A 57,671-nucleotide genomic window follows, 5' to 3' on the forward strand; every position below is an offset into this window, starting at 1 on the left:
CGTTCATCGGAGAGACCTGGTCCGAGAAGGGAGTCAATGTGAGGTATCGAACGTGATCAATTGTGGAAGGATTCATCGTTCTTTGTCGGTGTCAGATCAGATTTCTGCCGTTCGTTGTGCAGATGATCTTTTGCTGTTCAGCCAAACGCAAAGCGACTTTTTCAGTGGATTGAAGTCGGCGAAGCGTTCACACTGACGTGCTCTTGGCTCCCATCGGAGTAGATCACGCGTACGCTCTTCAAAAGAATGGAGTCCACTCGGTTGGCTCCAAAACCAATGTCGACGTTCGCGAGGCTCTTGTCGGGGTGGTAATTTGATAGACGTTTTCCTGAGCCATGTGGCATTTCCACCAGGTAATCAGGACCACCAAACGAACCCCAGTCAGATGACTGTCCGTTCTTGATTGCGAACAGGTAGCGAGAATCCTGGACTGCCATCACTGTGGTCCACTGGATCCGATCATTCGCGACGGTCCAGTTTTGGAAGTTGCCACCCCGCTCATGGTCAACGATCTGATCGTTGGATGCCGCGGTGACGCGAAAGCCGCCGCTTGAATAGGTGGCGTCCGCCGCGTAGTTCAGTTGAAGCTCAAAGTAGCGGGATTCATCGCCACTATCGGGATAGACGAAGAATGAGACTTGAGGCGAGTTGATCTTGGGATCTGGCTCACCGAGTACGAGTTCCCAATTCTCTTCGATGTAGTAGATGTTCTTGGAGTCTTCCGCGTGGAGGACGATGTTACTCGTCCCTAAACAGATCGCGAAGACGGCAATTAAGAACCTTTTCTTCAGACAAAAAGCATTCGCCATTTGAGAGTCTCGGTTGTGAGTCGGGATCCCCCCCGCTCAACGCGACGTTCGCGTCTTTCAATCAGTGCGACGTCGAAGCATCCAGGGCGGTCTGGCGATCCTGGAAGTAAAAGCCAGGATCCATGACTTTGCGTCCTTCGATTACTCGAAGTTTGCTTTTTTCTTGAATGACTAAACGGAAGCTCACAACTTCGCTAATGAAAACAATAGGTTACGGAATCGCCTGGGGAGAGGATTTTTGGATCGAAACGCGAGGATTCCTGCGAACCAAGCAGCGGTTCATGAGGTTGCGAATTTGTGCGTTTAGTGCAAAGGCGATGGGTTGAGTGTTATCGCTTGTCAGGGGCCGGTTTTGCACCGCAGTTGGCGGTGGTGTAGTCTGTATGCCCCTCCTTTCCTTCCCCGCCTGATGATCGACGGTTCTGTAATGAAGAGTCCGTTCGTGCTGCTCGCCTCGCTTGCTGTTGCTTGGTTTGACCGCCCGCTGAGATCGCGGCGAATCCGCCTTTCGCTGTTGGTGGCTTGGCTTTTGACCGCGAATCTCGGCATGCTGATGGCCGATGAGTCGAGCGAAGAGTCGTTTGATTTCTTCGAAGCCCGAATACGACCGGTGTTGATTGAACACTGCTATGAGTGTCACGCGGCGGATTCGGAGGAACTTGGTGGTTCCTTGCGATTGGATGTCAAACAAGGTTGGGTGCACGGCGGGGATAGCGGTCCGGCGATTGTTCCGGGGGATCCTGATGCCAGTGAGCTGATGGCCGCCATTCGGTATGAATCCACTGAAATGCCGCCCAGTGGCAAACTGCCTCCCGACGTGGTGCGTGACTTCGAAACTTGGATACGGCGAGGGGCACCGGATCCTCGGACGGATGAAGATGGCCAAGTTTGGCAAACGCCGGGCAAGGAAAGTCTCGATTGGGAACGTGCCCGTGAATTTTGGGCCTTTCAATCTCCGAAGGCGACACCGGCACCGACAACCCATCAATCCGGTTCTTGGATCGACGCTTTCTTAGACGATCTGTTGCTCGCAAAGGATGTTCGACCGACATCCATGGCGACTCCCAGCGTGCGGCTTCGCAGGTTGGCGTTTGATTTAACGGGCTTGCCTCCTGACCGGGATACGTTGCATCGTTTTCAGCGGGACCCCAGCGACCGACATTGGCGTCGTTTGGTAGATCAGTACCTGACCAGTCCCGCATTCGCGGAACATTGGGCGAGGCACTGGATGGATGTGGCTCGCTATGCCGACAGCAACGGAAGCGACTTCAACGCGACGTATCACAACGCGTGGCGTTACCGCGATTATTTGGTTCGATCTTTTGCGGAAGACGTGCCAATCGATCAAATGATTCGCGAACAAATCGCGGGTGATTTGATGGATGCTGAAACCGACGCTGATCGCTACGACAAGTTGGTCGCGACCACGTTCATGATGATCGGCACCAAGATGCTCAGCGAACGCGACAAAACCAAGTTGCGAATGGATGTGGTGGACGAGCAGATCGACACCGTGGGACGAGCTTTCTTGGGGATGACGCTCGGTTGTGCCCGATGCCACGACCATAAGTTCGATCCCATCACCACGGAAGACTACTACGCGTTGGCCGGAATCTTTCGGAGCACACGAACACTGCACGGCGAATCGCAACAGTACGTCAGCACTTGGAAGAAGACGCCTTTGCCGATTTCATCTGAACATGCCAAGCAGCTTGCCGACTACGAGAAGGCTCGCGATCGTCTGGATCGTGAGCTTAAGGAGCTGGAAGACGAGCTAAAAGCGTTGGCGGCGAAAGACAAGATGAAGGGCATCGTGGTTGACGACGTCGATGCCATTCAAAAAGGACATTGGGTCGAATCAACCTACACGCCTCGGTTCGTCGGCAAAGGGTACGTGCATGATGCCAACGACAACAAAGGCGAAGCGACAATCGAGTTTCGTGCTGTGCTGCCTGACGCTGGGCGATACGAGCTGCGGGTGCACTACAACTCCAACGGCAATCGTGCGTCGCGAGTGCCCGTGACCGTTCGGTTGGGCGAAACCGTGACGGAGTTGGTCCTGAAGCAGAATGTGAAGCCGCAACAGGGGACTTATTCCGTACTGAAAGAGTTTGATTGTGAAGCGGACACGCAGACGTCGGTCTTGTTGTCCAACGAAGGCACCGATGGATACGTGATCGCCGATGCGGTTCAGTGGGTTCGCGTTGACGAAGAAAATCGCGGCGATGACGAAGCGTCCAACAACGCCAAGTCGGAGTTGATGCAGTCGGCTCTTCGCGAACGTCGCGATGCGGTCAAAAGGGAACGCGATCGTTTGATCAGCAACGCACCAGCTCCGCGTCCAATGGCAATGGCTCTAGCGAATTTGCCAAGCGATGAGCAGGAGGATTGTCCGATCCATGTTCGAGGTGAGGTTCGCAATTTGGGGCCTGTGGTGGCTCGTGGGATCCCACGCGTGTTCAGTGAATCAACCACCGCGTTTGAACCATTGAATGGCAGCGGGCGATTGGAACTCGCTCGATGGTTGACAGACCCCGATCACCCTTTGACGGCGCGCGTCAGCGTCAACCGAATCTGGATGCATTTGATGGGCGATGGTTTGGTTTCCACGGTTGACAACTTTGGTGAGCGAGGCCGGCGACCGACTCATCCAGAATTGTTGGACGCATTGACGTTGGAGTTCGTTCGCAATGGTTGGCGTCAAAAACAATTGATCCGGCAAATCGTTTGCAGCGACGCTTACTCTCGGGCGACCACGTCCGACGATGATCCCCGCGTGGCACTGGATCCGGAAAACCAATTGAGATGGCGTGGCAGTCGACGAAGGATTCCTGCGGAGTCGATTCGCGACGCCATGTTGGTCTCCGCCGGCGTGTTGGACTCAACCGGACGCGAAAATTTGATGGATGGTTACGCGACTCTCGTGAGTCAGAACAACGCCAATTCAAAGGCAGTCACCGCGTTTGGATTGGATGATCCGAAACGCACGCTTTATCTACCATTGATTCGGTCGGAGGTTCCGCCGTTGTTGGCCAACTTGGACGTGGCGGACCCCGATCTGCTGGTTGGAAAACGTCCGACCACCAATGTTCCGGCTCAGGCGTTGACGCTGATCGGCAGTCCCGAAGTGCGGCGATGGGCGATGCTGACCACTCAGAAAATGTTGGCGGAGACGGAGACCGTGGAGCAGCGAGTCAACTGGGTTTGTGAAGTCTTGTTGACTCGGCCGTCACAATCCACGGACCTCGCGATTTTGCAGGAGTGGTTGGCAAGCGATGCAGCGAAGACCTTGCCAACGGAAGCCGATCGTTATCGCGAATGGATCGCCGCGATCTTTGCCAGCACTGAATTTCGATTTTTGGATTGAGGTGGAACAATGAAATTGAGTCGACGCGATTGTTTGGTCCACTCGTCTTGGACCACGGGAGCCTTGGCGGTCACGGCCTCCGCCGTTCCGGCTGGTTTCACCTTGGCCGGTGAGACCAACGATGCCGCGTCCGTCTCGCATCATCCTGCCAAGGCCAAGCGGGTAATTTTTTTGTTCATGCACGGTGGCCCGTCGCATGTGGACACCTTTGACTACAAACCACGTTTGATTGCGGACAACGGCAAGGACTTGCCGTTCGATCTGCCGCCGCAGATCAGTGCCAAACCAACGTTGCTGGCCAGTCCGTGGAAATGGTCCCAGCATGGTGAGGCGGGATTGTGGGCGACCGATTTGTTGCCGGAAATGAGCAAGCATTTGGATTCACTCTGCGTGATCCGGTCCATGCACACTCGTGGTCAATCTCACGGGCAAGCCGTTGGGATGGTCAACACGGGAAGCGATAACTTTGTTCGTCCGAGTGTTGGTGCGTGGGTGAGTTATGCCTTGGGGTCGGCTCATCCGGATTTGCCGGCTCACGTCGCGATTGCTCCCGCGACGGCTCACGGCGGCCCTCGCAACTATGGGGCTGCTTTCTTACCCGCGAAGCATCAAGCCACCGTGATCGGCAAGAACGGAAAGATCGGGGATGGCAAGATCGCCTACTTGGATTCGGCTCAAGATCATCAGTTTGCTTTGGTCAACCGACTCAATCGTGCGCACGCCGAAGTCTCCGGTCGCGATCGTTCCACCGATGGTGCAATCGAGGCGGTTGATCTTGCCAATCGCATGCGAGGTGCTGCGCCGGAGGTGATGGACCTTTCGAAAGAAACGCAAACCACGAAGGAGCTGTATGGGATCGGTGACAAGGCGACGGATTCCTTTGGTCGCAGTTGTCTGATGGCCCGAAGACTGGCGGAAGCCGGTGTCCGTTTCATCACGGTCAGCAGTGGTCAGGTTTGGGACCAGCACGGCAATCTCAAGAAAGGTCACGACAAGAACGCCGCAACGACGGACAAGCCCATTGCTGGCTTGATCGCGGATCTGCAACAACGCGGTTTATGGGAAGACACGTTGATCGTCTGGGGTGGAGAATTTGGACGAACGCCCGTTGTGCAAGGAAGCAACGGACGGGACCACAACCCACAGGGGTTCAGCATGGTGCTCGGAGGCGGAGGTGTGCGCGGCGGAATGACGTACGGTGAAACCGATGAGTTTGGTTACTACGCCGTGCGAGATCGAGTCCACATGCACGACCTGCACGCCACGATCTTGCATCAATTGGGCATCGACCACGAGCGTTTGACCTACCGCTACGCCGGCCGAGACTTCCGCCTCACCGACGTCCACGGCCGTATCGTCGAGGAAATTTTGAACGGTTGATCAATGGTCGAGTGCCGAATGTGAGTTCTGGACTGCGTGAGTGACACCTTCGAGGCCGACAATTTCGTGCTGGTTGGCCAGTTTTGGGGTTGGCTGGTAAGTTGGGATCTTTTGACGCTCTCTTCTGAACACGCTGCCGCGAACCATTCGACATGAACGCTGCTGAAAATCGCTCTGGACCGCACCGGTCCGGCGGAAAAAAGGCCAAACAGACCACGGCGGCTGGGGTGGTCATCGCTGTGCTGATCGGCGGTTACACGCTGTTGCGGCCGACCATCAATGATGCCACCGGATGGAATTTGCCGGCACTGCCCGCCAACGAAGTTTCGCGAGAGCAGGTGGCGGATCGTTCGTCGACCGCACCTGTTGACTCCCCCAAAGCCAGTTCCGCAAAGCCGAAGCAATCGGATTCGGTCTCACAATCGAAGGCGTCAGCGGTCCATTCGCAGAAGTCAAAGCCTGACGACGCCTCGACCAAGACCGGTAGAACGGAATCGATACGAAAGGATTCGCCTGGACCGCTCGCGTCAAAAATGACCCGAGGCGACCCGGCGAGTTCGTCCAAGACGAACAGCACCGCTTCGCGGGATGCGGACGCGGAGCAAAGCGATCTGAAGTACGGTCTGCTGCGGGAAATCAGTCCAGATCGATATCTATCACCGGCCGGCGTGCTGTATACGCCAGGAAGCGCGGAAGGTCACCGTCTGGAACACCTGCGGCGTCACACCAAGGACCAGCCCAATCGAAGTGGCAAACACGGTGTATTTGACGGTGACATGCCCGGAGCCTTGGCAACCATCGACAAGGCCTATGAGAAGGCACAAGCCAATCAACGCACGACGAAAGAAGTGGATGGCAACCGAACGATCTACACCGTCGATATGGGAAAACGAGTTGGGTATGTGGGTGGACGTGATGGCCGCCAGCGTCGCAATCCAATGGCTCGGCGTGTCCGATTGGTCATGGAAGGCAATCGTTTGATCACCGCGTTTCCATTGTGACCTCTCGGTAACACGATCTCACCCGCAATTCATCCGTTTCGTATTGTTGGAAATTTATTCCGTGTCCCAGCTTGACCCACCCTCCAACGAATCGTCTGCCGATTCAAAATCGAACCCGCGGTTCAGCGTCGGTTCGTGTCCCATTTGCGAACAAGGGTTGTGTTCCATCCGCGCGTGCGGATTGGTCAACGACCGACCCACGTACGGTTTGGTGGTTTGCGACGAATGCGAAGCCATTTGGTTGCAACCCGATTTGAATGGGGTGCATGTCTACGCTGACGCCGAAGATCCCAAATGTCCGGTCGATCAATCGCACCTTTATCGTGGCAACAGCCGATGGGCCACGCCATCCGACATTGATCAACTCGGCTGGAGCGATGCCGTGAATCCTGATTTGACGTACGACCCCGATTCGGATGCTTCCTGACGGAGCATCGCGAGCGAGTTTTAACATGGTATTGTTGCGACTCGCTATGGCAACGATCCACAGCAACGCCGTGTTGACCACCCTGCTCTGCCCTGCCCTTCCCTGCCCCAGAAATTCACCTCAACCTGGAACCTAGACCTTTGTCGGAAATCTCTTTTGATCCCTTGCTGTCCCCCGGTGCGGATCCCGTTCAAGCTGGAGTGACGCTCAAGCAATTTGCCGACGATGCCGAGCTGAGTGGTCCGGCTTTGATCGCTGCGCTCGCGGAGGAGTCGGAGCGATTGATCGATGCCGATCCTGCCATCACCGGCGGGCTATTGCGATTGATTCATCTGAAGACGTTGCGAGACGAAGGCGACGCGTTGTTGCAGATCAATCCGGAGTCAATTCGGCGGATCATGGTGGCGCTGTCACCTGAAGTCTCCAACCGCCATCTGATGTTGCAGTTGTTGGCGATGATGCGTTCCGACGAATCGCTTGCCATTTTGGTGCAACAGCTCATGGAGTCGCCTCCAAAAGGATGGATGGCTTCGGCTCAAATTCTCAGTCCCCTGATGCAGCATCGGGATTGGCCGATTGACGTGGTTTTTCCGGCGATTCTAGATTGCATGGGCGAACCATCGTTGGCGGCACCGGTATTGGATTTGGCGGGGCACGTGACTCGGACTCACCAAGTTGACAGCCATCCCGCACGTGAGCGTGTTGCGGCGTTGAATGCGTTGTTGGGTCAGGTTGCCGGACGATTGGCTCGGTTTGAAGAAGACCCACGCAGTTTCGGTACGGAAGTCGATCAGGTTCAAGCGGTGCTTGGAGAAGCCGTGGCGTTGGCCGTTTCATTGTGCGATGCGATTGGTTTGATCGGTGACGAGAGTTCGATTGGCGAACTCAACAAGACATTGGATTTGAAGCATCGCCGCGTTCAATGCGAGGCCGCGGGAGCCTTGGCTAAGCTGGGTCAAGAAAATGGTAGAGAGCGATTGGCAGAATTGGCGGGAGAACCGGCCGCGAGACTTCGCGCCATCGCTTACGCGGACGAGTTGGGACTACAAGATCTGATCGACGACGTTCATCGTGAACCATCCGCCACGGCCGAGGCCGAGATGGCGTTGTGGTTGACCCAACCTCAGCAAATGGGCGTGCCGCCGACGGGTGTGGAGGTGGTGGATTCACGTCGCATGCTTTGGCCCAGCTTCAACGATCCAGTGGACGTGTTCTTGGTCCGGTTTGAATACAATTTTGGCGAGAAACAATACAGCAACATCGGAATCACGGGGCCCACGGTGTTCACGATGTCATGCGACGTGGCGGATCTACCGCCCGAGGATATCTATGCGATGTACGCGGGATGGCATGCGGACCATCAAGACATCTTCACCGTCCCATCGAAAGAGTTCAACGAGGCTCAACGCCGGATCATCGAGCCACTGCAGACGTATTTGGAACGGGTTGGTTACGAAGACGTGAAAGTTGATTGCCTCGGTTTCTTCCTTGACGAAACCGCGGCAGTCTTCACCGCCGTTCGCAACGAGAAGACTTGTGTGGTCGTCACCGACGGTTTGGAAACCATCGATTTGCCCACGGCAGGAAGATTGCGTCCTCCAAGTCCAGAAGATCTGTTCAACCTCTACAAAGGCCGGAAGATGCTGCGGACTTTCAATCCCAGCGGCCTGTCTGAGTGACGAACGCGACCGATAAGAGCTCCCGTTGTGGGCGGTCTTTCAGATGGATCCAAGTTTCGAAGAATCATACAATTACAACCGAGACCAATTCATGAAGGCCTTTGGAACGGGACCGCTTCAAGAGACGCAGAACCAATTGCGGCATGAGTTCAATGAGTTTGTCCAACAGTGGCAGCAGACCAAGTCGGTTTGGAAGGATGAGCCGGCCCGGCAGTTCGAGGAACAGTGTTTGGCGGATCTGGCCCCGACGTTGAATCGCGTTTCGGGAGCAATTCAAAGTTTGGTCGAAGCGGTTCATCAAGCGGATCGGCTGTTGGACGACCCAGACGAAATGGTCCACTGATTCGCGTGGTCGCGTTCCCAAACGTGCCATTTTTCCCTAGGATTCTGGCTGTTCTAGCTGTTCCAACTGGCGAATCATGGCCCAATGATGGATTTTTTTCCGAACCTTCACTTCGACGATCCGCTGTTCAACATGGCGATCGTTCTCACGGCGGGAGTGTTGGGCGGTGAACTGTTTGCTCTGATTCGATTGCCCAAGGTCACCGGTTGGATTGCAACTGGCATTCTGCTGCGGCAGTTGCGTTTGCCTGGGATGGATACCGTGGTGGATCCGTCGGCTTTGGATCGCTTTGGTCCCTACATGAATTTTGTGTTGGGATTCATTGCGTTCACGGTCGGCGCAACATTGTATTTCGGAAGTCTTCGAAACACCGGCAAACGGATCGGATTGTTGCTTCTAGGTGAAGCCTTGATCACACCCTTGTCCGTTGGGTTGTTGATGTATTTCGGCGGTCGGGTGTTGGACCCGTCGATGGCTTTGCCGCCGGCAGCCCTGTTTGCCGCGATTGCCATTGCGGGTGCGCCTGGCACGACAGTGTTGGTGATTCAAGAAGCCCGCGCGAGAGGCATCCTGACCCGCACGTTGTTGGCGGCAATCGGATTGATCGACATGGTTGCCGTGGCGGTGTTTGTTTTCATTTCCACCTTCCTGGCGGATCAATCCGGTTGGCTGCATGCACTCGAGAGTGTTGGTGTCCAATTCGCGGTCACGTTTGTAATCGGAGCGTTGTGTTCGTTGCTGGCGATCGTGTTGGTACGAACCGTGGTCAGCCCGGCCTTCTTGGGGCCATTGATGGTCGCGGTTGTCTTGGGGGCTTGGGGGGCAGCGGCGAGCTTCGGGACCTCCGGCGGCATTCTCGCTTGCACCTTCGCCGGGATCACGCTCACCAACAGTCGCCATGATTTGGTTCGTTCCGGTGAAGCCTATTTGAATTCGATTGGCGGTGCTCTGTTTGCTTTGTTTTACACCTTTGCCGGAATGAAGTTGGACTTCACCCAAATCCCACCGGTGATTGGTTTGGTGGCTTTGTATTTCTTGGCCAGGTTGGCGGCGAAATCAGTCAGCGCTTATGTCGCGATGACGCTGTCAGGAGCCACTGACAACTTGCGTCGCTATTTGGGAATGTCATTGTTGCCACACGGCGGCGTCGCGGTCGGGTTGATTTTGTTGGTCGCCAGCGAGCAGTCAGGGTTTTCCGAAGAGGTCAAGTCGTTGGTCACGACGGTCGGCCTCTCTGCACTCGCGATCAACCAATTGCTTGGCCCGAGCGCAACCCGGTTCGCATTGACGCAAACGGGAGAGGCGAAGAAGGATCGTCCACGTTTGCTGGACTTCCTACAAGAAAACCGAATCATGGTGGACTTGGATGGCGACAAGCAGGAGATTTTTCAGAAGCTCACCGGGCTTTTATATGCCACCACTCCGATGAAGGTTCCTCAAGAGAAATTCATCGAATCCGTCTGGGCTCGCGAAGAGAGTCAAACGACGTGTTTGGGGTCGGGATTGATGATTCCTCACGCGATCATCGACGAACCAGGCGCCAAAGAAGTCAAAGGTGTGTTGGGGATCAGCAAGAAAGGCATTGCATTGGACACGCCGGATGGGCGTTTGGTCCACGCCGTGTTGCTGCTGGCGACACCCGAATCCAGCCGCAAACGACACCTCGAAATCCTCGCGGCGTTCGCGACCGCGATCACCCGAGACATCAACATTCGCGAACAGTTGTACCGTTCCCGGAGTCCTGCCCACGCGTATGAAGTGTTGCACGCGGATGATCTCAACGACCTGAACTACTTCTTAGAAGATGCTCAGGAGCGTGCTGGTTTGTTGGAATCCAATCAAGAAGAGTCGTGAAGAAAGCGAGTTCAGAGATGGCTGATTCAACCCAGTGTGGTTGCCCCGACGTTGATGCGGAAAAGTGTGTTCGAGTTGCGGTGATCACGCTCAGCGATACTCGAGGAAAAGCGGAGGATCGCAGTGGCGATCGCGTCGCGTCATTGCTCGAAGAAGCAGGCCACGTTGTGGCGAACCGCTTTTGGCTGACCGATGATTTGGATGGGTTGAAGGATTGTCTTCGCCAGTTGAAATCCGACGAAACGGTGGAATCTATTGTCACCACCGGTGGCACCGGCATCGCACCGAGAGATTTGGCAATCGAGGCGATTGAATCGATGCTGGATGTGAGCTTGCCGGGGTTTGGCGAAACGTTCCGATCGATCTCCTATGCCGAGATTGGCCCCAAGGCGATGCTCAGCCGTGCAACGGCGGGACGCATGGGAACCAAGGTCTTGTTTGCACTCCCCGGTTCGACCGGAGCGGTCACGACGGGAATGACCCAGTGTGTTTTGCCGATCTTGCGTCACGCGGTTTCTCTCGCGACACGTTGATCACGGCGGATCGGCTGAGGTTCTGACGCCGGGTTCGCTCAACGCGGTACCAAGAAACAGCTAAAGTGATCTCGCGAAAGTTGCGATACCATTGACTGAGCTTGCGGTCCGTATTGCGGATCCAACTCGGCCGCCCGATTCGCGTGTTGGGCCGCCAGCGTCGACTTTTGGTGCTCCTTGTAGCAGGTTGCCAAAAGGAAGTGGTTTTCGGCCGTCGGACGCATTTGAATCAGTGCGAGATAGGCATCTTCTTCCATCCGGCGATTGCCTGATTGACGTGCCGCGTAAGCGATGCCTTTCAAAGCACTGGCCATCGCTTCCGCCTTGGCTGGACCATTGGGTTGACGTTCCCAGTGCTGAAATGACCGCTGGTAGCCTCGCATGCTTTCGTCGGCGTTTTCCAGTCGCTGCTGACACAACCCGTAATAGTCCAATGCAATCGGATGAAAGTTTCGACCGGTCATCATGGGACGGATCAGCCTCAGGGCTTCTTCGTTTCTGTCCAGCTGGACGAGTTGTGTGATGCGAGTGCCGATTGCGCCCATGGTGACTGGAGTAGGCAGTGGCTGCGAAACTGCAAGAGTCAGTTGCTGCACTCGTTCATTGATTCGTTCACGAAGAGTCTTGAGCGGCGTGTCTGATACGAGTGCGTTTGGACGAAACCAAACCAGTTGATGGCATTGTTTTTGTGCCAGTGAGAAACGTTGATCGTCGAGCGACTTTTCTAAGTTGGCTTGCAAGGCGTCGCCCGCAGAATGGCAGTAGGCAAGTGGCAATCCGATCGCCATCGTCAAAGAAAGAACCCACAACCATGTTGGGTTGGTGCCGCTTGTTTTGATTGAATTTCTTCCGCCCTGCCCTGCCCCGTCGCCGACAAACCAACCTTGAGCGCCGGACAGCAACAGGCAAGATCCGAACGTCGCACAAGTCGCCAATAGGATTCGAAAGGACGAGACCTTCAGGAATGAATCGATTGCCGCCGGCGGTGGTGACAAGATGGCCATCGCCCATGAAAGGCTGATTGCCAGCCCGGCGATGGCGACTTTGCCGCCGACGGAGATTGATTGCAGACGGTGTGCGAGAACAAACCCCAGCGGCAAGGCCGCCAGAAGCGATGTCACCAACAGATCTTCTCGTCCGAACCAGCGCAATTCTTTTGTTGGTTCCTGACTGCAAGCACGCAGGCCCAGCAGATATGCAACGATGATGATCGCGATGACTAGTCCAAGCAACTTGGATGTTGGCCGAGGGGAGGGATCGTTTTGGATCATGCACCTCCTCCTGTTTGTGCCTTTGGCTTGGGCGATTTCCATAACATCCCGTCAAAGCAATAGTGCCAGAATGCAACGACGAGATTGGCCAACACCCAAATCTCAAAGTAGCCGCGAGACATCAAGTAGTTCCCGAGGCCGATCACCAAGACAAACGCGACCAAGAAAAGCATCCAGATCTTGGACAAACGCGTCAGCGGGTTACTGTTTGGTAGCGTGCCGGACTTCTTCATCGACCAGGTAACGATGGACATGTATTCCATCGAATGAAAAATGGCGGAGGCGAGTGCCAACTGAATGACGAGGCGGCTGTTCTCGTAATGAGCGGCCAGCAGAAGGCATGTGAACAGAGCCATCACGCTGAACAGGTAAGCGGTGCCCGCCAAAGATTCGCGGCCGGATCGGAGCGATCGTTGAACCGCGACCCCACAGAAACCGACGGGGATTAGCAACATGGGCCAATCCAGTTGAGTGATCGCGTTCAGAGTGGGGAACGGGCCTTCCGGCCAACCAACACCCGCCACGCGAGCGATGGCATAGAGCAAGAATCCTCGGAAGAGGAACTTTTGAAAGGTTGCCGAGTGGTGGGTCGAAAGCCGACGTGAATGGGCCTGTTCAGTCGCGATCTTGGACGTGCGGTCAAATGGATCGGACTGAACACGAGGTTTGGAATCCGATCTGCGCTGATAGATGCGGTAGATGCCGTGGTGCTGAGAGGAGAAATGCCATGCGTTCCACACGTAATCGATCATGCCCAAACACAGCAACGATCCGGTGCCCAATTGCAGTCCCAAACAAACGACCAAAATGGCCAACGCCAATGCGCCGAAAAGCCAGCGACGATCTTGGGATTTGTGGTGATCAACGGCGACTAAGACAATCGTGATCCAGCGATGTGGTGCGGTGATGAAATAGATTTGCCAAAACAGCAAGCCTTCGTGAGCCGTCGTGCCACCAAAGACATCGACAAACACCACCAGCGGCCAAAGCAAATTGGCAACGAAGATCAGGTCGATCCAAGGGGAGAACAAGAATCCACCTCGGCTGGATGGATTGGCTTGAACTGCACCGGAGGAACGGGATGCGTCGGCATTCGGAGTGGGGTGAGATTGTGTGGTCGGATTCTCCAGGACAGCACTCATGGCAACACCTCGGTTTGCGGGGCCGTCTGTGTCGCTCCCGAATCGTCGTCGACCACTCGGATCCAGTGGTCGTGGAACGAGATGCCCTGAGTCCACTCGGTCAGCGGCATGTGGCATTCGACGCAGTCGCCGGTGGGTTGCTTTGGACAGACGGTGTGGTCAGCGTCCTGATGACATGTATTGCATTGCTGGATGTATTGCTCACGATCGTGAGATGTCGTGTCGTGGGGATCGTGGCAGGTGGAGCAGGTCAGTTGCTCTGGAGCGGCGAGGTAGCAGGCACTCTTCTTCAAACCGTAGGGCTGGAAACGAGCTTTTTCCGCTTCCGTTGCATCGACGGCTACGGATCGCTCATCGCGATGGCAAGCACTGCAGGTCTCCATGTATGCCTCCGCGTCGTGCAGATTGATCATCGGCTTGCTCTGTTCCGCCATTCCTTTTTCGGCCATCAGAACGTGTTCTTTTCTCGGGCCGTGGCACCGTTCGCACCCAACATTGGCAATGGTGGTGACCGCGGTCAGAGGCAAAGGCGGAGGCGGAACGACCGTGGAATGGCAGCCCAAGCACGATCGGACATCCATTGCATCCATCGGACGTCCGAAGCATTCGGCTGTTCCAGCTTGAAACTGATCAAAGGCTTCGTGATCCGGCGTCAACTTCGGATCGGAATGTCCTTTGAAAGCGGACCAACGCAACTCGATGCCTTGGGATCCGTCGGCTTGGATCGCGATTGGGGTTTGAGCATGCGTTCCTGAACCTAGCAACCAATCGACTTTGACGGAAACGTTGGTAGGCGGCTCTGGGGTGATGCTTTGCCCCGCGTCAGTTCCCCTGCCCTGCCCCGTCTTTTTCAATCGCGTGGTCTGGGAGTTGGTGGAGACCCAAAACTGGTCGTCTTTCAGGCGAAAGTGAAATGTCTGGTCACGCCGCGAATCATGGTATTCTTGCAAGCGAAGCAGTTGAGCCGCGAAGTCCGTTCGCGCCATTGCTGTCGCGGTGCGTGAATGCCCTGAACGCAGGTGAGCTTCGTACTCCGCAACGTGGCACGGTTTGCACGCCTCATCACCCGCGAATTGGGTTTGAATGAAACCGCTCCACCGGTTCACCGCCTGAGTGATGGACGGCGCGATCTTTTGTTGGCCAAGTGGTTGCTGAGCTCGACGAGCTGCGGCAGACAGTGGTTCCGTCCGCATCGGTTCCACCCGCAGCCATTCTCGCGCGGCAGTCACCGCACACACACCAAGAATGAAGAGTGTGAACAGACTGATCAGCCGCGACCGTTTCGCGGATGGAACCTTCACCAACGATTTCTCTCGGTCTGGCGTCAATCAACCCAAAGGGGCGTCTTTGATCTTCCAGTCTTCGTTCACGCGTTGCAGCGTCCAGGTCTGAGTGGTATTGCCCGCATCGGAGGCTTTTTTTCCACGATCGGAACTGGAACTGGCAAAGACACCACCGAAGATTTTCACGGGGACGGTCATTTGGTCACCATTGACTTCGCCTTCACCCGCGACTTCGTACCCACGCTGGGCATACTCATCTGCGTTATCAGGAGCCGAACCGTCGACGAACGCGGTTGCGAACATTTTGGGATCGCCTGCGATGTCGCCCAAGCCTTCGATGGCAGCGAATGCGTTTTGTTCATCGGTTGCTTTTTGAGGTGCGGAGGAGCCACAACCCACAACGGCAGGAAGAAGCAACAGTGGCAGGAGTTTGCAAAGGTTTGAAAGATTCATCTGACTGATGATGGGAATGGGTGTGAATGGATTGAGAAAAGCCCGGTGGATCCGGGCAAAAATCGAACGTAGTGGATGGGGCAACGAGCCCGGTCATGTTGCAAAACTGGGGGACTCGTTGAGTGGAAGGCCCGTTCAGTAGTAGGCCCGTTAAGTGGAAGGCTCGTGGCCTCACCCACTACGCTCAGCCTCAGGGAAAGGCTTTCGAAAAGACGATTCGGGCTAGCATGGTTTGTGAATGCTATGCCCTGGCAATCGATCAGGGCATCTCGAACAGTTCACTGTTCTTGGCCGTTGCCATCGGACGCCAGACGTTCAGGTTGTCGACTGAATCGGTGACGAAGCGAACCGAGCTGTCTGCCATCAGAACGTTGACGCCGCCGGTGTGGTGACTGCGAGCTGCGGCCCAGATCTCAGCGGTATCGCGTTCTTCCAAGCAAGCCAAGTAAGGATTCAATCGGTCCTCTGGAATGGTCTCGTCACAGGCAGCCAGCACATCTTTTTCACGACTGTTGGGGTTGGTGTAGGCCGAGAAGATGGTGGCACCCATCGCTGGTGACATCCAAACGCCGCGAATGTCTTTGGCAGATTCTGAACCGTTGCCATCCGCGTTGAGAATTTCGCTCATCGCCATGGTATTGCTCATCCCGTCCAAGAAGTCTTCGCTGCCCATACCGTTTCGGTTTTGGAAACGGTCACCTGCGACGCCGTCTTTGATGATGACGTCCTGATGGACGTAGTAGGTTCCGAATGCTCCGGAAGTTTCATCGTTTTCCCAAGAGAGCATGTCGCCGGAGCCCCAGCTCGCCGCGTAGTTGCAGCCTTTGGCGAGCGCTTCCAAGCCGTAGCTGCCATCGGAGAACTGACTGGTCACGCTGGGGGCCGAGGGGCAAGAGACAAATGCACCCAGCTGGTCGCGACCGATGTGTTCAAATTCCGCGAAGTACTCGCAGTGATCACAGGGGTTCGAGGTGTGACCCGTGACGGAATCTTCGCAGCGGGTGATCAGTTCCCAAACGCCGGGTTGCTCCATGTAAGGAAACAGCATCGGCAACCAGTGCCATCCCAGTTCGTTCTGACCGTGCTGCCAGCCACCGGTTTTAAAGCGGTTGCCGTTCTCGTCGTAGTTCACGTTGCCGGGCGGGAACGAGCCGAAGGCGGCCATGTGATTGTGAAGTGCGATACCGAATTGTTTGAAGTTGTTTTGGCACTGCATGCGACGAGCAGCTTCGCGAGCGGCTTGAACCGCGGGAAGCAACAAGCCAACCAACACGCCAATGATCGCGATCACGACCAAAAGTTCGACCAAGGTGAAACCGGATCGTTTCGTCGTCCGTTGATTCCACACGTTTGAAAATTGAGATTTCATGACGTTGTTCAATGGTTTCCAGGGAGGAAAGGGATGAGTCGGGAAAGAAAGTGTTCGGAGATCGGGCGTCTTGTGCCGCAACGCTCTGTCTGAAAGGTGCAGGGCCCAAATGCGCGGGGGATTAAAACAGATCGCGTGACGGAGGTTGTTAACGTTGGATGAAGGATCCGTGATCATGTTGCGATCTTTGAGCGTCAATGTCTTAATGAAGAGCGTTCTCCCGCAAAGGGTCTATTGAGGTGCTGGGTTTCTCATAGCCCGTTTCTTCATTCGCAACAAATTTGGCGTTTGGGAAACAGGAGGTCTGAAACGCCGTTTTTCGCGACGTCAGTCGGCCCGCGTATTTCGTCCAAAGAGGGGGCTCGCCGCTCATTTGGGTGGAGAAGGCGGCGCTTTTCAACGCGGGCGATTGTCTGGAATCGCTCCCCTCCGGGTTTGTTTGGTTACCTGATCGGGTGGGTCGCAGTCTTAGGCAGAAGCTGGTCAGTCTGGTCAGGTGGGCACCGCGCACGAAAAAAGCCGCTTGAGCAATCACTGCTCAAGCGGCTTGGAATCGGTCCTGCGGCCCAGATGCCTAACGAGCGTCTGCTGGATCAGACGGAATAGGCGGTTGGCATGGGGACACCGCCGAAGCCTTGCGAATTCGCGGCGACCATGGCGGCCAGTCGAGATTCGGGTGCCTGCGATTTGCAGCCGAAAAATCCTCGACGTTGAATGACGGAGGCAACTTCGGGTGGCACATGAGTTTTCCATTCCTCGTCGCCTTCCTCGATCATTTTCAGGACTTCGCGGCTGAACGTTGAGAGATGCTCTGGGTTGTAGGCGTGTAATTGTTGGATGCAACCACGATCCACGAGGTGTTCGTAGAGCTTGCGAAGTTCGCTGGCGATCTCCAGGTTCTCGACCGTGGTCAGTTCGCCGGTTTCACGATCCATCAACGGATAGACGTAGAGTTTCAAGTCGTTTTTGAACATTCTTCCGAAGGACTCCAGGATGCCGCCATCGAGCGCTGAGTAATAACGCTCATCGAACAGCTCATGCAAGCTGCCGGCACCCATCGTGATCGCGATTTTCTTTTTGGTGTACTGCGATAGATAGGCTGCCAGACGGTAGTACTCGAAGTAATCCGAGATCAACACCGTCATTCCGCAGGCAGCGAGTGTGTCGGCACGTGCCAGAAAGTCTTTCAGGTCAATCTCACCGTTGGCCCGCAGATTTCGCATGGTGATTTCCGCCAGCGTGACCATTTGGTTGGCGTCAACGTCGTCTTCTTTTTGAAAGGTCTTTTTGGCTGCTTGCAACATATCCATGTTGACATGCGTGACGGGACGGAAGGATCCTCGTTCGACCAAGATGTTTTTCTTGTAGAGCACCTCGGCTGGCTGAAGCACTTTGCCTTCGGCCGAAAACATCGCGGCATTGCTCAATCCGAGTTGCACCAAACGCAGGCTCATCACGCGATTGTCCACGTGACGGAATGCAATTCCGGAGAACTCAATCATGTCGATTTCGATTCGTCGAGTGCTCAAGTTATCGAGCAACGATTCAATCAACTGATCGGGTTCGTGATTTAGGAAGAAGGCTCCGTAGAGCAGGTTCACGCCAACGATGCCGAGTGCTTCTTGTTGGGCCGCGTTGTTGTTGTCCAGCATGCGGACATGGATGATGATTTGGCTGTCTTCGTCGCGGGGGTGGGCTTGGAAGCGGATTCCCATCCACCCGTGGCATTCGTTGGTGCCATGGTAGTTGCGTGCCGAGACGGTGTCGGCGAAAGCAAAGAAAGCGGTGGAATCGCCGCGTTGTTCTTTCAGGCGTTCGATGTTGAGGTTGTGTTCGCGGGTCAGCATGTCTTCCAAACGCTGGCGGCAAACGTATCGGTCGCATTCGCCGTAGATCGCGTCGCTGACTGCCATGTCATAGGCGGACATGCTCTTGGCAATCGTGCCGGCGGCGGCGCCCACCCGAAAGAACCATCGAACGACTTCTTGTCCGGCCCCGATTTCAGCAAACGACCCGTAACGTCGTGGGTCCAAGTTGATTTGTAGTGCTTTGCGTTCGGTCGATGGACGTTCGTTGTTCATTGTTGTTTGCCCGCGAATAAATGGCCCCAAGTTCACAACAACAACTAGGTGACAAACCGAGGACATCCAAATCCTTTTTCAACTGCGAATGGGGCGCGCGGGGGCATCGCCGGTTCCTGCCGGGTGTAAACGGCACAACCCGAATATTGGGAACCGGTTTGTTACAAAGTGAGCGTGACCGAAAGCATTACAATGAACCAACCGGCTCCGGTGCCCGGTTTTCTTCTCTGTCATTGAGGCCAATCCAATGAATGTCGTTCCAAAGCCAAACGTTCCAGATCAAAAGCAATCGATGTCGCGTCGATGGTTTGCGGGGCGAGCTGCGATCGCCGCCGGAGCAGCGGCTTGGTGGACAACACCGGGTGCGTTCGCGGAGGAGTTGTTGAAGCCCACGCCGGCGCTCACCGAAGGACCGTTCTACCCGGATCGAATGCCTTTGGATCAAGACAACGATTTGATCGTGATCAACGACGGCACCACACCCGCCGTGGGCGAGATCACGCATTTGACCGGGCGAGTGTTGACGCCGTCTGGATCGCCGGTGCGAAACGCCACGATCGAGATTTGGCAGTGCGATGCCAACGCGGTGTATCTGCATTCGCGTGATAGCGACGGCAAGAAGGAACAGCAGGACAAGAATTTCCAAGGGTTCGGGCGATTTGAAACAGCCAGCGATGGCGGTTATCGCTTTCGAACGATCAAGCCGGTCCCCTACCCCGGTCGTCCCGCCCCTCACATTCACATCAAAATCAAAAAGGGCGACCGCGATCTGTTGACCACGCAGTTGATGATCCGCGGGCATGAAGGCAACGCGAAAGACGGTGTTTTTCGACGCGTCACCGATCCGGCGAAACGGGCCCTGTTGGTGGCTGATTTCAAGCCGTTGAAAGAATCGAAAATCCTTGAGTACGCCTGCCAATTCGACGTGATTCTTGGGAAGACGCCTGCCGACGGGTGAGCGATTCGGCCACCGCTCGGCGGTGCGGATGTTGGCGGCTGTCTGGGCATGCTCGTCTGGACGTTCTCGTTTGGGCAGCATGACCACGTCATCGATCGAGGGACACGTCACCGAATGAGGGAACTGGTCGCGAGGACCGGACGTTGCCAAGCGAGCACCCGTTCGCTACCACGGTTCGCTTTGTGCGAAGCTTTCGTAAACTGAGGGCTGGCACATTGCATTTGAACCCGTCAAAAGGCTCCGTTCTTGAACTTCCCGCTGCTGTTTCGATTTCTGGGAACGATCTGCTTGTTGATTGGCGGGTCGATGGCGTTCAGCTTGCCCTTCGCATTTCCGGAGTTGGCCAACCGAACGCATCTGCCTCCCGCCGCGGCGTTTGAATCGGATGCTGCCAGCGGGTTGCTCTTCAGCATGGCGATTTGTTTTTTCGTCGGGGCGTTCTTTCGGTTTCTGGGACGTGGGCATCGCGCCGGCGGAGAGCTGTACCAGAAAGAGGCGATGGCGATTGTTGGTTTGTCATGGGTGAGTGCGACCGTTCTGGGGGCCCTGCCCTATTACCTCAGCGGCACCATGATCGCCGAAGGGTCACCCATCACCTTTGCCGAAGCGATGTTCGAATCGCAATCAGGATTTAGCACCACGGGAGCAACCGTGCTGACCGATCTGGAGTCACCCGAGTTGGTTCCGCACTGCATTCTGTTCTGGCGGTCTTGGACTCACTTCTTGGGCGGATTGGGGATCGTGGTTTTGTTTGTAGCAATTCTAGGTCAGGGTTCCGCTGGCAAAGCAATGATGCGCGCGGAGATGCCAGGACCAACCAAGGAAGGCAGCATGCCGCGGATGCAGCACACCGCGTTGGTGTTCGCCGCGATCTATGTCGGGCTGAATATGCTGTTGACGTTGATCTATCGGCTTGAAGGCATGAGTGCGTTTGACGCGTTGTGCCATGCGTTTGGAACGATGGCGACGGGAGGCTTCAGCACTTACAACCGATCGCTGGGCGGGTTTGACAGTCCGTTGATCGAGTACACCACGGTGTTCTTCATGATCCTGGCGGGAACCAACTTCACGCTGATGTACTTGATGCTGTTGGACATCCCGCGTCGGCCGTTGACCGCCTGTCGTCGATTATTTCAAGACGTCGAGTTCCGCACGTACGCACTGGTCATTTTGGCGGTCACGGTGGGTGTGGTATTGTTCGGATTGCGTGCCAAAGATGAGGGATTTGAGACGCTGGCCAAGTCCGTTCAGAACGGATTGTTTCAAGTGGTTTCGGTGATCACGACGACGGGTTACGGCACAGCGGACTTCGACGAGTGGAACAATTTTGGGCGAGGCATCTTGTTGCTGTTGATGTTCGTTGGCGGTTGTGCCGGCAGCACGGGCGGCGGGATGAAGGTCATTCGGCACGTTTTGTTCTACAAAATTCTTCGATTGGAGATTGAGCGCGCCCACCGACCACGTGTGGTTCGGCCTTTGAGAGTCAGCGGTGTTGCCGTGGACGATCCTAATCTCGCCCACAATATCCTGCTGTATTTTTGCATGGTGCTGGCGATTTTTGTGATGTCTTGGTTGGCACTGGTCACGTTCGAGCCCAATTCGACTTGGGGTGTCGTCGTGGCTGAGTCGGCCGACGCGGAAGTGGTGGACGAGTCCGTGCAATCAAAAGAGACAGGGGAAGAAGTCGTGGTCGTGGATCAGTCCCAGACGGGAAAGGATTTGCTTCACGGAACCTTGGATGAGAAATTGTTGGATTGTGCCAGCGCTGTGGCAGCGACGCTCAACAACATTGGACCGGGTTTGGGAGTGGTGGGAGCCACTCGAAACTACGCCGGATTCAGTCAGGGTGCCAAGTTGTTGTTTGTCTTGTTGATGATGCTGGGACGCGTCGAGATCTTCAGCGTGTTGTTGCTGTTTGTGCCGTCTTTTTGGCGAAGGGTGTGAGATGATTGCAAAGACCGGTTCCAGCGACTCGTGTGCACGGCGGTTTCAGTTTTTCGGAATCGGTGGATGGAATTTTGGTTGGCTGGCGTTGGTGGTATGCGCCTTCCATCTGCTGTTGGGAAACGCTTTGCATGCGGAAGAGTCGGACGCGTCCGGCGGAAAACGTCGTGGTGTGTTGATTGAATTCAAAGAAGACATCAATCCGCTCAGCGGAGCACTGCTGAAACGCAAGTTCGAATCGGCTTTGGATTCTGGTGCGGATGTGATCATCTTCGACATCCAGTCACCGGGCGGATACACGGCGGTGACCTTCGAGTTGATGGACATGGTGTTGGAGGCCAAGGATGTCGAAACGGTTGCCTACATCGAGAAGGACGCAATCAGCGGCGCCGCGCTGTTGGCGTTGTCGACGGACACGATCTTGATGCGTCCCGATGCCCGAATGGGTGATGCGGGGGAGATCGTCATGGGCGAAGACGGTGCGTTTCGATACACGCCCGCGAAGAGTCGAAGTGTGTTGGCTCAAAAGGTTCGCGATACGGCCGAAGCCACGGGACGCCCCTTGGCTTTGGCGGAAAAAATGACGGACAAGGACATGGTCGTGTACAGCGCTGTGAACAAGGAATCAGGCGAGCAGCGTTATCTGTCGGACAAAGACTTGGCGTCGATGGAAGACGCGGATCAATGGGAACGCAGTCCGCCCATTCGAGAGGCCGGCAAAGAGATGTTCTTCACGGTCAATGGTCGACGCGGTGTTGAGTTAGGCATGGTCGATCAGGTGGTCGATGGACGAGAGGACTTGGCGGAGGTTCTGAACCTTCGCGAGCCGATCGTGGAAATGCAACGCAGTTGGGTCGATACGTTGGTGTTTCTGCTGAACACTCAGTTCGTCACGTTCCTGTTACTTCTGATTGGTCTGGTCGCGTTGGGAGTTGAGTTGTCCGCACCGGGAATCGGCGTCGGCGGTTTGACCAGCGTGCTTTGTTTTGGATTGTTTTTCTGGGCACGGTTCCTGGGCGGGACCTCAGGATGGTTGGAGGTGGTGTTGTTCCTCGTGGGGATCTTGTTCATCGCTGCCGAGGTGTTTGTGATTCCCGGCTTTGGCGTTGCTGGGATCAGCGGATTGGCGTTGTCGTTGGGGGCATTGGTGATGGCGTCCCGACGATTTGCTTTGCCAGAAAATGAAATTCAGTGGTCTTCCCTGGCGGCGGATATGTTGACCGTGATGGGGGCATTTCTTGGTTTTCTGGTGTGTTTGATTGTCATCGCGAAATACATGGGTGATATACCGGGGCTGAGTCGATTGACGCTGCGGCCTCAGGTATTGGTGTCAGCCAGCGGCGATGCGAGTGCAACTCTGGTGAGCGGCCCGGCTTGGGAGCGTGTTCAAGTGGGCGATACAGGCGCAGCCATGTCACCGCTGCGTCCCAGCGGCAAAGTGCAGTTCGGAGACGACGCGGTCGATGTGGTGACGGATGGTGACTTTGTTGATCCCGGCAGCTCCGTGCGGATCATCGCGAAACAAGGGGCTCGCATTACCGTTCGGAAAGTTTGAGCCTCGACACCGACGGTGCATCATCGCTGCTGGACGTCCATGAGTCGTAGGTGTGCGCGACCCAGCTTGAAAGCAGAAACCACGGAATCAATGCGGCCAACCAAGTCAGCGTGATCTGGTTGGAGTTCATGCGTGATGCCATCAAGAGCAGTCCGACGGCCACCATGGCTTCGATCAATGGTTTCACCACCCCTTTGATGAGAAGGATCGTGTCACTGCGAATCCTGGGTGGTAGAACACCATAAGCAGAAGTCAGACCAGGGTCATACATCGAGCGTTTCAACACCGTCATGCCCTGACCCACGGTGAACAAGATGATCAGCACCAGCGGTGATTGGTTGATCAAAGCAATCAAACCCAGCACGCTGAGCATCAACGGATAGGCGCAAAGCGGCATGCCAATCCCATATCGGTCGAGCAGTTTGGTGGCGACCGTGAATTGAACCAAGACGATCAAGATGTCGTTGATGGCGTAGAACCCGGCGAAGTAAGTCAGCAGTTGTGCTTCCGCATCAAGGTGGTTGCCGGTGATGACTTTCCATTGGTAGTCCACCATCGTGACAGCAAACACATTGCAAGCGATCAGGCTGACGAGCCCGTAGCGATAACGATAGATCGCCGGTGACGCGGGGATGCGTCGCATCGACCACAAACCTTTCTTCAGCAAGTTCTTTCGACGCTTGTTGGCTGCTGGCTTCGTGGTATCAGGTGAAGTGATCTTTGCAGGTGGGACTTTGGGGATCCAACGCATCAAAATGATGGTTACCGTATCGAGCCCAATGATCAGTTTCAGCCAAGCCGTGTCGGGAAGCACGGAGGCTTCATAGCTCATCAGCAATCCCATCAAGATCCCGGCGATGGGAGCTCCAGCAGCAATCAGAACGAACGGCCGTTTGGACTCAGAATCCGCGAATGCATTGTTGACCATCGTGGTCGCGTAGATCGTGTTCACACAGCCGCGAATTTCGGCCATCACGTAGAGCATGCCGAGCAGGTACACCGAATGATGATCCGACGCGATCATCACTTCGAGCCACAGCGTGAACGCTGCCATCAAGATCCAGGTCGCAATCAAGGTCGACCGTGGCGAGACATGACGATTGACCAGGTGGGTCAGACCGGAGGCGGCAATCACGAGAATTGCCGATGCTGCCAATGCGGCCGGCAACGCGTCCGACCCCATCCGTGCAATGAAAAGACTGACCCCAACGGCTCGAGCGACCGAATAGGTGGCTGAGGTGAGAAAGGTGAACCCGAACAGGGTGATCAGTGACTGTCGAGGCTGGTTCAAAACGGCGGGGAGCCTCTGGCGGGCGTGGTGGGACGCCCACAGTCTAGTCGCCTGGCCAGTTTTGTTGAGATGCGGATGAAGCTTGGTGAAGTGCTTTCACCAGGACTTCGTCACGAACTCTTTCGGTGGTTGGCGACTTCGCTTCAGCGAGCGCGGACGTAGACTGGCACGTAGTACACGATGCGGTTGCGATAGTTCTGACCCAAGTTGCTGTCCCAATTGGGACGCAGGTTTGGGTTGCTCGCCCAGTAAGAAGCTTCCAAGCGTGCTTGTCGCTGACGCGATGCTTCCAACGCACGTGCTTGTCGAAGTTGTTTAGCGAGTGTCGCAGTATCCTCGGCGGATGATCCCGACGAACGGGCCAATTGGCGATCCGATGGACTGGATTGTGGCTGTGCAATCTCTTCCGCGTCAGCCGATGCGACGGGCATCGGCGGAAGTTCCAAACGCTGAGCAGCACGCTGTGGAGTGTCTCGCTGAGGCGACGCTGAGAACAGGTCGTCCAATCCTTGCGCCGAAGCGGAAGGAGCGAAGGCGGCACCAATCAGGCATGCGAACAAAAACGTTGCGGTCGATTTCATAGCGGGAACCCCGGCGAATGGATTGATTTCGGTGGGAGGTATCGTCCGGTGATAGTGAGTCGCTGCTTGGGGATCGTTGAAATCCCTCAGGTTCGAGATGTTGCAGGGCCAGTTGGATCGGTTGTTCCGCCATCATTGAAAGTGACACGGAACCGGCTCGAATCGAAGCTGACAGGTGTGATTGGCGAAACCTTTGGGGAAGAAATGAGGTTTAGGTGGGCTGCAAGGGCTCGCCCGGGACCCTGAGGCGGCTCTTGTGATGGATTCTGACAACGGCAGGGTGCAATTTATGAACGTTTTGCTAATCTAGATGTCTGAAAGCGAATTCGGGTTGCCGATTCGAAACTCAGTTGTCCCACCTTTCTCCTTCCCGAGTCACCATGATTCAAAAAACACTTCGTTGCGTTTTCGCACTTGCATTGCTGACCACCACCGTTGGTTGCCCTCCACCAGCACCACCAGCTGACGTGGATGTCGACACCGACACCGCAGCACCCGTTGTCAGCGACAACGCGACCGGCGCTGCGGAAATGCCTTCGGACAACGTGACCGGCACCGCAGAAACTCCCTGAGTTTCGGTTCCCACGGAATTGAATTCAGCAGAATGAATTTGGTCACACTCGACCAGGTTGATTTAGAAACACTCGCTCGGCTCGCGGACGCTTTCGTTCGCGAGCCGATTGCGTTCCCGGTTTGCTTTGCCGTGACCGGAACGCTTGGTGCTGGAAAAACGCGGTGGACCCAAGAGATCGCGCGTGCGATGGGATTGGATGCTTCGGAGGTCACCAGTCCGACGTTCACGTTGTTGCGAACGTATCACGCACCTCAACACACACTGCATCATGTTGATGCTTATCGCGTGGGCGACGAAGACGAATGGTGGGAACTTGGGCTGGAGGAGTGCTACCAAGAACCCAACGCCTGGACCGTCATCGAGTGGGCGGACCGGTTTGAAGAAGCCATGCCACCCGAGGCGATTTGGATGCACATCGACTTTCAATCAGAGTCGCCAACAGAAGCCACCCGTGATCTGCGATTCCGCTGCGATGAAGCCGAGCGGTTTGATTGGGTCAAACGTTCGGTTTCGCAACTAAGTGGCGAATAGACGAGCGGACGATGCGCTTGTGGCAACGATTGGTTGCTCAACGCATCGTCACTAAACCGGGACGCTTTCTGCGATCAGGTGCTCGCGAAGGTTTGAAACCTTCGAGCAGCCAACTTGTTCCATCACCTGTTGAAGTTGCTTTTTCAACATCTCAAACGTGTGATGCCCGCCGTACTTGCCAAGCGCACACACGCCTAGCATCGGCGTCCGCCCCATGAAGGTGAAGTCGGCCCCACAGGCCAAGCACGATGCGATGTCGGCACCGGAGTACATGCCACCGTCGATCATGATTTTGAGTTTGCCGCCAAACTCCGGCACAAGTTTGTACATCGGGACGATGGTGGATTGGCCGCGATCGAGCTGTCGTCCACCGTGATTGGAAACGATCAGTCCATCCAATCCGTGCTTGACCGCGATCTCCGCGTCGGCCGGATTGACGACGCCCTTGACGACCAAGTTGCCTTTCCATTTTTCGCGAATGGCGGCGATCTTGTTTTCAGTCAGTCGTCCGGAGAAGGTTTTGTTCATGAACAGACCCAAGTGCTTCATGTTCAGCCCCTTGGGAATGTAGTTCTTCATGGTTTGGAACTCGGGCTTGCCCGCTGCCAATTGCCCCATCGCCCACGCGGGACTCATCATCATTTGACAGATGTTCCGCAGTGTCATGCGAGGTGGAATCGACAGTCCGTTTCGGATCTCTTTGGGCCGGTATGCAAACGTCGGCGTGTCAGCCAGCATCACGAGGGTGCGGCAGCCTGCTTCCCAGGCTCGGTCCAATAGTTTGTCACGCAGCTCTTCTTCGGCCGGATGGTAAAGTTGGAACCAGAACCGTCCGTTGGTGATTTGCCCAATGTCTTCAATGCTAGCCGTGCTGACCGTAGACAAAGTGAATTGAAGATTGTGGTCAACAGCAGCCTGAGCCAAATACTGGCAAGAGTTTGGCCACATCAATCCTTGCAGTCCGACCGGTGCGACGCCAAACGGTGCGTCGTAAGTCTCACCAAAAAGCTCGGTGGTTTGATCCGCACCATCGAAATCTCGCAGGTACCAAGGTTGCAGTTGGACTTGGCGGATGTCGCTGGTATTTCTCGCGAGATTGACCTCTGTGAAGCAGCCCGACGCGAGGTACTCGTAGGCAAACGCGGGCATTCTCGACTTGGCTTTGGCTCGCAGGTGCTCAACCGAGGGATATTCTGAATTGAAATGAGTTTGCATGGATTTCGACGTGGGGTGCTCTATACATCTGCGCGGGACCGGGGGCTACGATATCAAAAAACGCGGCGAATTGGTGGAACACGTGGTCCCAAAGCTTAGTTTTGAAGCACAAAAGTCCAATGGTCCGAAGGGGTTCGGGCGATTTGTCGCATTGGGCAGCGTCCGGCCTGCAATTGCGCTGCCAACTTGCGCATTTCACGCGGCATGTCTAGCGTGAGCTGCTTCTGGCGTTCTCCGATGGACCGCAATAGGTTTGTCGAGACAACTTTCGCGACGCCAAATTGTGAAGCTGAGTGTCTGTTTCAACAGTTGGTCTGGATTGGAAAGGGCCGGTCCAAAATTGAAAATCAAAGCACACCCTTGGTGCTGGGAATGGCGTCACTGCGCGGATCGTTTTCGACCGCCATTCGTATGGCTCTGGCGGTCGCTTTGAAAACGCATTCGCTGATGTGGTGGGCGTTGCGGCCGTGATGCAACAGCACGTGCAGGTTGCACTTGGCATTCACAGCGAAGGATTGCCAAAAGTGTTCCACCAATTCGCTATCGAAGGTGCCGATCTTGGGTGCAGCGATCGGGGCGTTGTATTCGAACGCGTATCGTCCGCCCATGTCGACGGCGGAGGTGACCAAGCACTCATCCATCGGCAAAGTGAAGTGCCCATAGCGTCGAACACCGGCGCGATTTCCGAGCGCCTGATCCACGGCGGTCCCGAGTGCGATGCCGATGTCTTCCGCGGTGTGGTGATCGTCGACGTGCAGGTCGCCTTTGGCCTCGACCGTGAGGTCGATCAGACTGTGCTTGGCAAGCAGATCCAGCATGTGGTCCAGGAATCCGATGCCAGAATTGCGCTGACCTGAACCGCTTCCATCGAGGTTGATGGAAAGTTTGATGTCGGTTTCGCCTGTTTTGCGTTCAATCGTCGTTTGGCGAGGCGGGGTGTTCGGTGTGCTTTGGGAAGCAGTCATGGTGATGTTCAGGCGGGAAGAGGCATATTCAGCGATTGCATGGCGCGTTCCATCATCAGCAAGCAAGCGTCAATCTGTTCGTCGGTGCCGACACTGATTCGCAATCCATCGCCCCAATCGGGGAAATCCATGTATCGGATCAAGATCTGGCTCTGCTTGAGGTACTGATGGATCTCCGCATGTTTGCCTTCGGGGTGTTGGCACCAAACAAAATTGGCGTGGGATGGCGTGACCGCGAAACCCATCGCGGAAAGGCGGTCTGCCATGCGTTTTCGCGTGGCGTTCATTTTTTCGACCACATCGCTCAACCAATCTTGGCATCCCATGGCCGCCGTTGCCGCCGCAATGGAGATGGCGTCGCAGTTGTAGCTGTCCTTGATTTTGGTTAGCTCGGCCACAATGTGCGGTTGAGCGACCAGAAATCCGAAACGAATGCCAGCAAGCCCGTAGGATTTGCTGAGTGTTCGGGTTACCAGGATCCGCTCGTTGGATTGGACCAGATCGAGACAGTTGTCTTGCGCGAAGTCGGCGTAGGCTTCGTCCACCACCAGCGGGCAATCAAGTGACTCAGCGAGTGCTGAAATCTGCTGCTTGGGGACGACCGTTCCGCTGGGGCTGTTTGGGTTGGGAAGCAGCACCAACTTCAGATCATCGCGGCTCTGGCCAAAGGCTTGCGGTAGTTCCCATGGTTCATTGAAGGGAACCTGTTCCCAGTTGGCTCCCTGGATGTCGGCCAACGTGCGATAGAGGATGTAGCTGGGGTAAGGCAGTCGTAGAGATTCGCCTTCGCCGACGAAACCGCGAACCAGCAGCGTCAGAATTTCATCGCTTCCATTGCCCGCCAGAACCCACTCCGGCCCCGGAAGTCCGAGAGCATTAGCCGCGGCTCGGCGGAAGGAAGTTGCCATCGGATCGGGGTAGCGATTGATGGGCCCGGTCGCCGCCGATTGGATCGCTTTGACGACTTCGGCAGGAGGTGGGTATGGGTTTTCGTTGGTGTTGAGTTTGATGAACTTGCCCGGCGGTGGTTGTTCGCCGGGGACGTAGGGTTTCATCTTGTTGAGGGCGGGACGGTATTGCAACGAATCAACCCGAGTGAAGGTTTTTGTGTTCTGGGGAATGGTGCTAGTCGCAGTTGAGCTGGGCTGATTGTAGCCAGTTCATGACAACATCCCATTCCGGAACGAACCGAAATGGGATGTTGCGTTGGACATCGCGGAGTGAGCTTGCGGATCTCTTTCTTAAAGACCGCAATGGATCACGATGGGTTCACCGATGGTGCTTGTTCTCGACGGATCGCATTCGGCTAAGCCGGAGTTCAGCGAGGCAAGCTAGGTGGAATTTTGATCGAACGGGGAGCGTTGAATCCGGGGAGAGGCGAATTAGTTGATCGCCGGTTTGTTAATGGGGCAGGCAGCGACGTTGAGTTGCGAGGTGGGTTGTTGCTTTCCTTCACATCGGTGAGGCTCCAACGTTTTCCGTTGAGGCCATCCGACGGATTCCAGGTCAGCCCCGGAACAAACATCAGCGATGCGATGCTGGGACCATTGATTGAGGCGGTTCCCCATTCGGTTTCGACCGTGATGAGTTTGACGTCGGTGGCGCCCGTGATCGAGTCGCCGTTGAGCATGACCACGGTCGTGGTCGCGTCGTTGGCGGATGCGAATCGGATGCCGGCGACTTCCGCGAGCGGAATGCTGGCCGTGCCGAAAGAGGTCTGCATCTGCAGTTGAGTCGTGTCCGTCAGGGTCCCTTCGATCTGTGAGTCGTTGACCAATTCGACGGTGACGCTCAAAGGACGAGCCTTGGAGCTGACCTTGGCGTCCTGGACCGGCGCGGCTTTGGTCGGTTCAGCCTTGGCAGGAGAAGCCTTGGGCAGTTCTTCGTCCTGAGCGTTTGCCACGGTGGCGGTCAGCACCAAAGCAAAGGCCAGGCAAGCGTGTGAGCAACGGCGTTTCATCTGAAAACTCCGAGGAAAAATCTGGCAAGTGGAGGACCGCTCCGCCAACGGAACGGCCTCCCCAGAGTAACCGATGTGGTCCTCTAAAAAGAGAACCCGCCGGGCGAAACCGGCGGATTCGTAAGAGGTTGCCAGTGCAATCGGCTTCAGCGGAACAGCTTCGCGTCCCACCGAAGTGGACGAGGGATCGAAAGCTGGGCCGCTCAGAACACCAGTTGCATGCGGAACTAGGCGAGCAAGCCGTCCATGGTCGAGACCAGCGATTTCACCGCGTCGACGCTGTTTTGGAATGCCTTCGTTTCGTCTTCGGTGAGCGTCAATTCGATGATCCGCTCCACGCCACCGCTGCCGAGGACAACAGGGACGCCGACATAGTAACCACCCACGCCGTATTCGGATTGGCAGTAGGCGGCGACTGGAATCACGCGTTTTTTGTCTTTGACAACCGCTTCGACCATTTGGGCACAAGCGGCCGCGGGAGCGTAATAGGCGCTGCCGGTCTTCAGCAACGAGACGATTTCGGCTCCGCCCTTGCGGGTGCGATCGACGATTTCGTCCAAGCGTTCTTTGGCGATCAACTGGGTGACGGGGATGCCACCAACGCTGGTGCAGCTTGGGATCGGCACCATGGTGTCGCCGTGTCCGCCCATGAGCAGGGCGCTGATGTCTTCGACGCTGACGCCCAGTTCCATGGCCAGGAAAGTGCGGTACCGAGCGGTATCCAGGACGCCGGCTTGGCCGCAAACTTTGGCGGGATCAAAGCCGGTGACCTTGAACATCTGTTGCACCATCGCGTCCAGCGGGTTGCTGACGACGATCACAACGGCGTTGGGGCTGGTGGCTTTGATTTGCTCGGCAACGCTGGTGACAATTTTGGCGTTGGTGGCCAACAAGTCGTCGCGGCTCATGCCAGGTTTACGTGGGATGCCCGCGGTGACCACGATCACATCGCTGTCAGCGGTGTCGGCGTAGTCGGTGGTGCCGACGATGTTGGAATCAAAGCCCATGATCGGGGAGGCTTGCATCAAATCTAAAGCCTTGCCGCGTGGCATGTCTTCAGTTTGAGGGATGTCCAGCAAAACGACGTCGCCGAGTTCAGCGGCGGCACACCAGTGAGCACAGGTGGCACCAACATTTCCGGCTCCGACGATGGTGATTTTCGCGCGACGCATGAGAGCTTTCTTGGGGGGATCGTGGGTAGGTGGGCAAGGTCAATACACCGCTTATGGTCAGCGGCGCTACCCGGAGCGTCAAGAGGGCGACGGGGGCTCGCAGGTACCTGCTGGCTCGCCGGTTTTTCACGTTCTCGCAAGCGAACTCGAAGCCGTCGCTGGTGGACCGCGACGCCGTATCGCGGACGCGAAAAGCTGAGCGTAGAAATAAAACGAGCCAGTTTTGCTTCATGCAAAACTGGCTTCGCTCTGTCACCGTTCTAAATCGGAACCCGACGCGGACGATCCATGTTCAACGTCGGAATTTAAATTTCCAATGCACCTTGATTGCGTGAGAGAAATCAAGAAGCACTGCCGGGTAACAATTCAAATGAAAAGGGAGTGACGTCCGTGTCAATCAAAGCAAAACCACTTTGACGTGGAGTCCAAACCGTCTCCCGTGAATCGTGCACAATCGTTGTGACGAACAAAAACACGGCGAAGCCCTTCGCCGCGAATCAGTCAATGGGAACTTGCCGAGTCACGAACGTGACGGGAAAGAATTTGATCGCTTGCCAGGAAGGACGTCGAAGAGAGTGTGTGGTGATCGGTGCTTGTCAGACTGAAAAGGAATTCTGGCAAACCGCATCGAACACACTCCATTGGAAGAGACGAACATCGACCACAATCGGCTGAACGAAAAGTTCATTGCAACCGCCTCACCGGAGTCTCGGAGGGGGCGATGATGTGTGGGTCAAGCGAGCGAAAATTTGGCGTGGTGAACGAACGATGTCAACAACAAAGTGATCAAAAAAATGAGTCGTCCGACCGGCCAATTGATTTGACCGTGAAAATTGCGACTCGATCGAGTGAAGTTTTTTTTGTTCGCGTTTTGAAATCGGTTCGCGGACTTGATCCGTCGAACAAAGATGACTTGCTGGTGCAACATCGGCGTATGCATCTGGCGTATCATGCGATGGTGTGGCTTCCTTTTCTTTGTCGTGGCGATCGATTTCAATGCCAACGATGACGCCTTCGTCATCCACGTCGCGAATCCATTTGAGCTGTTGTGAACGATCCGATCGAATCGTCTGAGTCCATCCCGAACCCGTCACCGCAGATAGATGACGCGTTGGTTGGTGACGCGCCGGTAAACCTCGCGCCGAACGTTCCGAGTGACTCCAATCAATCAGTGGATTTTCCCACGCCAGATTACTGGTTCAGCGATGACTACGTTGCGCAAATGCATCGCACCATCGGACCGGATGCCTGTCGGAAATTGGCGATCTATCGGTTGCCCGAAGGGTTCCGGTTGTCGGTCATTGTTCCCGTGTACAACGAGTGTTCGACCGTTCAAGCGGTGTTGCAGAAACTTCGCGACACGGGACTACCGTTGCAAATCATTGTGGTCGATGACGGGTCCAACGATGGGTCGAGTGAAACGCTGAAGCAGTTCAAAGACGATCCATTGGTCACGTTGATGCAACACGCAGAAAATCGCGGGAAAGGTGCGGCGATCCGTACTGCCATCGAAGTGACTCAAGGCGACGTCGTTGTCATCCAGGACGCGGATAGCGAATACGATCCCGGTGATTTTCGGGTGATGTTGCAACCATTGTTGGCGGGCGAAGCGGACATCGTTTACGGCACTCGCTACGGGCACTGTGACCGGCAGGTGTCGCCCTGGTGGCACCAAGCCGTCAACGGGTTCATCTCGTGGTTAGCCAGCGTGGCAATTGGTCCGCGATTGAGCGACGTGGAGACCTGTTACAAGATGGCGCGTCGCGAAAGTTTTCGAGACATCTTGCCGGATTTGAAAGAAAATCGATTTGGGATCGAGATCGAAGTCACCGCTCGTTGGGCTCGAAAGAATCTGCGTTTCACGGAACGACCGATCCGCTACCACCATCGCTGGTACGACGAGGGCAAGAAGATCACATGGCGCGACGGCGTGGCTGCACTGGGGTGCATCTTCAAGTACGGCCTGCTGAAACGCTGAGGCTCGCGTTCGAATATCGGGCTTCTTGAAAACTCTGGGCTTCTTGAGAACTCTCGGCTTCTCGAGAGCATCAAGCTTCTAGCACGCATCGAATTGTATCGTCATCGCCACATGTTCGCGAACGTGCGGCGGAGGTAGGGCATCTTTGTACGCCTGATTCTTGAAGTGCAGGATATCCCGCGTGTCGTCTTCAATTTGACGGCTGATCCGTGAGACGCGTTTGGCGTATCAAGTTTCACATCGCGTTTGTTTCACGTCGCTTCCTCGCCTGGCCGCGTCCGTAGTTCGCAGGGCTTGCGGTTGGCAGGGCCTGCGGTCGAGAAAGTCGCTGTCTGAGTTTCACGGGAGGTTTCAATGCGGATGGGGGCGGCAACGACTCGCGGATTGGGCGACGTTTCGATCTGTTCTTTGCGGAGCTTGGTTGAGTAAAGTCGCGTTCGTGAAACGAAGCCTCGTCGGTCGATGTGGACGCCAGAAACGCCTTGCCAAGTGCACAACGGTTGGGTGTGACGGCGGCAAGCCACGAACGTCTGCGAGAACTCGTTTTCGATCTCTGACCATCCACGGTGCGAAGGATTCGCCGAATGCACGAACGGACGATGCGAGCGGTGGCTCGAAGTTTGTTCGTTGCCTGCTGCGCGGTCCCGACGTGCATCACGATGATGGTCATCATGGTGCTGTGGTCGCCGTGGTATCACGCCAAGTGTGTTCGCGCCACCGAAGCCTCGCTGGCGTTGCAAACCGGATTGGACATTCGCATTGGCGATCTGGAACGGATCAATCCAACGACTTGGCAACTGGAAGACGTCCAGCTTCGCGACAACGAAACCAAACGTTCCATCGGTCGTGTTCGGATCGTGTCATGGGTGCAAGAAGATGACCGGACCATCGTCCGCCTCAGCCAACCCGAAATCCGAGCAGAGTTCTTGGATGACGTTTGGGACTTGGTTCACGACCGTTTCTTGTGTCGGCCGGAACACACGCTGAACCCCATCCGTGTCGCGGCGGACGATCTGACGGTGATCTCCGAGCGATCGCAAGTGACCATCCGTGATTTCGATGGAAGGATACTGCCGGGTGAGAATGAAATCGCAGCGATCCTGTATTGCTTGCCCGCGGGTGAACGTCCGGATGTCGAACCGATGGAAATCGAGATCCGACGTCATCGCGGCGATGCGAACCCCAGCACGAGCGTTTCGTTGCGGACCGGGGAGCTGAAGGCACCGTTGGCTTGGTTGTCTGGCTACGATCCCAGGATCTCAAAGCTAGGGGACGAAGCGACGTTTCACGGTGCCGCCAAGCTGTCTCAAGTTGCCGGGCCCACTGGGTTGGTTTGGATGTTGGATCTTAGTAGTGCCCGAATTGAAGAAGTTGACTTTTCGAGGTTGACGGAATTCTTGCCGCACCGCATGACCGGTCGCGGCGAACTGCAATTGAATCGCTGTCAAATCGTTCGCGGAGGTGTCGTTGACATCGATGGAACGTTGCAGATCACTCGGGGGTGGGTCAGTGCGTCTCTGCTGCCTCGCTTAGCGGAGGACTTGGGGTGCCAACTGACAACGGCGATCGCAGAGGACTTCCAGTTCGATTTGCTGGCGATCGATTTTGATCTCTACGACGGCAAGTTGTCCATCGAAGGTCTCTGCAACAGCCAACGTGGCTACGAGAAAATGCCTCCCGGAACGATGTTGTGTGCCGCAGGCCAACCAATCGTTCTGACCGGTCCACAGCACGTTGCCGCGACCCAGGTGATGCGATTGTTTGCTTCGCCGCACAGTGTTTCGGTTCCCGTATCGGGACAAACGATGGAGATGCTGTGGCTGCTGCAACCTCCACGAGGCCCCCTGACCATTCAAGATTCCATTGGCCACCTACCAAATGGCCAACTGCGAAGTGGGGTACTGCCAAGCGAAGCGGCGTCGGCCACCACCGGCGACGTGGATGGTGTCGCACCAAGAGTCTCCGCGCGAATTCGCGGCTTTCAATCCGTTCCGCCTCGAGACGCAACCGCCCCAGCAAGCAACGAGCCGGCAAACAGTGCTCGGGCAGACAGTGCTCGGGCAAACAGTGCCCCGGCAAAAAGTGCTCCAGCGACACCGGGATATTGGTGAACGCGAATGCTCAGGCAGGGCCGCTGCACGGCAACACCATGTTGCCAAACCCCGCGTTATCGCGTCGCCGTTGCCAATCGTTTGATCGATGGATCGGTGACATTGTGGTTGACCACCAAGCGATCTGCTAACGCGTCGTTGCTGTTGATTGGATCGGTGTCTTGCGTGATCCGATAGATCGCGACCACACAGGCCGATGAAACGATCAAGCAGCACGCCGTCCAATACGGATGATAAGCGGGGCCCGCGGCCGTTGATTGAATCAACTGGTTCAGTACAGGAATGTCCAACTCCGCCACTCGCTGCAGTGAAACCGACATGGCATTGTTGCAGAAGTGAATGGCGATTCCGGGAAGAACGCTTCCCGTTCGCAGCGCGATCCATCCGAGTAGCAATCCCATGAAGGTTGCCGAGATCGATTGTTGAAGCACGCCGTGCGAGATGCCAAACATCAACGCGGTGACCAGCACGGCTCGCAGTGGATGCCCTCCTCGAACCAAACCACCGAAGATGAACCCACGGAAGGTGATCTCTTCGCAGATGGCGGGCACAAACGCCATCAACAGAATCACGGAGGTCCATGGTGCGGCTGCGATTTGCTGCGTGAAAGGCAGCATGGCTTCCGCGGCTTGATCGCTCAGCGGATACATCGTGCTGATCCATCCGGCCAACTGAATGTAGAGCGGATGCAGCATCACACATAAAACACCAATCACTGGCCAAGCTCGCCAACTCGGCAAGCCAATGCGAAGGCTGGTTCGAAGCGAAGTGGTCAGCATGACCGACATCAGCAGGGTCGGCGCGAGGATCAGTCCGAGTTGAGGTACCAACACCAGCGTCGAGATTCCCGCAAAGGTGGTTGGCATCTCGGTCACGGCCAGCTTGCCAAAGAACAACCCGACCAGAACAATCGCCCCGCAGGCGAATGCCACGGTGGGCGTTGCGGCGCGTTGGCGATCACGCCAAAGGTGTCGGACCCAGGCCCCCAATTCCCACTGGTCGCCATCACCGAACAAGACGGCTTCAGATTCAAATTGTCGGCGAGCCCACTGCACGGCCAACCACAAGCAAACACCCGTGACCAAGGCGACCGTTGGGACGTACATCAACGCTTCCAACATGTGTCCTTCGACCAAGGTTCGGACGAGCAAGAACATTCCCGTCACCGGAATCAAACTGGTGCCCAAGCTCAACGTTGTACCGGGCAACATGGGAAGCAGGACCAACGGAAGCGTCAGCATCATCAGTGGCATCAGGTAGTACTGGCCTTCTTTGCTGCTCTTTGCCATCGCCGCCACGGCCAACGCGAGTGCACTGAACAAGGCAGACAGCGGAACCAAGGCGACAAACAGCCACAACATGGGAATGAGGGGTGGTGTGCCCATCGACCCGGTCGGTCCGACCGCAATTTGGTTGAACACGAAGGTGCTGGTGACCAGCATCGAGCAAGCGTTCAAGATCGCCGTCAGCATGCTGAACGACATCACCGCGCCGAGTTTGCCCCAAACGATTTCGCTGCGGAGTGTTGGGCTGCAGAGCAGCGTCTCCAGCGTTCCGCGTTCTTTCTCACCCGCGACCAAGTCAATGGCGGGATAGAACGCGCCCGTCATCGCCCAGATCAACATAATGAATGGCAGTAGCTTGCTCCAAAACGCGGCTTCGCGAGTGCGTTCTGGTGCGATGTCCACGTCTCGGACTTGAAAGGGATCAAGGACTGACAGTTCCATTCCGGCGGACGAGAGTCGGCTGCGAACCCAGCTGCCTCGCCAGCGATTCAAGATCGCGGCGACGCGTTCCCGAGCCACGAGAGACTGGTCCGAGGCAACGTTGTAGAACAAACCAATCGTGCCGGGTTGCGAGGTTTGCGCTGCATCCATGTTGGAAAGCGGCGTTTCAAAGCAAACCACGCAGTCGTAGATGCCATCTCGAACCCAAGTTTCGCTGCGTTCGCTTAGATCGCCGGTGCGTTCGAGTTCCCCGGTTCGATAGGTCGTGACGTTGACGTTTTGGATGTTTTCTGAAACCGCGTCGGCAAACCGGAATTTCGGCAAGGCTTTCTCTGGTGGCTCTTCGCCATCGGTTTCTGTTTGCACCAGCAACGGTGGCACGTCGGAGGAAGTCGCAGACTGAACGTGTTCCACCCCGATCACGCAGACCGAAATGGGGTGTTGCTGAGTGAATTGGGCAATCTGCAGCAGCAGCATGCCGACGATCGGATAAAGCAGGATCGGCAGCACGATGATTGTGAACAGCGTTCGACGGTCACGCAATTGATCACGCATCTCTCGCGCGTAGATTAACCCAATCGTTTCCAGTCGCGGGCGATTGGCTTTGGCCGCGAGTTCTCGTTTTTGTTTTGACGATTCGCTCATTGGGCGACCTCCATGATGTGAGACTCGTCAGCGGCATTCATCTCATTGGCCGCTTCGTGTTCGCTGAGCAGTGAGAAGAAAAGTTCTTCAAAGTTGTCTTCTTGGTGTCGCTGAACCAATTCCTCCAGCGTGCCGGAATCCAAGATGCGACCTTGGTGCATGATCGCGATTCGATCGCAGAGTCGTTCAACTTCGCTCATGATGTGCGTTGAAAAGATCAGGCATTTGCCCGCTTGGCGAAGTTCCCGGATCACTTCCAGCAGGTTGCGAGCGACCAACACGTCCAAGCCCAGTGTTGCCTCGTCAAAAACCAGCACCGGTGGGTCGTGCACCAACGCTCGCGCGATCGAAACTTTTTGCTGCATTCCCGTCGAGAGCTTGCTGCCCGGGACGTCGCGAAATTCGTTCATTCGCAGTTGGGTGAATAGCTTCTCGAGCCGTTCGTTGAGTTCGTCGCGTTTCATCCCGTGCAACCGACCAAAGTAGCTGACCATTTCCCATGCGGTCATGCGGTCATAGATGGCCGTGTTGTTGCTGACGAAACCAATGCGTCGGCGCACTTCCGCGGGTTCATGCGAGACGTCATAGCCGTCGATCGTCGCGATGCCGGAGGTCGGACGCAGCACCGTGGACAGCATGCGTAGCACGGTGGTTTTTCCAGCCCCGTTGGGACCGAGCAGTCCAAAGATTTCGCCCGGCTGAACACAAAACGAGATGTGATCGACAGCCAAGAAACGTCCCCGACGAAGATCTTCGTAGGCCTTTGTCAGGTGTTGGACATGAATCATAGGGTGCTAGCCAGGCTGGTAGTCAAAGCGGTCGTGCATCGGGCCGCGATGATTGCACGCGGGTTCCTTTGGGAACCGTAACTCTCAGCTAGGTGACACGCAGTGCTCCAGGGGACGATTCTTGGTGCCGGAAGTCAAACCGATGACGTGATGGCCCGATTGGCAGGCCTATTCTGCCTGGTTTGGTTGTACCGATTGCAGGCCAGCGAATCGATCATTCAGCTTGCAGGACCAAGTTGCCCTCAAAGTTTCTCAAGCTGATCGGACCCGGCAAAGGACCGCCGTTGAACGAGGTCGGCTCGGACGGATCGTATTCCCGCGACGCGAGTTCCAGGATGGTCGACGCCAGTCGTTGCCAATGGTCCATTGTCATGACGCCTCGCGACCAACCCAATTGATCCCAAGCAAGCTGACACGCGGCAACGATGATGGGACGCTCTTGGTGCCAATTGAACTTGCCGGCGTTGGTTTCAGCGTTTGAGCTTCGTGCAGCCATCGCTTCCGCGAAGATGGTCCATCGGTCGGGGGTGGATTTGGACGGTGTGAACCGTGTGCATTCATCCAGCCACCGCTGAGCAAAACGATCGACCATCGAGTTCGTTTCGGATTGCAGTTGTCCCGTGCGAACCATGGCGTCCACGGCCGTTGGGTAACGTTCTTCCAACATCGGCAACACGTCCTGGCGAATCCAGTTGCGGGTGTAGAGCGTTTGTTGATTGCTGGCGTCCTCTCGCCAGGACTGAGCGATTTCACGCAGTCCTTCGCGAAGGTCCTTGCGGCGAACGCTCAGCAGCGGTCGGCGGAGCACCATCTCGTCTTCAAACGGGCTGGTCGATGTCATCCCGCCCATTCCGCGAGGTCCCGTTCCGCGGAGGAAATGATGCAGCAACGTTTCGGCTTGATCGTCGGCTGTATGAGCGACCGCGATGTAGCGGCACCCGTGCTGCTGGGCGACTTCGTGGAAAAACTTGCGGCGAATGTTGCGCAGCGTTGATTCATCCCGTGCGGGGGGGGCGTTCGTGAGACGGGAGGTGTTGACTTCTCGGTGAACGACGCAGGTCACACCGAGGGTTTCGCTGAGGTTCCGCACGAACGATTCATCCGCGTTGGATTCGTCGCCTCTCAATCCGTGATTGCAATGAGCAATCACGAGGGGGGACAGCAACTTTGGGGTTCGCGACCCGCCGCTTGCGGAGACCGCCTCAGCCGCTTCGTCGTTCCAAAGCTCCACCAGCAAACGCGCCAAGGCGACACTGTCGGCGCCTCCGCTGCAACCGATGACGGTGCCCACATCCGCGGCACGACCATGTCGATTGATCCAGCTCGCGCGGATGGCTTGGCGGAGTAACTGCCACTTCGAAGAATCGTTTCGAGGCTTGGCCGTGGGTTGGTCGATCATTTGGTAGTTGCGAGCATCCGAAAGGCCCGTGTCCGTTTCCTGCGTCTGTTGGGTCGGTTACACTCGCAATTCCGTCTTAACACCACCGCTTTCTCTCCCATGCTTCGCATCGGGCGTTTTGCTCATGTGGCCGATAATTTATCTGCTGTTCATTCGCACCGCGAATTTTGGCTGGCATTTCGCGAGTCAATTGACGTGGCGATCCTGCGCGAAGCAAGGCGTTTTGCACCCTCTCGAATGCCGGTGCACGCCTGGGACGCACAAGCGGCTTCGAGAATCTAATGAATCCGCAACTCGCAACCACCATCCTCTATTGCCTATTCTTCTTTTTCCTCGGGATCGCCGCCGTTCTGGCCTTTGTTCAGCGTCAGAACGCCAAACGCCGAGAACGGCTTGACGCGGAAGCTCAAGCGGTTCTGGAGACTGCTCGCCGAGAAGCCGAAACACGAGGCAATCAAATCATCGTCGACGCTCGCGAAAAAGCATTGGCTGTCAAAGCCGAGGCGGATCGCGAAGTGGCGGCCATGCGCGAAAAAGAACAAATTCGCGATCGCAAACTGGACGCACGAGAAGACCAGCTCGCATCCAACCAAGAGTCGCTACGCAAAGCCCAACGTGGTTTAGAAAGCAGCCAAACTCGATTGGCCGCACAGATGCGGAACTTGACGGAGCAACGTGCGGAACTGGATCGCTTGGTCCAAGAAAGCCAGCGAGCTTTGGAAAAGGTCAGTGGCATGACGGAAGCCGAGGCCGCAGAAAAACTGATGGAATCGCTGCGGCAGGATCTCGAGCATGAGATCGGTGCGACCGTGCTGAAACAACAGCGAGAACTCACGCGCCGCGTCGACGCGCAGGCCCGAGAGATGTTGCTCACCGCGATGCAGCGTTACGCATCGGTTCACACGGCCGACACCACGACCAGCACCGTGGGCGTGCCGACCGACGACATGAAGGGCCGTATCATTGGTCGCGAAGGCCGCAATATTCGTGCGTTTGAAAAAGCCACCGGTGTGGATCTGATCATCGATGATACGCCTGGTGTCGTGGTGGTCAGCGGCTTTGATCCCGTCCGACGCGAAGTGGCTCGGATGTCGTTGGAGAAACTGATCGCCGACGGTCGGATTCACCCGTCCAAGATTGAAGAAACGGTGGAGCAATCCGAAAAGGAAATCCAATCCTTCATAATGCAAAAAGGTCACGAGGCGGCCAACGAGGTCAACGTTTCCGGTTTGCATGATCGGGTGATCGAGATGCTGGGGCGTCTGCATTTCCGAACCTCGTACAGCCAAAACGTGCTGCGTCACAGTGTGGAGGTGGCTTTCTTGACGGGAATGATGGCGGAAATGATCGGCCTGGATGGCGAGTTGGCTCGTCGTGCCGGGTTGTTGCATGACATTGGCAAAGCCGCCGATCACGAATTGGAAGGCGGGCACCCCAAGATCGGTGCGGACCTGCTTCGTCGCAGCAAGGAAAGCGAAGAAGTCGTGCACGCGGCGAAGGGGCACCACGATGAGATCGTGACGGAGTATCCGTACACGATGCTGGTCGCAACCGCCGACGCGTGCAGTGCGTCACGACCGGGCGCCCGCCGCGAATCGTTGGAACGCTACGTCAAACGCATGGAAGAGCTGGAGTCAATCGCGCAGCGGTTCGATGGTGTTCAGCAGGCCTATGCGATCTCGGCCGGACGTGAACTGCGGGTGATGGTCGGCAGCCAGAACGTCAGCGACGAACGAGCCGCCGCCATTTGCCGCGACATCGCATCGACGTTTGAAAAAGAGCTGACTTACCCCGGTGAGATCAAAGTCACCGTGGTTCGTGAAGCCCGATTCATCAGCACGGCGAAGTAACGCGTGTCCACATCTGCGAAAGGCAGATGCGGGGGTGCGCGGGCGAAAGTCTTGACGACGTTTCGCTACGACGTTGTGAGCGAAAGGCTTGACGACGTTTAACTACGGTGTTGGCGTGGAACTACGCTTGCGGTTCGGTCATCTTCCAGGGGTCGAGAGCTTCCGTCAGCACGTCTTCCGGAAGAATCTCTTTCTGCTGGCACAATTCGCGAATGGTTTGGCCAGACTTGAAGGCTTCCTTGGCGAGCGCGGCGGCTTGTTCGTACCCGATCAACGGGTTCAGGCTGGTGCACATGGACAAGCTTTGCTCCACGGCGGCTTCGCAGGATTCCTCGTTGGGTTCCATGCCATCCAAGCAGAAGTCGATGAACGCATTCACGCCACCGGCGAGCAGTTCGACCGATTCCAAAATCGTGTGAGCCATCACTGGCATCATGATGTTGAGCTGGAAGTTGCCGCCGCAGCCACCGCTGACCGTCATGCAAGAATCGTTGCCGATCACGCGAGCCGCGACTTGCATGAGTGACTCGCACATGACCGGGTTGACCTTGCCGGGCATGATCGAGCTACCCGGTTGCCGCGAGGGCAGCTTGACTTCGTAAAAGCCACAGCGAGGACCGCTTCCCAGCCAACGAATGTTGTTGGCCAGCCCCAGCAAAGTCTGGGCGATGCATTTCAATCCACCATGGGAGTCGACCAGGCCGTCTCGGTTCGCGTTGCCTTCAAAGTGGTTGACGGCTTCGACGAAGGCGATGCCGGTTTGTTCGGCCAGGTTAGCGGCCACACGAGAACCGAACTCCGGATGCGTGTTGATACCGCTGCCGACCGCGGTGCCGCCGACGGGCAATTCCAGCACCGCGTCACGAGCCGCTTCGGCGCGAGCGATCGATAGTTCGATTTGGCGTGCAAACCCACCGAACTCTTGTCCCAACCGAAGTGGCGTGGCGTCCATCAGGTGAGTGCGGCCGATCTTGATGATCTTGTCCCAGGCTTCTGCTTTCTCGGCCAACGAAGCGTGCATCCGACGCAGGGCCGGAATCAGTTGGCTTTCGATTTCATAAGCCGCCGCCACGTGGATGGCGGTCGGGAACGTGTCGTTGGTCGACTGCCCCATGTTGATATGGTCATTGGGGTGAATGGTCTTTTCCGCCGCCATTCGATCCCCACCATCGATCTCGATCGCACGGTTGGACAGCACTTCGTTGACATTCATATTGCTGCTGGTGCCGCTGCCGGTTTGGAAAACATCCACCGGAAACTGATCGGCCAGCTCGCCGTCGGCGACTTCTTTGGCTGCGGAGAGCATCGATTCGACCTGACCGTCGCTCAATGGATTTTTTCCAGAGCCCGTCAATTTTCCCAGATCGCGATTGGCGATGCCGCAGGCCAGCTTCACACGACCCATCGCGGAGATCATCGCGGGGGGAAGCCGCCATCCGCTGACCGGAAAATTCTCCACCGCCCGCTGGGTTTGGGCGCCGTAGTAAGCATTTTGCGGGACACGGACTTCGCCCATCGAGTCGCGTTCGGTTCGGAAATCGGTCATGGCGATGGCTGGTTCAACAAGGAGAAAAAGGGAGTGTCAGATGCAAAAAACGTCGATGCAGATCATGGTAGCAATCCGCCGAAACGGCGCGAACGACGCCCCAAACCGAAACTCAGCGATCGTTTCTGCTACGATCTGGCGTTCGGTCGAAACGTAGGATACGAATCGCGAACGACGACCGATCGCCGAGACGCTTGCTCACGCGGCGAATGGCTTTCCCCACAATCGACGTCTTCACCATCGTTATTGGATACGAATCGGATGATGCCTTGGAAGAATGGACCGGCGCTGCGACGCCTGGTCACTTGTTTGGTCTTGTTTTCATTGGTCTTGATCGGCGGTGAATGCTTCGCCGCTGAAGCCGCCGGCGCGGAGGAGACTACATCGGCAATCTCGTTGACGCCGATCTGGTTGGTGTTGGTCGGCATTGTCAGCGTGCTGGCGATGATCATTGGTTTGAAGTTGAACGCATTCTTAGCGTTGATCATCTCGGCACTTCTGGTGAGTTTGTTGATCGGATTCCAAGACGATGCCGACGCGGGCAGCCGAATGGAAGCCGTGGTGTCGGCGTTTGGCAGTTCCGCCGGCGGTGTGGGAATCGTGATCGCAATGGCGGCGATCATCGGGAAATGCATGTTGGACAGTGGTTCGGCCGATCGAATCGTGCGAACGGCCGTTGGCGTCACCGGTGAAAAGAAGGCCTCGCTGGGGTTGATGATCAGCGGTTTTATCCTGGCCGTGCCGGTGTTCTTTGACACGGTGTTTTATCTGCTGGTGCCGCTGGCCCGCAGCCTTCACAAACGGACCCAGTCGAATTACTTGCGATACCTGATGGCGATCGCAACCGGGGGCGCCATCACGCACACGTTGGTTCCACCGACACCCGGACCGTTGTTGGTGTCCGCGATTTTGGGTGTGGACATTGGAATGATGATGGCGGTGGGTGCCGCCGTCGCGATTCCCTCCGCGATCATTGGTTTGTTCTTCTCGATCGTGGTCGACAAGAAAATGCCAGTGCCCATGCGACCACTCGGCGCCAACGAGGACAAGCACGAACCGCTGGCGGAAGACCAGTTGCCGTCGCTTTGGTCGTCCATGTTGCCCGTGGTTCTTCCCGTGGCTTTGATCGGCGCGGGGACGTTGGCGACGACTTTGGCAGACAAAGAAGACCGGGCCGCGATCACATCGTCGGACATCGAGAGCTTTGAATTGCTAAGCGAAAAGTTCGCCAGTGCCAACGCGTTGTCGCCCGCCGGTCGGTTGGTCAACAGCTCTCAATTGACGGAGCGGCAACGTCAATCCTTGAAGGTCACTCCCGCGGACGCCGAGCAGGAAGCCTCCTTCATCGCGGCGATGAACGATGCGTTGCTCGATCCGAATTTCTATGACGAAGAAGCCTTTGATGACGTGGCCGTTCCCGAGGTCAGTTCAAAGCTGATGGCGGCAAACCAGTTGCGAATGAAGCCGGTGGATCGTCGACGCATGAACCGAGCTTTGCTGGACGCTGCCTATCCGGAGCTGATCGCGGCTCATCGATGGGAAAGCCCGATGCGAAAGACCGCCAATTCCTTGGGGCTGTGGAGCAATCCAAACTTCGCGTTGTTGTTGGCTGCGTTGTCGGCGATTTTGACGTTCAAGTTGGTCCGCAATCTGTCGTGGCGAGACGTTGGAGTCGACGTCGAGGAATCGTTGATGAGTGGTGGGGTGATTATCTTGATCACCGCCGCCGGTGGTGCTTTCGGGGCGATGTTGAGCCAAACGAACATTGCTGACACGATCCAGCAATTCTTTGAAGGACGTGAAGCTGCCGGGGTCGCGATTTTGCTGTTGGCTTGGTCGATTTCGGCTGTCTTGAAAGTCGCGCAAGGCAGCAGCACCGTTGCCATGATCATTGGGGCCGGGATGATGGCCGCGATCTTGGGTGGCCAGCAGCCTCCGTTTCACTTGGTCTACGTGGCAACGGCCGTCGGCAGTGGTTCATTGATGGGCAGTTGGATGAACGATAGCGGTTTTTGGGTGTTCACCAAGATGGGCGGTTTGACGGAAAGCGAATCGCTTCGCAGTTGGACACCGCTCCTGGCAACGTTGTCCATTGGCGGTTTGGTCACCACGATGGTGCTCAGCCAAGTTGTCCCCATGGCCAACTGAGTCGTCATTGACGCATTGTGACCGCTGGTCCTTCGAGATGGGGCCGAAGTTGTCTTGGGTCCGGTGCCACCGGACCCCGCACCAAGCTAGAGATCTAGCTCATCGAGTGAATCGATCAGGCGATCCAAGTTGTCTTTGGGCTTCTCGCTCAAAGCGGCTTGGCGTTTTTTCAGTTGGTCGTCGATGCCAACCGCTTCTCGGCCCGTGAGCAAAAGCTGTTCATCTCTTTCGCGAGCCGCGGTCGCAATGGGATCGCCTTTGTCGGTCGGTGCACCGAACAGTTGAGACAAATCGATTTTGAATCCTTCGTCACCATCCGTTTGAGCGCCCGCAATCGCAGGGGCTTTGTGCTGCGGGAAGATGATCGCGTTCTCGGGACAGACGCGACTGCAGGCGGGGCAACCTTTTCGACAATTGTCCGGTTGCTCGACCAAGATGTTCTCGACGCCATCCACGCCGTAGACGCCGAACAGGCAGAAGTCGATGCACTCCATGCAGTTGGTGCAACGGCTGAAATCGATAACCGGGTACCATCGACGCTTGGTGGGTTCTTCGACTTCGACAATCTTCCCACCAACAATGGGCAGCGACGTGTCCGCCGGAGCTGTTTCACCACGGCCTAAGATGCGATTGATTTCCGCTACGTAGTCCTCGACCGATTCGGAGGACTTCAGATCCAGGCAGTAAACTTGGCGATCTGGTCGCGGGTAGAGATCCGTGACCCGATCGACCACTTCGGTTTCAGGTGGCTCCGAATCTGCGGCCGAGGGCGTTTCGGACTCGTCGTCGGAATCATCAATTCCCAGTTCCACTTCGCCGGGCGTTCCGCCGATGCCGTTGCGATCGAGAACCCAATGGGCGGCTCGCGAAAAAATCCAACTGCAGACGATTAGATCGCCGTCGATTTCGCGGAGTCGTTCCAGCGATTCGCCACCTTTGGGCAGATCGTAAAGGTGTGGCACGACCAAGACCTCCACCCCATCGATTTGTCCCGCCGCCTGGGCGATCGCCGATTCCAGGCCTCGTTTCGCGGGGTTGCGAGATTGTCCTTTGGAGACAACCAGCGTGCAGGTGGTGGGGTGGGCAGCGGAGATCATGGTGTGTCCGTGAGAGTCCAATGAGATGGAGAATCATCGTGACTCTTGCGGGGCGACAAATCAACCGGATTTCGCGTGGTCATGCCCCATGCAGCACCGAGACCGGGCACCATCGCACCCGGGAATTGCCTGCCAATCAGGATTCTCGCGAATCAGGCGGTTTCTTCGATCATCGCTTTTCGATGGGCGACCGCTTCCCGTTTGGTCTTGAAAGTGAGGAAACGCTGCACGCCTTCCTCCTGCCACGTCGCGACCCAACGCCCGTACACGTTTTTGCTAACGCCGGTGACGCCGGAGGTGTTGTTGGTCGGGCGTTTGCGAGGGCCTTTTCGCCACTGGCGTTCGCCCAACTCCTTGATCTTTTTGTCTCGCCACTTTTGTGCGTTGGCGAGCGATTTCCGGATCCCACCGTCGGAGAATCGGAAGTATTTCGAGTGCTGTTGTCCCTCCCGGACGATCCGAACGGTCCATCCCTCGGGACCGCGTGTGATGTTCATTTGCTTTTTCATGCCCCCCACCTTAACCGGTGTGAAGCCGACAAGCAACATAGTCGTCGCGCATGTCGCGGGTTTGCTCAGAAAGCGGGCCCGATCCCAATCGATTCAGCGGCTCATTCCCAGCCGACCGGCTGGGTCCAAGCTTGCTGTTTTTGACCGTCAAATGACGGGTCGCGAGGTGGTTGGCTGCTGGTGACCACGGCGCGGACATATAGCTCCTTGCCGCTCATGGTGTACGAAGGGGTCAGGCTGGTGGACCGCTTCACTGTGACACCGATTCGATGTTCATCGATCAATCCGTCTTCCTGTGCCAATGTGGCGATGAATTCGGTTTGATACGTGGCACCTGGTTCGCCTTGGATTTTCAGTGTCAACGTTTTGGTGTCTGCCTTGAAGTTGACGTCTTCAAGACTGACACCACTGGAGGCATAGAAGTCGCCCTTTTTCATCGCACGAATGAGATGTTCCGGTGTCAGGTAGCGACTGCGAACCATCACCCATCCACGTCCGGGACGTGAACCCGGTTTGCCGTGGTATTCGTGGCTGTCGTCGGTCGCGATGCCCATCATCGGTGGAACGTTCAGCGTGGTTTGGCGGAGCGCGTTGATGATGTCCCACATGCGTTCGATGCTGGGATGTTCGTCATCGCCCAAATGATTGACGCCGGGGTGCCCGTTGTAGACTTCAAAGAACCGTTCGGAGACAACCGACGCGAGGTCTTCTGCGGTGACGGCGTAGTGGAAATTGGGATGGTTCACATGTGGCAGCACTTCGCGCCCGTGAGCCTTTTCGTGTTCCAGGATGGCTCGCAAGTTGTTCTCGATGACTTGGCGAACCGTGTCGCCACCGACGGGTTCCAACGCTTCGGCCAGATTGGTCGCGTTGATGTGGACCGGTTTGCCTTCGCCGCGATCGCTGATCTCTTCGGCCGGGATCATGATGAATTGGCCCGACTGTTCGATGAGATATCGAAACTCATCCAGCGGTTTGATCCGCACTTGGTGGTCCGCTTCGCCTTCGTTGCCACGAGTTTCCACCCAGGCGTTCCCGAAACGATCACGGTAGCGATCCACGATTCCAGCGTCGCTGCGTTTGACAATGCTGGCGTGGTCCATCCACCGCATGCCTTCGCTGAGCACGTTGTGGTCGGTGAGTGCCAGGAAGTTGTAGCCTTCGGATCGGTACCAATCGGCGATCATCTCGGGGAATTGGTCGCCGTCGCTCCAGAGAGAATGCGTGTGCAGATTGCCTTTCCACCATCGAAGAGGCGGATCCTCCGCGTGACACAACGTTGTGAAACTGAAGGCGAAGCACAATGCGAGCAGAGAGAAGGTTCGGTGAAGCATGATTCAGGCGGGGCGGAAAGGCGGGAGCGTCGACCTGTTTGTCCGATGGTCAACGTGCTTGGCGAAAACTGTAGCACGGCGGTCCTCCGCCGTGAGTGTTTGTGATCTCGGTGGGGGACCACCGAGCAACAGGTTGTTGTGCGTGTGTCAGGCGGGGCCGTGACCTACTTGGGGTCGTTGTTGGGCCGGAGGGGGATGGTTTTTCAGCTTGTGACCGGCATCGAATTGGCGACAAAAACTGTAGCACGGCGGTCCTCCGCCGTGAGTGTTTGTGATCTCGGTGGGGGACCACCGAGCAACAGGTTGTTGTGCGTGTGTCAGGCGGGGCCGTGACCTACTGGTGATCGTTGTTGGGCCGGAGGGAGCTGGTTTTTCAGCTTGTGACCGGCATCGGAAGGGCGGCGAAAACTGTAGCACGGCGGTCCCCCGCCGTGAGTGTTTGTGATCTCGGTGGGGGACCACCGAGCGACAGGTTGTTGTGCGTGTGTCAGGCGGGGCCGTGACCTACTGGTGATCGTTGTTGGGCCGGAGGGAAATGGCTTTTCAGCTTGTGACCAGCATCGGAAGGGCGGCGAAAACTGTAGCACGGCGGTCCCCCACCGTGAGTATTTGTGATCTCGGTGGGGGACCACCGAGCGACAGGTTGTTGTGTGTTTGTCAGGCGGGGCCGTGTGAAACTCGCTTTGGCAAAACTTCAGAAATTTCCGAATTGCCGTCAAAGTTTACCAACTCCGCCGCCGATACCTACTTGCGGATGAAGGTCTCGTTTCATTCGGTGGAACGATGTTGAGCGAGACCTTTGTAGGGGGGCTTTCCATACTCGGCCCGACCGGGGACACACCATGCCGCACGTGCGGCACTCGTGGGGTGTGTTCTGCGGCGGCACCGCGCCAGGGAAGTCCAGGGCATGAAACGCTCGTTGATCCGTTTGACCGCACAGCTGCAATTGGGAATCACCCTCCTGATGGCCTGTGGATGTGCACCGACTCAACCGTTCTTCTTGAACGAGTCGCCGGACCTGAACTACTACCTCAATACTGCCACCCAGATTGAATATCCGGATGTGGACGTGGAGAGTCTGCCTGAGACCACCGAGTCCCTGCCGCCGCTTTCCATCGGAAACCATGACTATCAGTTTTGGGATCTGACCCTGGAAGAAGCCACCAACATCGCATTGCAAAATGCGAAGTTCTATGTGACCACCAGCGGCATTGCTGAAGCTCGCCAAAACGTTTCGGATCAATTCATCAGCGGAACCGCGGATCAATTCGGAAGCATTTGGGACGTTGCCATTCAGCAATCGACCACTCAATCGGTTCCATTGACCGTCGACAGCAACGGCAACCGCACCCTGCCCCGTGGCGTTTTGCGAGCCAACCAAGTCGGCGGCGTGGAAGACGCGTTGGCGGAGTTCGATGCTCAGGCCAGCGGGTTCATCAGCTACAGCAACACCGACCGCCCACGTAACTCGGGCAACAGTGCCGTTTCGACGTCGCTGTTCCAATCGGACGACGTGACCGCTCAAGCCGCGATCAGCAAGCGATTGGCAACCGGTGGTGTCGCCACCTTGCGTCACCAATTGATCTACGGCCACAACAACCTTCCGACGGCACCGTTGGCAGCCAACTCCGCCTCGCGAGTGGTTTCCAGCGACTACACCGTCACGATGGAAGCTCAGTTCCAACAACCTTTGATGCGAAACCGAGGCACCTTGGTCAACCGAATCCCGGTTGTCTTGGCCAGCCTGAATGAAGACGTGTCGATCGCTGAATATGAAATCCAAGTTCGCAACTTGGTTCGTGATGTCGAGAACGCTTACTGGGATCTGTACGTCAACTATCGAGCCGTGGCCACCGCGGTGGTCGCTCGCAACAGTGCGATGGCGACGCAACAGGTCGCACAACTGGCACTGGAAAATGGTACCGGAACGCTGCAAGAGCTGTCGCAAGCCAAAGGACAGTACTTTCAGTTTCAAGCACAACTCGAAGCCGCTTTGGCCGGATCGAACTTGCCAGGGCCGGATCGCTTTGGCGTCTACGGAGCTGAGAACCGTTTGCGTCAGCTGATGGGATTGGCGGCAACGGACGGACGTTTGATTCGTCCGATCGACGAACCAACCTTGGCACGAGTGGAATTCGATTGGCACGAGTCGGTTGCACAGATGCTTTATCTGTCGCCCGAACTGCGTCAAACCAAGACTCGAATCAAACAGCAAGAATTGGAACTCATTTCCGTCAAGAATCAAATCCTTCCCGAGGTGAACCTGTCGCTCTTGTACCGCTGGGTCGGTGTCGGCGACACGCTCGGACCTCCGGACGGTGGCACGGGAGACTTCCCGACTCCTGGCAGCTCGGCGTTGGCCGGTCTGACCGGCGGCGATTTCCAAGAAGGTGCGGTTCGATTGGAAGTGACACCACCAGCGTTTGGTGCACGCAAAGAGTTGGCTCGAATTCGAAATACCAAACTGCGAATCGTTCGTGAGCGATCGAAGTTGCAAGAAGACGAACGATTGCTCGTGAGCAACCTATCCGACGCGGTTCGCAAAGCTCGTTCGCACTACCAGCTGACGCACACCAATGCCCAGCAGTGGCAAGCGTTCGAGACCGAAGTGGAAACTCGTTTGGCCGAATACGATGCCGGGACGCGAGACATCAACGTGGTCCTGCAAAGTCAACAACGCAAGGCTCAAGCCGAGATCAGCTACTACCGTGCACTGGCCGAGTACAGCAAATCGCTGAGCTACGTCGACTACTTAAAAGGAACGTTGCTGGCTAACAGCGGCATCACCTTGCGAGAAGGACCCTGGAACAAGAAGGCCTACTGGGACGCACTGGAACGTGCTCGCGAACGAAGTGCGGGTAAGAAGTTGCAGTACGGTGTGACTCGCCCCGGTGTGGTTCGCCAAGGACCGGTTCGCAATGCGGATGCGGCTTCGGAAATCATCGGCAGCGGAACGACCACCCACGGTCAGACCTTGCCACCGACCGAATTGGACAGCAACGGACAAGTGATCTTTGGCGACGCCAACGGTGGAATCTGGCCAGCCGACATGGGTGTGACTCGAGACGCGATCCGGATTGAAGACCAGCCGTTGACGGAGATGGGCAACAGCACGCAAGAGTTGTTGCAAGCACCGCAGTCGATGGAACGATTGTCACCACCCGTGACCGTGCCCACCCCGGCACCGTCGATTGAATCGGCTCAGCCACTGTCGGCTCCCGCGAACGCCTCGCCCAACAGCGGAGCTTCGTGGGGCACTTCCCGACATGTCCAGCCCGCCGCCTACTCGGCACCGGCTCGCGTCTCGGTGTCGCCATCGACGGCCGAGCCTGCGGAGTACGCACCTCAACCCGTGCGACGGAAACCACTTCCTCGCTGAATCACCCGATCATGAACCGCGTCTGAGTCCCAACCACGGGCCGGACGCAAACGGTTCTCACCATCTTCCGTAGGGGCGGAGGCCTGGGTGGTTGTCGTCCGACACACGCGCGTTGGATCCACGACCCACCCCCACGACTAGCTCGACCGGTCTGCACGCAGGCCCGTCGGGCTTTTCGTCGTTGAGGGCTAGCATTGCGGGCAAGCGTTTGTAGAACCAAGCGTTTCCGAATGCGGAAGCGTTCCCTCGCCCCACAAGTATCTCCATCCCCACGCAACAGCCATGATTCGCACGCGATTTGCCCCCAGCCCGACCGGATACTTGCACATCGGAGGCGTCCGCACCGCTTTATTCAATTGGTTGTTGGCCAAACAATCCGGCGGCCAATTCATTCTGCGAATCGACGACACCGACGCGGGACGGAATGTCGAGGCGGCGCTCAAACCCATCTTGGACGGTTTCCGTTGGCTGGGCATGGACTGGGACGAAGGCCCTGATGTTGGCGGACCCCACGGACCGTATTTCCAATCCGAACGAGGCGACTTGTATCGCGCGGCGGCGGAGAAGTTGCTCGCGGACGGGCATGCTTATCGAGATTTCGCCAAGCCGGAGGAACTGCAAACGCTTCGTGAGGAAGCCCAAAAGGCCGGCGAGGCATTTGTCTATGACCGTCGCTGGATGGCGGAAGACGACGCGGCGGCCGCCAAGTTCGAAGCGGAAGGTCGCCAGGGCGTGGTGCGTTTGAAAATGCCTCGCGAAGGTCAGTGTGTGATCCAAGATTTGATCCGCGGCGAAGTCGTCGTGGAATGGGCGTCCGAGCAAGACCATGTGATCGCGCGTGCCGACGGCAGCCCGCTGTATCACTTGGCCAGCGTCGTTGATGACCATGAGTTGAAGATCACTCACGTTGTACGCGCGGCGGAACACTTGCCCAACACGGCTCGCCAAGTCTTCATCGCTCAGTCGCTCGGCTACGAGTTGCCAACCTACGCTCACTTGCCCTACGTCGCCGAGCCCGGTGGATCAGCCAAGCTCAGCAAACGCAAACTTGATAAGTACAAGAAGAACCGTGACTTTGCATTGTTGTTGGAACGAGGCGAACAAATCGCGAATCGTTGTGGCATTCAAACCGAAGCGGACACATTTAATCCCGTCTTGGTCGATTTCTATCGCGAGATCGGTTTCTTGCCCGATGCGTTGCTGAACTACCTGCTGTTGCTCGGGTGGTCGTTGGACGGAGAGACGGAGAAGTTCACGATCGAGGAGATGATCGAAAAGTTCACTTTGGCACGAGTCAACAAGGCTCCGGCTTCGTTTGATCCGGCCAAGTTGCAATCGTTCCAAGGCGACGCTTTCGCGGCTCTGCCGGCTGACAAACGAACCGAACTGGTTCAACCGTTTGCCGCGGCGGCGGGGTTTGTGTCGGGTGATGATTCCGGTGAACTGTTGACGGCCGTGGTCGAGGCGGCTGGCGATCGTTTGAAGATGGCGGGTGACATCATCGACTTTGATTACTGCTTCGTCGACGACTATGCCGTGGATGAGAAGGCGTACGAAAAGCGTTTGGTGAAAGCTGATGGTGCCAAAGAGTTGTTGGCAAAGCTAAACGAAAGCTTGAAGTCGGCCGATGCCTTTGACGCGGCTTCGGTCGAGACGACGGTGAAGTCCTTCTGCGAAGCGGAAGGCATCAAGATCGGTCAGATCATTCACGCATTGCGTGTCGCGACGACGGGTGTTGCCAGCGGTTTCAGCATGTTTGACACGCTCGCGATTCTTGGTCAAGAAAAGGTCACCACCCGAATCGACCGAACCGTCGCCGGTTTGTGAGTTCAAAGCCGTCGCAGCAACCGTAGCACGGCGGTCCCCCGCCGTGAGAGTTTGTGATCTCGGTGGGGGACCACCGAGCGACAGGTTGTTGCGTTGATTGTCAGGTGGGACCATGACCTACGCGCGGTACTGTAGCACGGCGGTCCCCCGCCGTGAGTGATTGCATTCTCGGTGGGGGACCACCGAGCGACAGGTTGTTGCGTTGATTGTCAGGCGCGGCCATGACCTACGCGTGGGACCGTAGCACGGCGGTCCTCCGCCGTGAGTGATTGTGATCTCAGTGGGGGACCACCGAGCGACGGATTTAGCTTTGGCAAAGCGAGAACACTTCTACTCCGTCATTTGAACTTCGACCACGTTTCCGTTTTGTCGAATGGGAAAAACCGACTGCAGCGGTTGTTGGTTGATGGTTTGTTTGCCGGTCGCCAGTTCGTACTGCCAACCATGCCACGGACACGTCACGCAACCATCGGCGACGTGGCCTTCCGCGATGGGGCCGCCTTGGTGAGCGCAGATCCCATCCATCGCGTACCAGTGCCCGCCCTCGAAGATCACCGCGAGGATCCGGTTGCCGACCAAGACTTCCTTGGCGAATGTTTCTGATTCTGGGGCGGAAGTCAGTCGTTCGGCCAGACCCGGATCGACTTCGTTGAGATCCAACGCCGCGAGCCATGGCAAATTGGGGTCAGCTTCGCGGTTACCGCTCGTGGGGGCCAATTCGTTGGGGTAGAGGGCTCGTTCGGGAGCGTCTTCGCGCGAATCGGAATTCGAATCGTTCATGAGATCGTTTTGGCGGAGGGAGAAGCATCCATCAGTGTGTCGTTTACCGTTCTTCGTCGCGACCCCGGGGGGACACGGTGATCGACTCACCGTTACAATTCGGTCGTCCCTGTGCTCACCCAACCTCCAATGACACGATCGGATGAATTTCGCAATGCAAACACAACGAGAAATGGCGGTGGAACCCGCCCGCTTTGAAAACAAGGTTCTCAGTTGTTGGCTGGGCGCTTTGCTCGTGACACTCGGTTTCCATCTCAACCTCTGTTCTGCCGACGACACGGCAAAAAAGGATTCGTCCGTGCCTCTTAAACTCCATGAAGTCGAAGGGATCAGCGAATACGTGCTGCCCAACGGCGTGAAGGTCCTGCTGTTCCCCGACGAAAGCAAAGAAGTCGTCACGGTCAACATGACGGTGTTCGTCGGGTCGCGGCATGAAGGTTACGGCGAGGCCGGCATGGCTCACTTGTTGGAGCACATGTTGTTCAAAGGAACGCCGACGCATCCAGAAGTGCCCAAGGTGCTGCAAGATCGTGGTGCGAGGTTCAACGGCACGACTTGGATGGACCGCACGAACTACTACGAAACGTTGCCCGCCAGCGAAGACAATCTCGAGTTCGCACTGAACCTCGAGGCCGATCGCTTGCTCAACAGCAACGTCAAAGGCGAAGACCTGGAAAGCGAAATGACGGTCGTTCGCAATGAGTTCGAACGCGGTGAGAACTCACCGATGCGAGTCTTGATGCAACGCATCGAATCCGCCGCGTTTGATTGGCACAACTACGGAAAATCGACCATCGGTAACCGCAGCGACATCGAACGGGTGCCAGTCGTCAAGCTGCGCCAGTTTTATCGCAAGTATTACCGCCCCGACAACGTGATGGTGATCATCGCGGGTAACTTCGAAGTCGATCATGCCTTGGCGTCGGCGAACAAAGCGTTTGGAAGTCTGCCGGTGCCCGAGACTCCGATTGATGAAACCTACACCGTCGAGCCACCCAAAGACGGTGAGCGAACGGTCGTCCTGCGGCGTGTTGGTGAAGTGCAAGTGGTCGGTGCGGCCTACCATATCCCCGCCGGCAGTCACCCCGATTTCGCGGCGGTGAAAGCTTTGGCAAACATCCTGGGAGACGAACCCAGCGGCCGACTTTATAAAGGCATGGTCGAAACGGAAATCGCCAGTGGCGTCTTCACAATGGCATCTGGATTCCGCGAGCCGGGACTGATGATGACCATGGCCAATGTTCCTGACGATCAATCGATTGAGCAGGCTCGTGCCAAATTGATCGAACTGATGGAAAACGATTGGGAGCAAAACCCAATCACGGAACAAGAGGTCGAGCGGGCCAAACAGCAGATGTTGAAAGCTCGCGAGTTAGAGTCCGCCAACACGGACAAAATCGCCGTGGCACTCAGCGATTGGGCGGCTCAAGGTGATTGGCGTTTGTACTTCTTGTATCGCGACGCGGTGGAAGCCTTGACGGTCGAGCAAGTTCAGTCCGTTGCGGATCGTTACTTGCAACGCAACAACCGCACCGTTGGTTTGTTCATTCCGTCGGAAGAATCCGAACGTATCAGCGTTCCTGAATCTCCCGACCTGACCGCCTTGCTGAAAGACTACAAAGGTCGCGAAGCGGTGGCCGCCGGGGAACGGTTTGATCCGGACCCAATCGCCATTGAAGAGCGTGTTCAACGAGGCAACTTGGTTGGCGGAATCGATTACGCCGTGCTGCCCAAGAAGACTCGCGGTGGATCGGTCTCGGTGTTGATGGCGTTGCGTTTCGGTTCGCCTGATTCGATCAAGGACAAGCTTGGCGCGGTGGAGTTGCTCGGGCTCATGATGGCTCGCGGCACCGAAGATCTGGATTACCAACAACTGCAAGACGAATGGACGCGTTTGCGTGCGGAGGTGCAGATCTACACCGTGAAGGGTGTGTTGCAGGTCCAGGTGCAAACAAAAGAAGAGTTCTTGCCCGAGGTGATTGAGTTGCTGGGCAAAATCTTCAAGTCACCGCGATTCGAAGCTTCTGAATTGGAGGTGATGCGTCGTCAGGTGATCACCAGTTTGGAAGGCAGCAAAACGGAGCCCAACGCGCTCGCCCCACGACGTGTGCAGCGCATGTTGTCGCCCTACGACAAAGACGATGTGCGTTATGTCATGACGATCGAAGAAGAGATCGCGATGTACGAGGAAACCACGCTCGAACAAATTCGCGAATTGCATGCGAACTACTTGGGCAACCAAGCGGGCCAACTCGCGGTCGTTGGGAACTTTGAAGTGGATTCCACGCTCGATCAATTCCGCGCCATCCTTGATGGTTGGGAAGCGAAGCAACCGTTTGAACGCATCGTCTCGCCAGCCCACCCTGAAATTCCAGGTGCGTTGGTCACGATCGAAACTCCCGACAAGTCCAACGCTCTGTTGTACAGCGGCCAGCAATACGAGTTGGCCGATTCCAACGCGGAATATGCTTCGCTGGTGCTGGGCAATTTCATTCTCGGCGGCGGATCGCTAAGCAGTCGTTTGGCCAATCGTGTGCGTCAGCAAGAAGGTTTGTCCTACGGCGTCCGTAGCGGAGTGACTGCCGCCAACTTTGCTGAAGACGAAAAGGTGAGCTTCACCCTGTATGCAATCACGAACCCCGCCAACAAAGACAAACTAATTCGCGTCATTCGCGAAGAGGTCAATCGCGTGTTGGACGAGGGCGTGACCACGGAGGAACTCGAGCAGGCAAAAGGTGCTTATCTGCAAGCCGAACGCATTGGTCGAACGGGGGATTCCAAGTTGGCCAGCATGTTGGTCAAAAGCGTCATGAAC

Annotated in this window: 43 protein-coding genes and 1 riboswitch (2 of these 44 only partly in view); of the genes, 20 read left to right on the top strand and 23 right to left on the bottom strand. The window is 56.5% G+C overall.

From position 1 onward, the window contains the following. Together LOC70_RS16415 and LOC70_RS16420 are read right to left on the bottom strand one after the other, a co-directional pair. Nucleotides 1–76, bottom strand: partial view of a TadE/TadG family type IV pilus assembly protein gene (locus LOC70_RS16415; protein ID WP_230255074.1) — the 5' portion only. 1,148 nt of this gene lie to the left of the window's left edge; the window shows 76 of its 1,224 coding nt (coding positions 1–76); the start codon lies at nt 74–76; its stop codon lies off the left edge, out of view. 85 nt (nt 77–161) lie between these two features. Then, nucleotides 162–809, bottom strand: a complete 648-nt coding sequence (locus LOC70_RS16420) for a hypothetical protein (RefSeq protein ID WP_230255075.1) — start codon at nt 807–809, stop codon at nt 162–164. A gap of 82 nt (nt 810–891) precedes the next feature. Then, nucleotides 892–976: riboswitch (cyclic di-GMP riboswitch) on the bottom strand. Nucleotides 977–1,356: 380 nt separating this feature from the next. On the opposite strand from LOC70_RS16420, the gene LOC70_RS16425 reads away from it, so the two are divergent. The 8 genes from LOC70_RS16425 (at nt 1,357) to LOC70_RS16460 (ending at nt 11,393) form a co-directional block, all read left to right on the top strand. Then, nucleotides 1,357–4,176 (top strand): DUF1553 domain-containing protein, encoded by a 2,820-nt coding sequence (locus tag LOC70_RS16425; RefSeq protein ID WP_390889077.1) that lies wholly within the window; start codon nt 1,357–1,359, stop codon nt 4,174–4,176. A 9-nt stretch (nt 4,177–4,185) separates the two neighbouring features. Further along, complete coding sequence (locus LOC70_RS16430; RefSeq protein ID WP_230255077.1) at nt 4,186–5,556, top strand: DUF1501 domain-containing protein; 1,371 nt, start codon at nt 4,186–4,188, stop codon at nt 5,554–5,556. Between the two features lie 152 nt (nt 5,557–5,708). Beyond that, nucleotides 5,709–6,557: a hypothetical protein gene (locus LOC70_RS16435; RefSeq protein ID WP_230255078.1), complete on the top strand. Its 849-nt coding sequence runs from the start codon at nt 5,709–5,711 to the stop codon at nt 6,555–6,557. Nucleotides 6,558–6,618: 61 nt separating this feature from the next. Further along, entirely contained in the window at nt 6,619–6,984 is a 366-nt protein-coding gene (locus tag LOC70_RS16440; protein WP_230255079.1) for a hypothetical protein, read from the top strand. A gap of 140 nt (nt 6,985–7,124) precedes the next feature. After that, the gene (locus LOC70_RS16445) at nt 7,125–8,663 is read left to right on the top strand and encodes a HEAT repeat domain-containing protein (protein ID WP_230255080.1); all 1,539 of its coding nucleotides are present in this window, start codon (nt 7,125–7,127) and stop codon (nt 8,661–8,663) included. Between the two features lie 91 nt (nt 8,664–8,754). Continuing rightward, nucleotides 8,755–9,006 carry a hypothetical protein gene (locus LOC70_RS16450; protein WP_230256178.1) on the top strand — a complete coding sequence of 84 codons (252 nt, stop codon included), beginning with the start codon at nt 8,755–8,757 and terminating at the stop codon, nt 9,004–9,006. A gap of 87 nt (nt 9,007–9,093) precedes the next feature. Further along, nucleotides 9,094–10,860 carry a cation:proton antiporter domain-containing protein gene (locus LOC70_RS16455; RefSeq protein WP_315857305.1) on the top strand — a complete coding sequence of 589 codons (1,767 nt, stop codon included), beginning with the start codon at nt 9,094–9,096 and terminating at the stop codon, nt 10,858–10,860. Between the two features lie 17 nt (nt 10,861–10,877). Beyond that, nucleotides 10,878–11,393, top strand: coding sequence for a MogA/MoaB family molybdenum cofactor biosynthesis protein (locus LOC70_RS16460; protein ID WP_230255082.1), 516 nt, complete (start codon nt 10,878–10,880; stop codon nt 11,391–11,393). Nucleotides 11,394–11,431: 38 nt separating this feature from the next. Here LOC70_RS16460 and LOC70_RS16465 read toward each other — a convergent pair whose 3' ends face one another. The 6 genes from LOC70_RS16465 to LOC70_RS16490 all read right to left on the bottom strand — a co-directional run bounded on the left by LOC70_RS16465 (nt 11,432) and on the right by LOC70_RS16490 (nt 18,992). After that, the gene (locus LOC70_RS16465; protein WP_230255083.1) at nt 11,432–12,664 is read right to left on the bottom strand and encodes a tetratricopeptide repeat protein; all 1,233 of its coding nucleotides are present in this window, start codon (nt 12,662–12,664) and stop codon (nt 11,432–11,434) included. Then, nucleotides 12,661–13,806, bottom strand: coding sequence for a hypothetical protein (locus tag LOC70_RS16470; protein ID WP_230255084.1), 1,146 nt, complete (start codon nt 13,804–13,806; stop codon nt 12,661–12,663). The genes LOC70_RS16465 and LOC70_RS16470 overlap by 4 nt, the downstream gene beginning before the upstream one ends. After that, the gene (locus LOC70_RS16475) at nt 13,803–15,107 is read right to left on the bottom strand and encodes a multiheme c-type cytochrome (RefSeq protein WP_230255085.1); all 1,305 of its coding nucleotides are present in this window, start codon (nt 15,105–15,107) and stop codon (nt 13,803–13,805) included. Before LOC70_RS16475 ends, LOC70_RS16470 begins: the two co-directional genes overlap by 4 nt. A 27-nt stretch (nt 15,108–15,134) precedes the next feature. Then, complete coding sequence (locus LOC70_RS16480; RefSeq protein WP_230255086.1) at nt 15,135–15,542, bottom strand: hypothetical protein; 408 nt, start codon at nt 15,540–15,542, stop codon at nt 15,135–15,137. Nucleotides 15,543–15,801: 259 nt separating this feature from the next. Further along, complete coding sequence (locus tag LOC70_RS16485) at nt 15,802–16,911, bottom strand: DUF1559 family PulG-like putative transporter (RefSeq protein WP_230255087.1); 1,110 nt, start codon at nt 16,909–16,911, stop codon at nt 15,802–15,804. Nucleotides 16,912–17,504: 593 nt separating this feature from the next. Next, nucleotides 17,505–18,992: a TonB-dependent receptor gene (locus LOC70_RS16490; RefSeq protein WP_230255088.1), complete on the bottom strand. Its 1,488-nt coding sequence runs from the start codon at nt 18,990–18,992 to the stop codon at nt 17,505–17,507. Nucleotides 18,993–19,239: 247 nt separating this feature from the next. Between LOC70_RS16490 and LOC70_RS16495 the strand changes: the two genes are divergently transcribed. From LOC70_RS16495 to LOC70_RS16505, 3 genes are all read left to right on the top strand, one after another. Next, complete coding sequence (locus LOC70_RS16495; protein WP_230255089.1) at nt 19,240–19,950, top strand: protocatechuate 3,4-dioxygenase; 711 nt, start codon at nt 19,240–19,242, stop codon at nt 19,948–19,950. A 306-nt stretch (nt 19,951–20,256) separates the two neighbouring features. Further along, nucleotides 20,257–21,894, top strand: coding sequence for a TrkH family potassium uptake protein (locus LOC70_RS16500; protein ID WP_306796929.1), 1,638 nt, complete (start codon nt 20,257–20,259; stop codon nt 21,892–21,894). 1 nt (nt 21,895) lies between these two features. Then, nucleotides 21,896–23,449 carry an NfeD family protein gene (locus tag LOC70_RS16505; protein WP_230255091.1) on the top strand — a complete coding sequence of 518 codons (1,554 nt, stop codon included), beginning with the start codon at nt 21,896–21,898 and terminating at the stop codon, nt 23,447–23,449. Here LOC70_RS16505 and LOC70_RS16510 read toward each other — a convergent pair. After that, the gene (locus LOC70_RS16510) at nt 23,430–24,740 is read right to left on the bottom strand and encodes a hypothetical protein (protein WP_230255092.1); all 1,311 of its coding nucleotides are present in this window, start codon (nt 24,738–24,740) and stop codon (nt 23,430–23,432) included. The genes LOC70_RS16505 and LOC70_RS16510 overlap by 20 nt on opposite strands. 143 nt (nt 24,741–24,883) lie before the next feature. Further along, the gene (locus LOC70_RS16515; protein ID WP_230255093.1) at nt 24,884–25,321 is read right to left on the bottom strand and encodes a malate synthase, glyoxysoomal; all 438 of its coding nucleotides are present in this window, start codon (nt 25,319–25,321) and stop codon (nt 24,884–24,886) included. A 380-nt stretch (nt 25,322–25,701) separates the two neighbouring features. Here LOC70_RS16515 and LOC70_RS16520 point away from each other — a divergent pair, with 380 nt between their 5' ends. Both LOC70_RS16520 and tsaE read left to right on the top strand, forming a co-directional pair. Next, the gene (locus LOC70_RS16520) at nt 25,702–25,893 is read left to right on the top strand and encodes a hypothetical protein (RefSeq protein ID WP_230255094.1); all 192 of its coding nucleotides are present in this window, start codon (nt 25,702–25,704) and stop codon (nt 25,891–25,893) included. Between the two features lie 32 nt (nt 25,894–25,925). Beyond that, on the top strand, nt 25,926–26,426 hold the full coding sequence (gene tsaE, locus LOC70_RS16525; RefSeq protein ID WP_230255095.1) for a tRNA (adenosine(37)-N6)-threonylcarbamoyltransferase complex ATPase subunit type 1 TsaE: 501 nt from the start codon (nt 25,926–25,928) through the stop codon (nt 26,424–26,426). 51 nt (nt 26,427–26,477) lie between these two features. Here the strand turns inward: tsaE and LOC70_RS16530 are convergent, their stop codons facing one another. The 5 genes from LOC70_RS16530 to mdh all read right to left on the bottom strand — a co-directional run bounded on the left by LOC70_RS16530 (nt 26,478) and on the right by mdh (nt 31,738). After that, nucleotides 26,478–27,641 carry an alpha-hydroxy acid oxidase gene (locus LOC70_RS16530; RefSeq protein ID WP_230255096.1) on the bottom strand — a complete coding sequence of 388 codons (1,164 nt, stop codon included), beginning with the start codon at nt 27,639–27,641 and terminating at the stop codon, nt 26,478–26,480. A 347-nt stretch (nt 27,642–27,988) separates the two neighbouring features. Further along, on the bottom strand, nt 27,989–28,606 hold the full coding sequence (gene hisB, locus LOC70_RS16535; RefSeq protein ID WP_230255097.1) for an imidazoleglycerol-phosphate dehydratase HisB: 618 nt from the start codon (nt 28,604–28,606) through the stop codon (nt 27,989–27,991). 8 nt (nt 28,607–28,614) lie between these two features. Next, on the bottom strand, nt 28,615–29,688 hold the full coding sequence (gene hisC, locus LOC70_RS16540; RefSeq protein ID WP_230255098.1) for a histidinol-phosphate transaminase: 1,074 nt from the start codon (nt 29,686–29,688) through the stop codon (nt 28,615–28,617). A 236-nt stretch (nt 29,689–29,924) separates the two neighbouring features. Continuing rightward, nucleotides 29,925–30,566 (bottom strand): hypothetical protein, encoded by a 642-nt coding sequence (locus tag LOC70_RS16545; protein WP_230255099.1) that lies wholly within the window; start codon nt 30,564–30,566, stop codon nt 29,925–29,927. A gap of 227 nt (nt 30,567–30,793) precedes the next feature. Further along, nucleotides 30,794–31,738: a malate dehydrogenase gene (gene mdh, locus LOC70_RS16550; protein WP_230255100.1), complete on the bottom strand. Its 945-nt coding sequence runs from the start codon at nt 31,736–31,738 to the stop codon at nt 30,794–30,796. Nucleotides 31,739–32,909: 1,171 nt separating this feature from the next. Between mdh and LOC70_RS16555 the strand changes: the two genes are divergently transcribed. Continuing rightward, nucleotides 32,910–33,716: a glycosyltransferase family 2 protein gene (locus LOC70_RS16555; protein ID WP_230255101.1), complete on the top strand. Its 807-nt coding sequence runs from the start codon at nt 32,910–32,912 to the stop codon at nt 33,714–33,716. A gap of 584 nt (nt 33,717–34,300) precedes the next feature. Further along, entirely contained in the window at nt 34,301–35,827 is a 1,527-nt protein-coding gene (locus tag LOC70_RS16560) for a hypothetical protein (RefSeq protein WP_230255102.1), read from the top strand. Nucleotides 35,828–35,883: 56 nt separating this feature from the next. On the opposite strand, the gene LOC70_RS16565 is transcribed toward LOC70_RS16560, so the two are convergent. The 3 genes from LOC70_RS16565 to tilS all read right to left on the bottom strand — a co-directional run bounded on the left by LOC70_RS16565 (nt 35,884) and on the right by tilS (nt 40,386). Then, entirely contained in the window at nt 35,884–38,199 is a 2,316-nt protein-coding gene (locus LOC70_RS16565; protein WP_230255103.1) for an ABC transporter permease subunit/CPBP intramembrane protease, read from the bottom strand. Further along, the gene (locus LOC70_RS16570; RefSeq protein WP_230255104.1) at nt 38,196–38,987 is read right to left on the bottom strand and encodes an ATP-binding cassette domain-containing protein; all 792 of its coding nucleotides are present in this window, start codon (nt 38,985–38,987) and stop codon (nt 38,196–38,198) included. Before LOC70_RS16570 ends, LOC70_RS16565 begins: the two co-directional genes overlap by 4 nt. Before the next feature lie 214 nt (nt 38,988–39,201). Further along, nucleotides 39,202–40,386 (bottom strand): tRNA lysidine(34) synthetase TilS, encoded by a 1,185-nt coding sequence (gene tilS / locus LOC70_RS16575; protein ID WP_230255105.1) that lies wholly within the window; start codon nt 40,384–40,386, stop codon nt 39,202–39,204. 281 nt (nt 40,387–40,667) lie between these two features. On the opposite strand from tilS, the gene rny reads away from it, so the two are divergent. Next, nucleotides 40,668–42,236 carry a ribonuclease Y gene (gene rny / locus LOC70_RS16580; protein ID WP_230255106.1) on the top strand — a complete coding sequence of 523 codons (1,569 nt, stop codon included), beginning with the start codon at nt 40,668–40,670 and terminating at the stop codon, nt 42,234–42,236. A 121-nt stretch (nt 42,237–42,357) separates the two neighbouring features. On the opposite strand, the gene LOC70_RS16585 is transcribed toward rny, so the two are convergent. Next, nucleotides 42,358–43,782 carry a class II fumarate hydratase gene (locus LOC70_RS16585; protein ID WP_230255107.1) on the bottom strand — a complete coding sequence of 475 codons (1,425 nt, stop codon included), beginning with the start codon at nt 43,780–43,782 and terminating at the stop codon, nt 42,358–42,360. Nucleotides 43,783–44,043: 261 nt separating this feature from the next. Here LOC70_RS16585 and LOC70_RS16590 point away from each other — a divergent pair, with 261 nt between their 5' ends. Continuing rightward, complete coding sequence (locus tag LOC70_RS16590; RefSeq protein ID WP_230255108.1) at nt 44,044–45,930, top strand: GntP family permease; 1,887 nt, start codon at nt 44,044–44,046, stop codon at nt 45,928–45,930. Nucleotides 45,931–46,016: 86 nt separating this feature from the next. On the opposite strand, the gene LOC70_RS16595 is transcribed toward LOC70_RS16590, so the two are convergent. From LOC70_RS16595 to LOC70_RS16605, 3 genes are all read right to left on the bottom strand, one after another. Continuing rightward, nucleotides 46,017–47,027, bottom strand: coding sequence for an ATP-binding protein (locus LOC70_RS16595; RefSeq protein ID WP_230255109.1), 1,011 nt, complete (start codon nt 47,025–47,027; stop codon nt 46,017–46,019). A gap of 152 nt (nt 47,028–47,179) precedes the next feature. Continuing rightward, nucleotides 47,180–47,524 carry a hypothetical protein gene (locus LOC70_RS16600; protein WP_230255110.1) on the bottom strand — a complete coding sequence of 115 codons (345 nt, stop codon included), beginning with the start codon at nt 47,522–47,524 and terminating at the stop codon, nt 47,180–47,182. A gap of 113 nt (nt 47,525–47,637) precedes the next feature. Then, complete coding sequence (locus tag LOC70_RS16605) at nt 47,638–48,870, bottom strand: hypothetical protein (protein ID WP_230255111.1); 1,233 nt, start codon at nt 48,868–48,870, stop codon at nt 47,638–47,640. 907 nt (nt 48,871–49,777) lie between these two features. Between LOC70_RS16605 and LOC70_RS16610 the strand changes: the two genes are divergently transcribed. Both LOC70_RS16610 and gltX read left to right on the top strand, forming a co-directional pair. Continuing rightward, a complete protein-coding gene (locus LOC70_RS16610; RefSeq protein ID WP_230255112.1) occupies nt 49,778–52,249 on the top strand; it encodes a TolC family protein in 2,472 nt (823 codons plus the stop codon). 282 nt (nt 52,250–52,531) lie between these two features. Further along, nucleotides 52,532–54,076: a glutamate--tRNA ligase gene (gene gltX / locus LOC70_RS16615; RefSeq protein WP_230255113.1), complete on the top strand. Its 1,545-nt coding sequence runs from the start codon at nt 52,532–52,534 to the stop codon at nt 54,074–54,076. A gap of 330 nt (nt 54,077–54,406) precedes the next feature. On the opposite strand, the gene LOC70_RS16620 is transcribed toward gltX, so the two are convergent. After that, nucleotides 54,407–54,856, bottom strand: coding sequence for a Rieske (2Fe-2S) protein (locus tag LOC70_RS16620; RefSeq protein WP_230255114.1), 450 nt, complete (start codon nt 54,854–54,856; stop codon nt 54,407–54,409). Nucleotides 54,857–55,010: 154 nt separating this feature from the next. Here LOC70_RS16620 and LOC70_RS16625 point away from each other — a divergent pair, with 154 nt between their 5' ends. Then, nucleotides 55,011–57,671: the 5' portion of a M16 family metallopeptidase gene (locus LOC70_RS16625; RefSeq protein ID WP_230255115.1), read on the top strand. The gene runs 156 nt beyond the window's last position; the window shows 2,661 of its 2,817 coding nt (coding positions 1–2,661); its start codon is at nt 55,011–55,013; its stop codon lies off the right edge, out of view.

The sequence above is a fragment of the Rhodopirellula halodulae genome, from assembly GCF_020966775.1.
Lineage (GTDB): Bacteria > Planctomycetota > Planctomycetia > Pirellulales > Pirellulaceae > Rhodopirellula > Rhodopirellula halodulae.

Coding starts and splice junctions, on each gene's coding strand:
- LOC70_RS16420 (WP_230255075.1), bottom strand. CDS start 809: ATGGCGAATGCTTTTTGTCTGAAGAAAAGGTTCTTAATTGCCGTCTTC.
- LOC70_RS16425 (WP_390889077.1), top strand. CDS start 1,357: ATGCTGATGGCCGATGAGTCGAGCGAAGAGTCGTTTGATTTCTTCGAA.
- LOC70_RS16430 (WP_230255077.1), top strand. CDS start 4,186: ATGAAATTGAGTCGACGCGATTGTTTGGTCCACTCGTCTTGGACCACG.
- LOC70_RS16435 (WP_230255078.1), top strand. CDS start 5,709: ATGAACGCTGCTGAAAATCGCTCTGGACCGCACCGGTCCGGCGGAAAA.
- LOC70_RS16450 (WP_230256178.1), top strand. CDS start 8,755: ATGAAGGCCTTTGGAACGGGACCGCTTCAAGAGACGCAGAACCAATTG.
- LOC70_RS16455 (WP_315857305.1), top strand. CDS start 9,094: ATGGATTTTTTTCCGAACCTTCACTTCGACGATCCGCTGTTCAACATG.
- LOC70_RS16460 (WP_230255082.1), top strand. CDS start 10,878: ATGGCTGATTCAACCCAGTGTGGTTGCCCCGACGTTGATGCGGAAAAG.
- LOC70_RS16465 (WP_230255083.1), bottom strand. CDS start 12,664: ATGATCCAAAACGATCCCTCCCCTCGGCCAACATCCAAGTTGCTTGGA.
- LOC70_RS16470 (WP_230255084.1), bottom strand. CDS start 13,806: ATGAGTGCTGTCCTGGAGAATCCGACCACACAATCTCACCCCACTCCG.
- LOC70_RS16480 (WP_230255086.1), bottom strand. CDS start 15,542: ATGAATCTTTCAAACCTTTGCAAACTCCTGCCACTGTTGCTTCTTCCT.
- LOC70_RS16485 (WP_230255087.1), bottom strand. CDS start 16,911: ATGAAATCTCAATTTTCAAACGTGTGGAATCAACGGACGACGAAACGA.
- LOC70_RS16490 (WP_230255088.1), bottom strand. CDS start 18,992: ATGAACAACGAACGTCCATCGACCGAACGCAAAGCACTACAAATCAAC.
- LOC70_RS16495 (WP_230255089.1), top strand. CDS start 19,240: ATGAATGTCGTTCCAAAGCCAAACGTTCCAGATCAAAAGCAATCGATG.
- LOC70_RS16500 (WP_306796929.1), top strand. CDS start 20,257: ATGGCGTTCAGCTTGCCCTTCGCATTTCCGGAGTTGGCCAACCGAACG.
- LOC70_RS16505 (WP_230255091.1), top strand. CDS start 21,896: ATGATTGCAAAGACCGGTTCCAGCGACTCGTGTGCACGGCGGTTTCAG.
- LOC70_RS16515 (WP_230255093.1), bottom strand. CDS start 25,321: ATGAAATCGACCGCAACGTTTTTGTTCGCATGCCTGATTGGTGCCGCC.
- LOC70_RS16520 (WP_230255094.1), top strand. CDS start 25,702: ATGATTCAAAAAACACTTCGTTGCGTTTTCGCACTTGCATTGCTGACC.
- tsaE (WP_230255095.1), top strand. CDS start 25,926: ATGAATTTGGTCACACTCGACCAGGTTGATTTAGAAACACTCGCTCGG.
- LOC70_RS16530 (WP_230255096.1), bottom strand. CDS start 27,641: ATGCAAACTCATTTCAATTCAGAATATCCCTCGGTTGAGCACCTGCGA.
- hisB (WP_230255097.1), bottom strand. CDS start 28,606: ATGACTGCTTCCCAAAGCACACCGAACACCCCGCCTCGCCAAACGACG.
- LOC70_RS16545 (WP_230255099.1), bottom strand. CDS start 30,566: ATGAAACGCCGTTGCTCACACGCTTGCCTGGCCTTTGCTTTGGTGCTG.
- mdh (WP_230255100.1), bottom strand. CDS start 31,738: ATGCGTCGCGCGAAAATCACCATCGTCGGAGCCGGAAATGTTGGTGCC.
- LOC70_RS16560 (WP_230255102.1), top strand. CDS start 34,301: ATGCACGAACGGACGATGCGAGCGGTGGCTCGAAGTTTGTTCGTTGCC.
- LOC70_RS16565 (WP_230255103.1), bottom strand. CDS start 38,199: ATGAGCGAATCGTCAAAACAAAAACGAGAACTCGCGGCCAAAGCCAAT.
- LOC70_RS16570 (WP_230255104.1), bottom strand. CDS start 38,987: ATGATTCATGTCCAACACCTGACAAAGGCCTACGAAGATCTTCGTCGG.
- tilS (WP_230255105.1), bottom strand. CDS start 40,386: ATGATCGACCAACCCACGGCCAAGCCTCGAAACGATTCTTCGAAGTGG.
- rny (WP_230255106.1), top strand. CDS start 40,668: ATGAATCCGCAACTCGCAACCACCATCCTCTATTGCCTATTCTTCTTT.
- LOC70_RS16585 (WP_230255107.1), bottom strand. CDS start 43,782: ATGACCGATTTCCGAACCGAACGCGACTCGATGGGCGAAGTCCGTGTC.
- LOC70_RS16590 (WP_230255108.1), top strand. CDS start 44,044: ATGATGCCTTGGAAGAATGGACCGGCGCTGCGACGCCTGGTCACTTGT.
- LOC70_RS16595 (WP_230255109.1), bottom strand. CDS start 47,027: ATGATCTCCGCTGCCCACCCCACCACCTGCACGCTGGTTGTCTCCAAA.
- LOC70_RS16600 (WP_230255110.1), bottom strand. CDS start 47,524: ATGAACATCACACGCGGTCCCGAGGGATGGACCGTTCGGATCGTCCGG.
- LOC70_RS16605 (WP_230255111.1), bottom strand. CDS start 48,870: ATGCTTCACCGAACCTTCTCTCTGCTCGCATTGTGCTTCGCCTTCAGT.
- LOC70_RS16610 (WP_230255112.1), top strand. CDS start 49,778: ATGAAACGCTCGTTGATCCGTTTGACCGCACAGCTGCAATTGGGAATC.
- gltX (WP_230255113.1), top strand. CDS start 52,532: ATGATTCGCACGCGATTTGCCCCCAGCCCGACCGGATACTTGCACATC.
- LOC70_RS16620 (WP_230255114.1), bottom strand. CDS start 54,856: ATGAACGATTCGAATTCCGATTCGCGCGAAGACGCTCCCGAACGAGCC.